60 protein-coding genes and 1 pseudogene (1 of these 61 only partly in view) are annotated in these 52,986 nt (G+C 70.8%); 27 read left to right on the top strand and 34 right to left on the bottom strand.

The features are described 5' to 3' along the window. From JWP54_RS12855 to JWP54_RS12880, 6 genes are all read left to right on the top strand, one after another. A partial coding sequence (locus JWP54_RS12855) for an ATP-binding cassette domain-containing protein (RefSeq protein WP_297372694.1) occupies positions 1-1,598 on the top strand: 1,598 nt, incomplete at its 5' end. A gap of 76 nt (positions 1,599-1,674) precedes the next feature. Beyond that, positions 1,675-2,910, top strand: a complete 1,236-nt coding sequence (locus JWP54_RS12860; protein ID WP_297372696.1) for a hypothetical protein — start codon at positions 1,675-1,677, stop codon at positions 2,908-2,910. Between the two features lie 36 nt (positions 2,911-2,946). Beyond that, positions 2,947-3,738, top strand: a complete 792-nt coding sequence (locus JWP54_RS12865; RefSeq protein WP_297372698.1) for a class I SAM-dependent methyltransferase — start codon at positions 2,947-2,949, stop codon at positions 3,736-3,738. A 65-nt stretch (positions 3,739-3,803) separates the two neighbouring features. Continuing rightward, a complete protein-coding gene (gene trxA / locus JWP54_RS12870) occupies positions 3,804-4,193 on the top strand; it encodes a thioredoxin (protein WP_297372700.1) in 390 nt (129 codons plus the stop codon). A gap of 64 nt (positions 4,194-4,257) precedes the next feature. Continuing rightward, on the top strand, positions 4,258-4,443 hold the full coding sequence (locus JWP54_RS12875; protein ID WP_297372702.1) for a hypothetical protein: 186 nt from the start codon (positions 4,258-4,260) through the stop codon (positions 4,441-4,443). A 97-nt stretch (positions 4,444-4,540) separates the two neighbouring features. After that, entirely contained in the window at positions 4,541-5,377 is an 837-nt protein-coding gene (locus tag JWP54_RS12880; protein ID WP_297372703.1) for an AAA family ATPase, read from the top strand. A 25-nt stretch (positions 5,378-5,402) separates the two neighbouring features. Here the strand turns inward: JWP54_RS12880 and JWP54_RS12885 are convergent, their stop codons facing one another. The 4 genes from JWP54_RS12885 to JWP54_RS12900 all read right to left on the bottom strand — a co-directional run bounded on the left by JWP54_RS12885 (position 5,403) and on the right by JWP54_RS12900 (position 7,197). Then, complete coding sequence (locus JWP54_RS12885; RefSeq protein ID WP_297372705.1) at positions 5,403-5,591, bottom strand: hypothetical protein; 189 nt, start codon at positions 5,589-5,591, stop codon at positions 5,403-5,405. A 76-nt stretch (positions 5,592-5,667) separates the two neighbouring features. Next, positions 5,668-5,817, bottom strand: coding sequence for a hypothetical protein (locus tag JWP54_RS12890; RefSeq protein WP_297372707.1), 150 nt, complete (start codon positions 5,815-5,817; stop codon positions 5,668-5,670). 17 nt (positions 5,818-5,834) lie between these two features. Then, positions 5,835-6,506, bottom strand: coding sequence for a hypothetical protein (locus JWP54_RS12895; RefSeq protein WP_297372708.1), 672 nt, complete (start codon positions 6,504-6,506; stop codon positions 5,835-5,837). Positions 6,507-6,546: 40 nt separating this feature from the next. Beyond that, positions 6,547-7,197, bottom strand: coding sequence for a hypothetical protein (locus tag JWP54_RS12900; protein ID WP_297372709.1), 651 nt, complete (start codon positions 7,195-7,197; stop codon positions 6,547-6,549). A 60-nt stretch (positions 7,198-7,257) separates the two neighbouring features. Here JWP54_RS12900 and JWP54_RS12905 point away from each other — a divergent pair, with 60 nt between their 5' ends. Next, on the top strand, positions 7,258-8,139 hold the full coding sequence (locus tag JWP54_RS12905; protein ID WP_297372711.1) for a neutral zinc metallopeptidase: 882 nt from the start codon (positions 7,258-7,260) through the stop codon (positions 8,137-8,139). Positions 8,140-8,142: 3 nt separating this feature from the next. Here the strand turns inward: JWP54_RS12905 and JWP54_RS12910 are convergent, their stop codons facing one another. After that, on the bottom strand, positions 8,143-8,328 hold the full coding sequence (locus tag JWP54_RS12910; protein WP_297372712.1) for a DUF1508 domain-containing protein: 186 nt from the start codon (positions 8,326-8,328) through the stop codon (positions 8,143-8,145). A 35-nt stretch (positions 8,329-8,363) separates the two neighbouring features. Then, positions 8,364-9,038 carry a TetR/AcrR family transcriptional regulator gene (locus tag JWP54_RS12915; protein ID WP_297372713.1) on the bottom strand — a complete coding sequence of 225 codons (675 nt, stop codon included), beginning with the start codon at positions 9,036-9,038 and terminating at the stop codon, positions 8,364-8,366. 117 nt (positions 9,039-9,155) lie between these two features. Between JWP54_RS12915 and JWP54_RS12920 the strand changes: the two genes are divergently transcribed. Beyond that, positions 9,156-10,667: an MFS transporter gene (locus JWP54_RS12920; protein ID WP_297372715.1), complete on the top strand. Its 1,512-nt coding sequence runs from the start codon at positions 9,156-9,158 to the stop codon at positions 10,665-10,667. Here JWP54_RS12920 and JWP54_RS12925 read toward each other — a convergent pair. Then, positions 10,576-11,637, bottom strand: coding sequence for an EamA family transporter (locus tag JWP54_RS12925; protein ID WP_297372717.1), 1,062 nt, complete (start codon positions 11,635-11,637; stop codon positions 10,576-10,578). The two genes, JWP54_RS12920 and JWP54_RS12925, sit on opposite strands and share 92 nt — an antisense overlap. Before the next feature lie 85 nt (positions 11,638-11,722). Here JWP54_RS12925 and JWP54_RS12930 point away from each other — a divergent pair, with 85 nt between their 5' ends. Beyond that, complete coding sequence (locus JWP54_RS12930; RefSeq protein ID WP_297372719.1) at positions 11,723-12,322, top strand: CGNR zinc finger domain-containing protein; 600 nt, start codon at positions 11,723-11,725, stop codon at positions 12,320-12,322. On the opposite strand, the gene JWP54_RS12935 is transcribed toward JWP54_RS12930, so the two are convergent. Further along, the gene (locus JWP54_RS12935; RefSeq protein WP_297372721.1) at positions 12,270-14,264 is read right to left on the bottom strand and encodes an AarF/UbiB family protein; all 1,995 of its coding nucleotides are present in this window, start codon (positions 14,262-14,264) and stop codon (positions 12,270-12,272) included. The two genes, JWP54_RS12930 and JWP54_RS12935, sit on opposite strands and share 53 nt — an antisense overlap. A 121-nt stretch (positions 14,265-14,385) precedes the next feature. On the opposite strand from JWP54_RS12935, the gene JWP54_RS12940 reads away from it, so the two are divergent. The 3 genes and pseudogenes from JWP54_RS12940 (at position 14,386) to JWP54_RS12950 (ending at position 15,757) form a co-directional block, all read left to right on the top strand. Continuing rightward, a complete protein-coding gene (locus JWP54_RS12940; RefSeq protein ID WP_297372723.1) occupies positions 14,386-14,829 on the top strand; it encodes a hypothetical protein in 444 nt (147 codons plus the stop codon). 166 nt (positions 14,830-14,995) lie between these two features. Then, positions 14,996-15,124 (top strand): annotated as a pseudogene (locus JWP54_RS12945) (hypothetical protein); the annotation flags it as partial. Between the two features lie 282 nt (positions 15,125-15,406). Further along, positions 15,407-15,757 (top strand): hypothetical protein, encoded by a 351-nt coding sequence (locus JWP54_RS12950; RefSeq protein ID WP_297372840.1) that lies wholly within the window; start codon positions 15,407-15,409, stop codon positions 15,755-15,757. On the opposite strand, the gene JWP54_RS12955 is transcribed toward JWP54_RS12950, so the two are convergent. Continuing rightward, a complete protein-coding gene (locus JWP54_RS12955) occupies positions 15,723-16,133 on the bottom strand; it encodes a hypothetical protein (protein WP_297372724.1) in 411 nt (136 codons plus the stop codon). The genes JWP54_RS12950 and JWP54_RS12955 overlap by 35 nt on opposite strands. Positions 16,134-16,311: 178 nt before the next feature. Here JWP54_RS12955 and JWP54_RS12960 point away from each other — a divergent pair, with 178 nt between their 5' ends. Further along, a complete protein-coding gene (locus JWP54_RS12960; RefSeq protein ID WP_297372726.1) occupies positions 16,312-17,898 on the top strand; it encodes a carboxylesterase family protein in 1,587 nt (528 codons plus the stop codon). Here JWP54_RS12960 and JWP54_RS12965 read toward each other — a convergent pair. Next, entirely contained in the window at positions 17,809-18,501 is a 693-nt protein-coding gene (locus JWP54_RS12965) for a hypothetical protein (RefSeq protein ID WP_297372728.1), read from the bottom strand. The two genes, JWP54_RS12960 and JWP54_RS12965, sit on opposite strands and share 90 nt — an antisense overlap. 206 nt (positions 18,502-18,707) lie before the next feature. Here JWP54_RS12965 and JWP54_RS12970 point away from each other — a divergent pair, with 206 nt between their 5' ends. Then, a complete protein-coding gene (locus JWP54_RS12970) occupies positions 18,708-19,295 on the top strand; it encodes a hypothetical protein (RefSeq protein WP_297372730.1) in 588 nt (195 codons plus the stop codon). Here JWP54_RS12970 and JWP54_RS12975 read toward each other — a convergent pair. Genes JWP54_RS12975 through JWP54_RS12985 form a run of 3 tightly spaced genes read right to left on the bottom strand, consistent with a single transcriptional unit; the run spans position 19,274 to position 20,855 of the window. Then, positions 19,274-20,104 (bottom strand): low temperature requirement protein A, encoded by an 831-nt coding sequence (locus tag JWP54_RS12975; RefSeq protein WP_297372732.1) that lies wholly within the window; start codon positions 20,102-20,104, stop codon positions 19,274-19,276. The two genes, JWP54_RS12970 and JWP54_RS12975, sit on opposite strands and share 22 nt — an antisense overlap. Positions 20,105-20,106: 2 nt before the next feature. Then, entirely contained in the window at positions 20,107-20,484 is a 378-nt protein-coding gene (locus JWP54_RS12980; RefSeq protein WP_297372734.1) for a low temperature requirement protein A, read from the bottom strand. A 38-nt stretch (positions 20,485-20,522) separates the two neighbouring features. After that, a complete protein-coding gene (locus JWP54_RS12985) occupies positions 20,523-20,855 on the bottom strand; it encodes a metal-sensitive transcriptional regulator (RefSeq protein ID WP_297372736.1) in 333 nt (110 codons plus the stop codon). A gap of 119 nt (positions 20,856-20,974) precedes the next feature. Here JWP54_RS12985 and JWP54_RS12990 point away from each other — a divergent pair, with 119 nt between their 5' ends. Both JWP54_RS12990 and JWP54_RS12995 read left to right on the top strand, forming a co-directional pair. Continuing rightward, positions 20,975-21,229 (top strand): heavy-metal-associated domain-containing protein, encoded by a 255-nt coding sequence (locus tag JWP54_RS12990; protein WP_297372738.1) that lies wholly within the window; start codon positions 20,975-20,977, stop codon positions 21,227-21,229. Positions 21,230-21,258: 29 nt separating this feature from the next. After that, positions 21,259-23,505: a cation-translocating P-type ATPase gene (locus JWP54_RS12995; RefSeq protein WP_297372836.1), complete on the top strand. Its 2,247-nt coding sequence runs from the start codon at positions 21,259-21,261 to the stop codon at positions 23,503-23,505. Positions 23,506-23,746: 241 nt separating this feature from the next. On the opposite strand, the gene JWP54_RS13000 is transcribed toward JWP54_RS12995, so the two are convergent. Then, a complete protein-coding gene (locus tag JWP54_RS13000) occupies positions 23,747-25,279 on the bottom strand; it encodes an MFS transporter (RefSeq protein WP_297372740.1) in 1,533 nt (510 codons plus the stop codon). Positions 25,280-25,380: 101 nt separating this feature from the next. Between JWP54_RS13000 and JWP54_RS13005 the strand changes: the two genes are divergently transcribed. Beyond that, positions 25,381-25,914: a TetR/AcrR family transcriptional regulator gene (locus JWP54_RS13005; RefSeq protein WP_297372741.1), complete on the top strand. Its 534-nt coding sequence runs from the start codon at positions 25,381-25,383 to the stop codon at positions 25,912-25,914. Here the strand turns inward: JWP54_RS13005 and JWP54_RS13010 are convergent. Continuing rightward, positions 25,911-26,684: a gamma-glutamyl-gamma-aminobutyrate hydrolase family protein gene (locus JWP54_RS13010; protein WP_297372742.1), complete on the bottom strand. Its 774-nt coding sequence runs from the start codon at positions 26,682-26,684 to the stop codon at positions 25,911-25,913. The genes JWP54_RS13005 and JWP54_RS13010 overlap by 4 nt on opposite strands. A 202-nt stretch (positions 26,685-26,886) precedes the next feature. On the opposite strand from JWP54_RS13010, the gene JWP54_RS13015 reads away from it, so the two are divergent. After that, positions 26,887-29,058: a TPM domain-containing protein gene (locus tag JWP54_RS13015; RefSeq protein WP_297372745.1), complete on the top strand. Its 2,172-nt coding sequence runs from the start codon at positions 26,887-26,889 to the stop codon at positions 29,056-29,058. A 151-nt stretch (positions 29,059-29,209) separates the two neighbouring features. Here the strand turns inward: JWP54_RS13015 and JWP54_RS13020 are convergent, their stop codons facing one another. From JWP54_RS13020 to JWP54_RS13035, 4 genes are read right to left on the bottom strand one after another with little or no spacing between them, the layout of a single operon-like run. Then, positions 29,210-30,319, bottom strand: coding sequence for an FAD-dependent oxidoreductase (locus tag JWP54_RS13020; protein WP_297372747.1), 1,110 nt, complete (start codon positions 30,317-30,319; stop codon positions 29,210-29,212). After that, entirely contained in the window at positions 30,316-30,801 is a 486-nt protein-coding gene (locus JWP54_RS13025; RefSeq protein ID WP_297372749.1) for a GNAT family N-acetyltransferase, read from the bottom strand. The genes JWP54_RS13020 and JWP54_RS13025 overlap by 4 nt, the downstream gene beginning before the upstream one ends. Continuing rightward, on the bottom strand, positions 30,798-32,129 hold the full coding sequence (locus JWP54_RS13030; protein ID WP_297372751.1) for a M20/M25/M40 family metallo-hydrolase: 1,332 nt from the start codon (positions 32,127-32,129) through the stop codon (positions 30,798-30,800). Before JWP54_RS13030 ends, JWP54_RS13025 begins: the two co-directional genes overlap by 4 nt. Further along, the gene (locus tag JWP54_RS13035) at positions 32,129-32,680 is read right to left on the bottom strand and encodes an alpha/beta hydrolase (protein ID WP_297372754.1); all 552 of its coding nucleotides are present in this window, start codon (positions 32,678-32,680) and stop codon (positions 32,129-32,131) included. The genes JWP54_RS13030 and JWP54_RS13035 overlap by 1 nt, the downstream gene beginning before the upstream one ends. Before the next feature lie 147 nt (positions 32,681-32,827). Between JWP54_RS13035 and JWP54_RS13040 the strand changes: the two genes are divergently transcribed. From JWP54_RS13040 to JWP54_RS13065, 6 genes are all read left to right on the top strand, one after another. Continuing rightward, positions 32,828-33,559 carry a PspA/IM30 family protein gene (locus JWP54_RS13040; RefSeq protein ID WP_297372756.1) on the top strand — a complete coding sequence of 244 codons (732 nt, stop codon included), beginning with the start codon at positions 32,828-32,830 and terminating at the stop codon, positions 33,557-33,559. A 71-nt stretch (positions 33,560-33,630) separates the two neighbouring features. After that, complete coding sequence (locus JWP54_RS13045) at positions 33,631-34,290, top strand: NADPH-dependent F420 reductase (RefSeq protein ID WP_297372758.1); 660 nt, start codon at positions 33,631-33,633, stop codon at positions 34,288-34,290. Positions 34,291-34,405: 115 nt separating this feature from the next. Then, positions 34,406-35,182, top strand: coding sequence for an arginase family protein (locus tag JWP54_RS13050; RefSeq protein ID WP_297372760.1), 777 nt, complete (start codon positions 34,406-34,408; stop codon positions 35,180-35,182). Between the two features lie 28 nt (positions 35,183-35,210). Further along, on the top strand, positions 35,211-35,999 hold the full coding sequence (locus JWP54_RS13055; RefSeq protein WP_297372762.1) for a crotonase/enoyl-CoA hydratase family protein: 789 nt from the start codon (positions 35,211-35,213) through the stop codon (positions 35,997-35,999). Positions 36,000-36,204: 205 nt separating this feature from the next. Next, positions 36,205-37,722, top strand: coding sequence for an NAD(P)/FAD-dependent oxidoreductase (locus tag JWP54_RS13060; protein ID WP_297372764.1), 1,518 nt, complete (start codon positions 36,205-36,207; stop codon positions 37,720-37,722). Next, a complete protein-coding gene (locus tag JWP54_RS13065) occupies positions 37,722-38,135 on the top strand; it encodes a Fe-S oxidoreductase (RefSeq protein ID WP_297372765.1) in 414 nt (137 codons plus the stop codon). The genes JWP54_RS13060 and JWP54_RS13065 overlap by 1 nt, the downstream gene beginning before the upstream one ends. Here the strand turns inward: JWP54_RS13065 and JWP54_RS13070 are convergent. From JWP54_RS13070 to JWP54_RS13110, 9 genes are all read right to left on the bottom strand, one after another. Next, complete coding sequence (locus tag JWP54_RS13070) at positions 38,121-38,951, bottom strand: ABC transporter ATP-binding protein (RefSeq protein ID WP_297372767.1); 831 nt, start codon at positions 38,949-38,951, stop codon at positions 38,121-38,123. The two genes, JWP54_RS13065 and JWP54_RS13070, sit on opposite strands and share 15 nt — an antisense overlap. After that, on the bottom strand, positions 38,951-40,018 hold the full coding sequence (locus tag JWP54_RS13075) for an iron chelate uptake ABC transporter family permease subunit (protein ID WP_297372770.1): 1,068 nt from the start codon (positions 40,016-40,018) through the stop codon (positions 38,951-38,953). The genes JWP54_RS13070 and JWP54_RS13075 overlap by 1 nt, the downstream gene beginning before the upstream one ends. Continuing rightward, positions 40,015-41,067: an iron chelate uptake ABC transporter family permease subunit gene (locus JWP54_RS13080; RefSeq protein ID WP_297372772.1), complete on the bottom strand. Its 1,053-nt coding sequence runs from the start codon at positions 41,065-41,067 to the stop codon at positions 40,015-40,017. Before JWP54_RS13080 ends, JWP54_RS13075 begins: the two co-directional genes overlap by 4 nt. Before the next feature lie 16 nt (positions 41,068-41,083). Then, positions 41,084-42,121: an iron-siderophore ABC transporter substrate-binding protein gene (locus JWP54_RS13085; protein ID WP_297372774.1), complete on the bottom strand. Its 1,038-nt coding sequence runs from the start codon at positions 42,119-42,121 to the stop codon at positions 41,084-41,086. A 104-nt stretch (positions 42,122-42,225) separates the two neighbouring features. Further along, entirely contained in the window at positions 42,226-43,164 is a 939-nt protein-coding gene (locus JWP54_RS13090) for a siderophore-interacting protein (protein WP_297372776.1), read from the bottom strand. A 75-nt stretch (positions 43,165-43,239) separates the two neighbouring features. Continuing rightward, positions 43,240-43,398, bottom strand: a complete 159-nt coding sequence (locus JWP54_RS13095; RefSeq protein WP_297372778.1) for a hypothetical protein — start codon at positions 43,396-43,398, stop codon at positions 43,240-43,242. Between the two features lie 125 nt (positions 43,399-43,523). Beyond that, entirely contained in the window at positions 43,524-45,026 is a 1,503-nt protein-coding gene (locus JWP54_RS13100) for a catalase (protein ID WP_297372780.1), read from the bottom strand. A gap of 45 nt (positions 45,027-45,071) precedes the next feature. After that, a complete protein-coding gene (locus JWP54_RS13105; protein ID WP_297372782.1) occupies positions 45,072-45,542 on the bottom strand; it encodes a Fur family transcriptional regulator in 471 nt (156 codons plus the stop codon). 59 nt (positions 45,543-45,601) lie between these two features. Further along, positions 45,602-47,029, bottom strand: coding sequence for an amidase (locus JWP54_RS13110; RefSeq protein ID WP_297372783.1), 1,428 nt, complete (start codon positions 47,027-47,029; stop codon positions 45,602-45,604). A 106-nt stretch (positions 47,030-47,135) separates the two neighbouring features. Between JWP54_RS13110 and JWP54_RS13115 the strand changes: the two genes are divergently transcribed. Continuing rightward, entirely contained in the window at positions 47,136-47,960 is an 825-nt protein-coding gene (locus JWP54_RS13115; protein WP_297372785.1) for an SDR family oxidoreductase, read from the top strand. A gap of 15 nt (positions 47,961-47,975) precedes the next feature. Here the strand turns inward: JWP54_RS13115 and JWP54_RS13120 are convergent, their stop codons facing one another. From JWP54_RS13120 to JWP54_RS13135, 4 genes are read right to left on the bottom strand one after another with little or no spacing between them, the layout of a single operon-like run. Continuing rightward, on the bottom strand, positions 47,976-48,554 hold the full coding sequence (locus JWP54_RS13120) for a GNAT family N-acetyltransferase (protein WP_297372787.1): 579 nt from the start codon (positions 48,552-48,554) through the stop codon (positions 47,976-47,978). 25 nt (positions 48,555-48,579) lie between these two features. Further along, positions 48,580-49,284, bottom strand: a complete 705-nt coding sequence (locus JWP54_RS13125; RefSeq protein WP_297372789.1) for a uracil-DNA glycosylase — start codon at positions 49,282-49,284, stop codon at positions 48,580-48,582. A 5-nt stretch (positions 49,285-49,289) separates the two neighbouring features. Continuing rightward, a complete protein-coding gene (locus tag JWP54_RS13130; RefSeq protein ID WP_297372791.1) occupies positions 49,290-50,009 on the bottom strand; it encodes a Type 1 glutamine amidotransferase-like domain-containing protein in 720 nt (239 codons plus the stop codon). Then, a complete protein-coding gene (locus JWP54_RS13135) occupies positions 50,006-50,542 on the bottom strand; it encodes a phosphoribosyltransferase (protein WP_297372793.1) in 537 nt (178 codons plus the stop codon). The genes JWP54_RS13130 and JWP54_RS13135 overlap by 4 nt, the downstream gene beginning before the upstream one ends. Positions 50,543-50,629: 87 nt before the next feature. Here JWP54_RS13135 and JWP54_RS13140 point away from each other — a divergent pair, with 87 nt between their 5' ends. Then, complete coding sequence (locus tag JWP54_RS13140) at positions 50,630-50,896, top strand: hypothetical protein (protein WP_297372795.1); 267 nt, start codon at positions 50,630-50,632, stop codon at positions 50,894-50,896. A 6-nt stretch (positions 50,897-50,902) separates the two neighbouring features. Then, positions 50,903-51,499 carry an MOSC domain-containing protein gene (locus JWP54_RS13145; RefSeq protein WP_297372797.1) on the top strand — a complete coding sequence of 199 codons (597 nt, stop codon included), beginning with the start codon at positions 50,903-50,905 and terminating at the stop codon, positions 51,497-51,499. On the opposite strand, the gene JWP54_RS13150 is transcribed toward JWP54_RS13145, so the two are convergent. Next, on the bottom strand, positions 51,432-52,277 hold the full coding sequence (locus JWP54_RS13150) for an NAD-dependent epimerase/dehydratase family protein (protein ID WP_297372799.1): 846 nt from the start codon (positions 52,275-52,277) through the stop codon (positions 51,432-51,434). The genes JWP54_RS13145 and JWP54_RS13150 overlap by 68 nt on opposite strands. Beyond that, positions 52,274-52,986, bottom strand: partial view of a bifunctional 2-methylcitrate synthase/citrate synthase gene (locus JWP54_RS13155; protein WP_297372801.1) — the 3' portion only. It continues 481 nt past the right edge of the window; the window shows 713 of its 1,194 coding nt (coding positions 482-1,194); its start codon lies off the right edge, out of view — the gene reads right to left on this strand; it ends in the stop codon at positions 52,274-52,276. Before JWP54_RS13155 ends, JWP54_RS13150 begins: the two co-directional genes overlap by 4 nt.

Raw genomic sequence — 52,986 nt, forward strand, 5'->3', positions numbered from 1 at the left:
ACCTGGGCCTCATCCCACAGATCGAAAAGTCGTTCCTATCCAAGGACGTCGACTCGCTCCAGCCACACATCCGCGCCTTCGTGGAGCGCGCGGTCACCTTCACCACCTGCCCGGGATGCGACGGCTCCCGATTGAGCACGACGGCTCGGTCGTCGAAGATCCTGGGTGTCAGCATCGCGGATGTCTGTGCGATGCAGATCAGCGACCTGGCCGAATGGGTTCGCGGCGTTCGAGAACCGTCGGCGCTGCCACTGCTCGCGACCCTGCAACACGCCCTCGACTCGTTCGTGGAGATCGGGCTGGGCTACCTCTCGCTCGACCGGCCTTCGGGCACCCTGTCCGGCGGTGAGGCGCAGCGCACCAAACTTGTCCGGCACCTCGGATCCTCTCTCACCGACGTCACCTACGTCTTCGACGAGCCTACGATCGGCCTTCACCCGCATGACATCCAGCGCATGAACGAACTGCTGCTTCGTCTGCGCGACAAGGGCAACACCGTGCTCGTCGTGGAGCACAAGCCGGAGTTGATCGCGATCGCCGATCACGTCGTCGATCTCGGCCCCGGCTCCGGTTCCGCGGGTGGCACAGTCTGCTTCGAGGGCACCCCGGAGGGGCTGCGGGCCAGCGGTACCATCACCGGTCGCCATCTCAACGATCGAGCCGCTCTGAAGGCAGCGGTGCGCGAGCCCACCGGGACGCTCGAGATTCGCGGGGCGACGGCGAACAACCTGCGGGACGTCGACGTCGACATCCCCCTCGGGGTGCTCGTCGTCATCACCGGCGTCGCTGGGTCGGGAAAAAGCTCCCTCGTGCACGGGTCGATGCCCCACAGCGGAGTGGTGTCGATCGACCAGGGCGCGATCCGCGGCTCGAGGCGCAGCAACCCTGCGACCTACACGGGCCTGCTGGAACCGGTCCGCAAGGCATTCGCGAGGGCGAATGGCGTGAAGCCGGCACTGTTCAGCTCCAACTCCGAGGGCGCCTGCCCCAATTGCAACGGCGCCGGCGTGATCTTCACCGATCTCGGCCCGATGGCCACCGTGTCCACCACCTGCGAGGTGTGCGAGGGCAAGCGGTTCGACGCATCCGTGCTGGAGTACAAGCTCGGCGGCCTCGACATCAGCGAGGTGCTGGGGCTGTCGGTGACCGCCGCCGAAGAGTACTTCAGCGCCGGCGAGGCCCGCACCCCCGCCGCGCACGCGATCCTGCGCCGGCTCGTGGATGTGGGGCTCGGCTACCTCAGCCTCGGCCAGCCGCTCACAACGCTCTCCGGCGGCGAGCGCCAGCGCATCAAGCTGGCCAACCAGATGTCCGACCAGGGGGACGTCTACGTGCTGGACGAGCCGACCACCGGCCTGCACCTCGCCGACGTGGAGAATCTGCTCGGCCTGCTCGACCGGCTCGTCGACTCCGGCAAGTCGGTCATCGTGGTCGAACACCACCAGGCCGTGATGGCGCACGCCGACTGGATCATCGACCTGGGCCCCGGCGCCGGTCGCGACGGTGGCCTGATCGTGTTCGAAGGCACCCCGGCCGAACTGATCGCCGCCAGGTCGACCCTCACCGGCGAACACCTCGCCGCCTACGTGGCCCGCTGAGCCGACCGGCGTTTCAGTCGGGAACCGCAGCGGCCGCACTGGACATTCCTTAGTACACAGCCTCTGAGGAGTAGCGATGAAACGGCACGGCTCCTGGTTCACGATCGCCGCAGCGCTGACGCTCCTGCTGTCCGGCTGCGGCGTCGGCGGGGCTGGTACGGCGGCCACCCCGGGCCCGTCGGTGGCCGAGGAGGTGCCGAAGTCGATCGCCACGGCGGATCTCCCGACGGACGAGTCCTGGGGTGAGCTGCCGACGAGCCCCCTGTCGGCCCGGCGCTCGAGCGTCGGCGCGTGGGTCGAGGACAGGTTCCTGGTGGTGGGAGGCTGGTCGGACCAGCCGTGCCCGCCTACGGCGGACTGCGCCTACAGCGAACCGGCCCAGCGGGACGGAGCCAGTTTCAATCCCTACAGCGGCGTGTGGGCACGCATCGCATCGGCGCCGGTCCCGGTGAGCGAGTACAGCTCGGCCGTCGTGAACGGCGACCTCTTCCTGTTCGCCTACGACGTGGCCGACGGCGGCCTCCAGGTCGACGAGGATGGCCAGATGCTGGTCTCCTTCCTGCATTACAACCTTAAGTCGGATGCCTGGACCACGCTGCCGTCTCCGCCGTCCGGCGGCCGCCTCGTTGCGGCCGGGGACCGGGTGCTGTCCATTTCAGGGTCCGACGAGAACATCGTCGGACCCGACGCGGTCTTCGACCCGGAAACCTCGACCTGGACGGTCTTGCCCGACGACCCGCTCGGCCCCAGTTATGACCGCGAGGCCGTGTGGCTTGGCGACTCGCTTCTCCTCAGCGCGAAGGCGCTGAAGAGTGTGGGCGAAGACGGACCTTCGCTGGTGCGGCTGGCCACCCTGAACGGCACCTTCACGTCCTGGAGCGCACTGCCGGACACCCGGATCACCGGGATCGGCGCCATCGCGGTGGCCGGTTTGGCGGTGTTCCCCTTCTACGGCACCACCGACCAAGGCGTCGCCCTGGGCGCGGGAGACAAAGCGTTCGCCGAGGGCGGCATCTTCAACCCGGCCGACCAGACCTGGAGCATCCTGCCGGACCTTCCCGCCGACACGCCCCTGCTCGAGTACGCCAACGGCCGTCCGCCCCAGGCGGTCGGCGACCAGGTGCTCATCGGCGGTCGGTTCCTGCTCGATCCCGTTGCTCACGACGTGACCGCGCTCCCGCAGCCGTCGTGGGGAGAGCGGGGCGAGGCGACCGTGATCACCGGGGCCGACAGTATCCTCGTCTGGGGCGGAGCGACCTACGACGACTTCGCCAGCGAAAATCGTGCAGACGGGTACCTGCTGGGCCTCTGATCGGGTACTCTGGCAGGCTCGCCAACGCCGGGCAGGATGAGGATCACCGTGCCGGCCCACCTGGACACCAACCGCGCCAACTGGGACGACCGGGCCTCGGCGCACGCCGCGCGCACCGGGCTCGGCTACCAGGTGCAACGGTACGTCGACGACCCGACGCTCCTGTCGGAGGTGGTGCGATTCGACCTCGACCGGCTCGGCGACATCAAGGGCTTGCGCACCGCGCACCTGCAGTGCCACATCGGCATCGACACCCTGTCGCTGGCCCGGCTGGGCGCACACGTGACCGGCCTGGACTTCTCGCCCGTGGGTGTGGCCGAGGCCCGGGCCCTGGTGGCGGACACCGGGGATGCCGTCGATTTTGTCCAGTCGGATGTCTACGCGGCGCTGTCCGTGCTCGACCCCGGCGGCTTCGACCTGGTCTACACGGGGATCGGGGCGGCGCCGGGCGGGCGCCTGTTCCTGCGGGAGGGGCCTCCGATTCTCTGGGCCATGGACGAACGCCTCGCCGACGACCTGCACCTGCGGTTCAGTTACTTCGAACAGGAGACGCCGCTGGAATGGGACGACGACTCCACCTACGTGGCGACGGACCGGCCCATGACCGCCACCAAGACCTACGAGTGGAACCACGGCCTGGGCGAGATCGTCACCGCGCTCCTGACCGCCGGCCTCCAGCTCACCATGCTGGTCGAGCACGACAGCGTGCCGTGGGAAGCCCTGCCGGGGCAGATGGTGCACCGGCCGGATGGCGAGTTCGCCCTCGACACCCTGGCCGGCGTCGCGCCCTTGTCGTACACGATCCAGGCGGTGAAGCCACGGCTTTGAGCAGGCTCCCAGCGCCGTCTGCGAGGGTGTAGAACTGTTTTCACCGATCAGGCAAGGAGACCTGCATGAGCACCATCGACGTGACCGACACCACCTTCGCCGAGACCCTCGCGGCCAACGACATCGTCCTGGTGGACTTCTGGGCCGACTGGTGCGGCCCGTGCAAGCAGTTCGCGCCCACCTACGCGGCGTCCTCCGAACACCACCCCGATGTGACCTTCGCCAAGGTGGACACCGAGGCCGAGCAGCAGTTGTCCGCGGCGGCCGGCATCCAGTCGATCCCCACCCTGATGGCATTCCGCGAGGGCATCCTGGTCTTTTCCCAGCCCGGCGCGCTGCCGCCCGCCGCCCTTGAGCAGGTCGTCACAGCAGTGAAGGGCCTGGACATGGCCGAGGTACACCGCCAGGTGGCCGCCCAGAAGGAAGCCCAGGAGACGCAGCAGCCGTCAGCCTGACCGCACGCCCGCCGTACCCACTAGCCTGAGCACCAGGAGCACCATCGATGATGCGGGGGCACACGTGGACGAACAGCAGGCAGCTTTCCTGGAGACGTTCCGGCAGTTCATGGACGATCTCATCCTGGTTCCCCGGCCACAGGTCGACGTCCGCACTCCGCTGGGCGACCTGGTGCAGGATTTTCTCGGGGCGGACGTCGCCACCCTGCCGTCGGTCAGCAACGAGAACATTCTTCCTTCCCGGATCTGATCAGCAGCCCCCATGTCCGTTTCGCGCCGGGGCCGGTCGACTACATCTCGGTGGCGACGGGACCGGATGCCGAACGGCCCGTCGTCGCGTTCGGCTGATGCTCGAGCGCAGCGTGCTGCGCGGCCAGGTGCTCTCCTTCAGCGGCAACGAGTTCGGGCACGGTGCGGCCGGCGTCGATTTCCTGCCCCGCCCCCAGGTCGCTGCGGCCGACGTCATCCTCGACGACATCGCGCGGCATGTGGTCGGGATCGGTCTGCACCGCGAGACGCTGCGCGCCGCAGGCCGCCACCTGAAGCGGGGCGTGCTGCTCTACGGTCCGCCCGGATCAGGCAAGACCCTCACGGTGCGGCACCTGCTCAGCGCCACGCCGGAGACGACGGCGGTGGTGCTGGCCGGCAACAGCATCCGTTTCGTCACGGAAGCCGCCGAACTCGCACGTGCCATGCAGCCGGCGATCGTGGTGCTCGAAGACGTCGACCTCATCGGCGAGGACCGCGACCTGGCCCACGGCCCGCAGCCCCTGCTCTTCGCTATGCTCGACGCCCTGAACGGCTTCGACGGCGACGCCGACGTCGCCTTCGTGCTCACGACGAACCGCGTCGAGGTTCTCGAACACGCCCTGGCGGACCGGCCAGGCCGGATCGACCTCGCCGTGGAGATCCCGCTGCCCGACCCGGCCGCCCGCCGCCGGTTGCTCGAGCTGTACGCCCGCGGCCTGCCCCTGTCGCCGCAGGCGATCACCGAGGTCGCCGAAGCCGCAGAGGGCGTCTCCGGTGCCTTCGCGAAGGAGCTGATGCGCCGCACCGTACTACTCGCGGCCGAGCACGGCCGGGCTGTCACCGACGACGACCTCCGGACCGCTCTGGCGACACTGCTGCACGCTCGCGACAAACTCACCCGCCAGATGCTCGGTTCCGCGCCGGCCGGCGGATGAGTCATCCCCCGATGCTAGCCACCACCTACGTGCGGCCGACCGCCAGCGCGCCGATGCCCGTGACGAAGAAGCCGAGCGCGAGGATCATGCCCAGGAACGCCGGCTCGTAACCCGTTCCCCAGGACACCAGGCTGGCCACGAACAGGACCGCCGCCACCAGGTTGCACTCCACGCCGAACAACAGCATGCAGGTTCGGAAGGCTGGCGACAGCATGGGCTCATTCTGCCGGTTTCCAGTGAACGGGGGAAGACCGGGCGCGGGCCGGTGTGCGAACAGCGTCGTCGGCCGGTCAGAGCCCGGGCAGCACGATGACGAGCTTGCACCGCGGGCACCGGTGGCAAAATTCGAGACCTTCGGCGGTATCCACGCCATCCGGGCTCATCTCGGTGCCGCAGGCCGGGCAGGGCGGCCCCGGCTCGTCGAATTCGTCGTCGTTCATCTCCGCCATACCGCTGGCTAGCCCTCGAGCCGTTCCACCAGCACCAGCACGCGCAGCCGGGGCTGCTCCGGCCAGGTGCCGGCGAGTACTTCGTGCACCGCTGTAGCGGGCGTCCGATTCACCAGGACGTCCTCGTCGCCGAGTACCCGGGCCACAGTCAGCCGCAACAGACCGGCTTCCACGACGGTCACGCCGGGCTCCTGACGGATTGTGAGGTCGGCGACCGCCGGCGGCGTCACGACGGCTCCGTCCTCGGCGCCACTACCGGCGACGACGGCGGTGGGCTCACGCACGATCAGCCGACCGTCGATCTCGATATTCAACTCGGCCTGCCGGCCGCCGGACAAGGCGGCGTTCGCGACGGCCGCGACGTAAACCGGGTCGCCGGTAGCGTCGTAGACCCACCGCTCCCCCAGAACCGAGTGGTGCGTCGTACCGATCAGGAAGGCCTCAGCTCCGGCAAGGGGGGCGTTGCGGTAGGTGACGGGCACCTGCAACAGTGCTCCCGCACCGGCGCGGAGGAGGATCGTCTCGATACCGACCTGCCCCTCCGGGTCGTCGAACCGGTAGGCGGCCACGTTCACAAGGATTGCGTCCGCCTCGCCAGAGAACCACGGCCGAGCGGGAACCCATTTGGAGAGCAGCTCGATTTTGGTGGGCGTCATGTCTGCGTGGTGAAGGAGTGCCATGCCTCCGATCCTACGGGCGGGTCAACCCGACGGTGCGAATTCAGCCAGCGTCCCGCAGGGCGGACTGCACGGCGACGACGCCCTCACCGAACTGCTCGTCGAGGAAGTCCTGCACCGAGCCGTCGTCGTAGATGACGGACACCCACAGGTAACCGTTCTCGGTCCAGTCGGCGAGGATCGGCGCCTCCGAGAAGTTCGCGAAGGTGACCGGACTGTAGCCGGCCGTGTGCAGTTCCTCGTGCAGCCGAAGCAGGGTGCTCTCGTCGCTCGGGCCGGCGTTGGCCTCATCGAGTCGGGGGTCGAATTGGGCGAGCGGATCGTAGAGCGAGAGCGGCATGGGGGGCTGCGTTACCGTGAACGCGGCGGCGTCCCAGGTTCCGGTCACGGCGTAGCTGCCCCAGGTGACGCCGGATGCGCTCTCGGACTGTTCGACCGCCGCCCAGTCCCAACCCAGGATCGGCGGGCCGCCACACAGGGGCGGGTAGGAATCCGCGACCGCGCCGAGGCACAACTGGGGATCTTCACCGTCCTTCTGCAGCACCGTGCCCTGGGCCAGTACCTCACCGGCCGCGGCCGGGCGCGGAAACTCGCCGGGAGGAGCGCCGCCGCCGGGTGCCGCACTGCCGGCGCATCCGCTCAGTGCCAGCAGGCCGGCGACACAGACGAGCCAGCTGACGCCACCAATACTCATGATCGCAGTGTGACATCCGGGAACTGTGTGCGCCAGCGCGAAATCCCTTATTGTCGATCCATGACTTTCAACGACGACGCCAACTACTCCGGAAAAGGCGTGCGCAAGTCCGGCCGTCGCACCGGCCTCGCCGTCGGCGGCGGCGGCATCGGCCTCGTCGCCATCGTGCTGCTCTCCCAGCTGCTCGGGGTGGACCTCACCGGGCTGGTCGGCGGGGGCACCGGCACCAGCAGCCAGGGCGAGAGCACCGGTCTGACGAACTGCGAGACCGGCGCCGACGCCAACGCCGACGCGGAGTGCCGGGTCGGCCTCACCAGCGACTCGCTCGAGGACTACTGGGCAGAGCAGGCGCCGGCGATGGGCATCAGCTACGCCTCCCCGCTGATCATTTTGTTCTCCGACGGGGTCGACACCGGCTGCGGCTCGGCGACGAGCGCCGTCGGGCCGTTCTACTGCCCGGCCGACCAGCAGATCTACCTGGACGTCGCGTTCTACGACACGCTGCGCAGCCAGTTCGGCGCCACGGCGGGCCCACTGTCGCAGCTGTACGTGGTGGGGCACGAATGGGGCCACCACATCCAGAATCTCGCGGGCACGTTCGCCACAGCCGACACATCACAGACCGGCCGCACCTCCGACGCCGTGCGCCTGGAGGTGCAGGCGGACTGCTTCGCGGGCGCCTGGCTGGCATCGGCGACCGAGACCACGGATGCCGACGGTGACCGCCTGCTCGAACCGATCACCGACGCGCAGATCGCGGATGCGCTCAACGCGGCGTCCGCTATCGGCGACGACCGGATCCAGGAGAAGACCCAGGGTCAGGTGAACCCGGAGACCTGGACCCACGGCTCCAGCGAGATGCGCCAGAGATGGTTCCAGACCGGCTACACCAACGGTGCGGAGGCCTGCGACACGTTCGCGGTGGCCGACGCCGAGCTGTAGTCGCTATTTGGGCTCGGTGAGGTCGATGACGCGGCCCTTGGCATCCGCCTTGACGACCTCGATGCCCTTGAGCGCGGCCGCCTTGGTCTGGTAGCTCTCCGAGGTCATCAGGACTTCACCGTTGTGGGCCTTGAGCTTGAAGACATAGCCACCGGATCGGTCTGCAGTCAATTCATACTTGCCGGACATGACACGCTCTCTTCGTCGAGATGGAACGGGGCCGGCTACGAGGCCGGTGGCGCAACCTTACCGCGCCGGGCTGGATCACCCGCGCCGAGACCGACCGCCGGCAGCAGCACGCCGTCGATGAGCGAGATGAGAAAGTCCCGGTCAACGGGCTTGCGCTCGATCAGCGTGCGGAACGCGGCCATCGACGGCGTCACCAGGCACAGCGTCTCCACATCACACCGCGGCGAGATCTCACCGCGGTCGACGGCCCGCTGGATGAGGAACCGGTTCACCTCCGCGCGCGGCTTGACCAGGGCGGCGTTGGCCGCCTCGGCAAGCTCCGGTGCGGCCGAAAGCATCGACATCAGCCCGGCCATGATCTGCATCTTCTTCTCGGCCTCGTCGATGGAGCGCGGCTTGATCATCGCCACGAGGTCCCCCCGCAGGGTTCCGGTATCGGGCAGCCTGGACGGTACGAGGTCGCCCTGTTTCATGCAGGCGACGGCGTCGATGACGAGCTCGTTCTTCGACGGCCACCGCCGGTACAGGGTGGCCTTGCCGGCCTTGGCCCTGCTGGCGACCATGTCGATGGTCATGCCGTCGAAGCCGGTCTCGGCGAGCACTTCGAGCGCCGCGGCCAGGATTTCCGGGTCACGGGTGTGGTCGCGCTTACGGCCCAGCCTGGTTTCGACCACAGCGGGTTCACCCACACCGAGTTCGAGCTGCGTCATGCGACCTCTCCACCTTCTGTCCGTCGGATGAATCCTGTACTGACTCGAATGGTACCGGAGCGTAAATTCGGGAACCCTGAGATCCGGAACTCCAGAGTATCGTATATAGTCGCGTTCATGTCTCGACCCATCCCTGCGCCGTCGGCTGCGACGAGCACCCCCGTGAAACGCTCCCGCCGGTGGTGGACCCTCAGCGTCGTCGCCCTCGCCCAGCTCATGGTGGTGCTCGACTCGACCGTCGTGAACATCGCCCTGCCTTCGGCCCAGGCCGACCTCGGCTTCTCCGACGGCGACCGCCAGTGGATCGTCACGGCGTACTCCCTCGCCTTCGCCAGTCTGCTGCTGCTCGGCGGTCGGCTCTCCGACCTCATCGGCCGCAAGCGCACCTTCATCATCGGCCTGATCGGCTTTGCCATCGCCTCCGCCCTCGGCGGCGCGGCCGGCACGTTCGGCTGGCTGGTCGCCGCCCGCGCCCTGCAGGGAGCCTTCGGCGCGCTGCTGGCCCCGACCGCCCTGGCCGTGCTCACGACCACCTTCACCATCCCCAAGGAGCGCGCCCGCGCGTTCGGCGTCTTCGGCGCCATCGCCGGCGCCGGCGGCGCCGTGGGCCTGTTGCTCGGCGGCTACCTCACCGAGTACTTCGACTGGCGCTGGAACCTCTACATCAACGTCTTCATTGCCATCGTCGCCGTGATCGGTGCCGCGATCTTCGTCGACACCCTCAAGCGCACCGGCCCCCGGCCCAAGCTCGACATCCCCGGCACGCTCCTGGTCTCCGCGGCCCTCTTCGGCCTGGTCTACGGCTTCTCCAATGCCGAGACGGATGGCTGGGACTCGCCGCTGACCTGGGGCATGCTCGCCGGCGCCGTGGTGCTGCTCGTGGCGTTTGTGCTCTGGCAGCGAAAGGCCGCGCATCCGCTGCTGCCGCTGGCGATCGTGCTCGACCGCAACCGCGGTGCGGCCTACCTGTCGGTGATGATCGCCGGCGCCGGCATGTTCGGCATCTTCCTGTTCGTGACCTACTACCTGCAGGCATCGCTGGGCTTCTCGCCGATGCAGACCGGTTTCTCGTTCCTGCCCATGATCGCGATGCTCGTGCTCGCGGCGCAGCTGTCGACGAACATCTTCGTGCCCCGGTTCGGCCCGAAGATCATGGTGCCGTTCGGCATGACCCTGGGCGCGATCGGCATGGCCCTGCTCACCAACCTCGACCTGGACAGCACCTACGCGGCCAACGTGCTGCCGCCGCTGATGATCCTGGGCTTCGCGATGGGCTCGATCATGCCCGCCTCGATGCAGACGGCCACCCTGGGCGTCGACCGGCAGTTCGCCGGCGTGGCGTCGGCGATGGTGAACACCAGCCAGCAGGTCGGCGGCTCGATCGGCACGGCGCTGCTGAACACCCTGGCGGCCACGGCGGCCGCCGACTACGTCGCGTCGCACCTGCCCGCCACGGCCGGGGTCGCCGCACAGGCCGCGGTGACCAGCTACGCCACCGCCTACTGGTGGGGAGCCGGCTTCTTCGCCGTCGGTGCCGTCAACGCCGCACTGCTGTTCCGCCGGATGGGCCACGGCCTGTCCCTGTCGAACGCGCACCTCGCCGACGCCGACCCCGTGGTCGCCCACTAGCGTGGTCGTGGTCGTGGTCGTGGTCGAGGTCGTGGGGCGGGACGGAAGCCGGCTCCACGGGGGCATCCGTCTTCTCTGAGCGCACGAAGGCGATGCCGGTGAGGATCAGCAAGCCGCCGAGCAGTTGCGGAATCGTCAGCTGCTCGCCGAGCAGCAGCCAGGCGTAGAAGGTGGCCGCCACCACCTCGAGCAGGCCCACGAATGAGGCCAGCCGGGAGCCGAGCATCTCGCTGGCGGCGATGCTGGTCGAGTAGGCGATGGCGGTGGCGACGATGCCGATCAGCAGCAACGGCAGCCACCAGGGCAACTCGGCGCCGAACATCGACACGTCCGCGGTGGAGGTGGTGAACGGCACCAGCCCGCTCAGCCCGACCAGGCCGAGCAGCACCCCGCCGAGCAACAGACCGAAGCCGGCCAGCGCCACGGCCGGCAGCCCGTCGCTGGGCTGCGCCGCCACCAGGTAGTAGATCGCGCAGCCCACCATCGCCGCCAGGGCCAGCGCGTAGCCGAACAGGTCGGCGCGGGCCGAGCCGCCCGGGGAGACCACGAGCACCAGGCCGCCGAGGGCCACGACGGAACCGATCAGCACCACGGCCTTGGGGCTCTTCCGGGTGCGCGCCCACGCCACGCCCACCAGCAGCAGCGGAGCCATGTATTCGATGAGCACCGCGGTGCCCACCGGGATGCGCTCGATCGCCGCGAAGTAGGCCAGCTGCGTGCCGGCGACGCCGATCAGGGCCATCGCGAAGACCCGCCAACGCGAGCGCCAGAGCGCCGCCCAACGGCCGCGGAGCGACATCACCGCGACCGGCGCCAGCACCAGGCCGCCGACGAGCACCCGCACGGTCACGGCCGCCGCCGGGCTCCATCCGCTGTCCAGCACCGGCTTGGCGAGGGCTCCGGAGAGGCCGAAGGTGGCCGCGGCTATCACCGCGACGACGAGGCCGAGGGAGATGGACGAGCGGTTCATTGCTGGCTCCAGGCGGACGGGCGCTTCGACGGGCTTGTGGGTGGTCTGATCCCGAAGATAGTGTGATTCCGAGTAAGGAGTCAATTTGCATTTTGCCCCTGACACCGAGGCGAGTCTGGCGTTCACCGTCGACCTCGCCAACACCGTCGCCGGAGCCACCAAGAGCGGCACGGATGAGCTGGCCAGCCCGGCCCAGCTGACCGCACTGTTCCGGGCGCACCGGTTCTCCGGCCGGCTGGATCGAAGCGACGCCGAACTCGCCGAGGTGCGCCAGTCCCGCGAGCTCCTCCGCCGCATCTGGACCCTCGAGCGCGACGCGGCCGCGCTGGAGGTGAACACCATGCTGCAGAGCGCCCTGGCCCGGCCCCGGCTGATGCGGCATGACGGCATGGACTGGCACCTGCACGCCACCGATCCGCAAGCGCCGCTGGCCGAACGCATCCGGGTGGAGGTGGCCCTGGCACTGGTCGACGTGATCCGCACCGATGAGACCGGCCGGCTGCGCGCCTGCGCGGCGGCGGACTGCGACGGCCTGCTGGTGGACCTCTCCCGCAACGGCTCCAAACGGTTCTGCAGTGTGCGCTGCGGCAACCGGATGAACATGATCGCGTTCCGGGAACGGGCCGCCGGACTCAGTTCGGATGCCGCAGGAACACCTGGCGCAGCGACCGGATCAGCAGGATGAAGCCGATCAGCCCGATCGTCGCGCCGAGGAACGCGAACAGCCGCACCCCCTCCACCAGCTCCGGCCCGGTGTCGGATACCACCAGCACGATGCCGAGGGTGGCCGCGGCGATGCCGATCAGTGCCCCGACCGTCTCGAGCACGATCGAGCCCAGCCACCAGCGGTCCTCGGTCTCGGCGAACGGTCGGATCCGCACGCTGAAGGTGCCCTTCTCCAGTCCGGCGCTGATGGACTCCAGCCGCCGGGGCAGCCGCCGCGCCGTCGCCCGTAGCACGGCGGCCTGCGCCTGAACCGACCCGAGCAGGGTCTTGGGCGTCACCAGGCGGCGCAGGTAGTGCGGCACCCGGTCCAGCGCCTTGCCCACCATGTCGAAGTCGGGGTCCAGGATCGCCAGGCTGCTCTCCAGCGTGACCAGGGTGCGGAACGCCATGCTCAGGGAGGACGGGATGGCCAGGTGGTGCTCGCGGATGGTGTCGAGCATCGCCGTGAAGATCGACCCCTCCGCACTATGCCGGGTGAGGGTGAGCATCCGGCCCAGGTCGCGTTGCAGGGCAGCGAGGTCGGCGTCCGCGGGGGCCTCGACCACCAGCAGCAGCGCGTCGGTCGTGGCGATGTCGTCGTCGTTGGCGGCGGCCAGGAGCAGGGTCACCAGGCCCTCCCGCATACTGCGCTCGAGCACGCCGACGTTGCCGAAGTCGATCAGGCCCAACTTGCCGTCCGGGCGCAGCATGAGATTGCCCGGGTGCAGGTCACCGTGGAAGATGCCGGTGACGATCACCTGCTCGAGGACCGCGTCGAGCAGCGCTTCGGCGAGCGCAGTGCGCTCCTCCGGCCACAGGTCGGCGAGCCGCTCGGCGGCCGCGTTCAGGGGGACGCCGTCGATGAGGTCCATGGTGAGCAGCCGCCGGGAACTCGCCGCCGCATAGACGCGCGGCACCACGAGGATCTCGGAGGTGCCCGACGCGGCGACCACGCTGCCGATCTGCTGGGTGCTGGCGTACTCGATGCGGTAGTCGAGTTCGTCGCGGAGGGACCGGGCGAACCCCTCCGCCAGGGTGACCACCCCGAAGTCGCGGCCCCAGCTGGTCTGGTTCTCGATGCGCTGGGCGAGCCGCACGATGATGTCGACGTCGGCGGCCACCTGCGCGCCGGCGCCCGGCCGTTGCACCTTGAGCACCACCCGGGTGCCGTCGAGCAGGGTGCCGGTGTGCACCTGGGCGACGGATGCCGCGGCGAGCGGCATCTCATCGACGTGCGTGAACATGGTGTCGATCGGTGCACCGATCTCGGCCTCGATCACCGTGCGGATGGCCGGCCACGGCAGCGTGGTCGCGCGGGACTGCAGCGAGGCCAGGGCCAGCGTGTAGTTGCGCGGCAGCAGGTCGCGGCGCGTGGAGAGCAGCTGGCCGAGCTTGACGAAGGTGACGCCGGCCTCGTTGATCGCCGCCACCAGGGCCGCCGGCGTGCCACCTCGGCCGCCGCGGCCGCGCTGCGGCCAGCCCGGGCGTTCGTGCAGGATCCAGCCGATCCCGTGCCGGGACAGCAGGGTGAGGATCTGCAGGTATCGTTTGGTGCGCCGGCGCCGGTGCAGGGCGGCGCGGACCGCATCCACCGGGTTCACGGCGGTGGTCGGCCAGAGCGCCTCGGCCGCCACCAGCAGGGCAATGCCGAACGCAAACACCCAGCCGAAGGCGAGCGCGACGAACAACACCACCACGAGCACGGGTGCCCGCAGCTCGCCGTCCGTCGCGATCACCCGCGCCTCGGTCGCCACGAAGTAGGCGAACGGCCAGCTGGCCACGAATACCAGCAGGCCCACCAAAAAGGTGCGCAACCAGCCCACGTTGGTGCCGAGCAGGGACCGGGTGGCGAAGCCGACAGCGACGGCGAAAACCAGCACGACCAGGCCGAACGCGATCCACGCCCATAACGATTCGAACAACCCGTGCCCCGCATTCTGTCGACCTGTGGCGCTCAGGGTAGCGCGCCGCTCTGGCACGAAGCCATACTGCCTGCACCGGCCTGCCACGAAATGCCCGTCCGGCTGCCGCGAAGGAGGCCCCATGCCCGGCCGAACGTCCTACAGCACGTCCCACCGCACGTCCTACAGCACGGCCGAGATCAACAGCGCCCGCTTCGCCCTGGCCGAGCAACTCACCGCCTACACCACCCTCACCGGGGAGATCACCGGCGACACTGCGCAGGCGGCGCTGGCCGATTTCGAGCCGCTGTTCTTCAACAACCTGGTGCTCGTGCTCGACCGCTACTTCGTGCACCGGCTGCACCCGCATGCCGGCACCGATCCGCTCATCGAGGTGGCGGTGATCGCCGATTCGCTGCTGCACCACCATGCCGTTCTGGCCGCCCCGGCCGCCTACCGGCCGGCGGACAGCATCGTGAAGCTCGACGTCGGCGACGACATCCGCCTCACGGCCGCGGAGTTCGAGTCGCTCTCGGGCGCCTTCTTCACCGCACTGGAGGCCCATTTCCCGGCCGCCGACGACTAGACCTGTCAGACTGGAGCTTCCCCGTCCTCCAGAGTCAGGCTCAGCCAGTGAAGATCCTCGTCGTTTCCGCGCACACGCGCTGAGCCGGCGATCGCCGCGCCGCGGCTTCCGGTGTCAGTGCAGCCACTGACAACGAGGAGCCACCATGGCCTCTGCACACGCTTCAATGATTCTGCTCGCGGATGTCGGCCTCACCTGGCCGGACGGATCCACGGCCTTCACGGGCATCAGCGCCGCCTTCGGCCGCGGCCGCACCGGCTTGGTCGGGGCGAACGGGTCGGGCAAGTCCACTCTGCTTCGCCTGATCACCGGCGAGCTGCGCCCAGCACGGGCAGCGTTGTGGTGTCGGCGGATGTGGGCTACCTGCCGCAGACGCTCACCCTCGATGTCGGGGCCACCGCTGCCGACCTGCTCGGCGTGCGGCCGAAGCTCGACGCGCTGCGGGCCATCGAAGCCGGGGACGTGGCCGAGCGGCACTTCGATGTGCTCGGCGACGACTGGGACCTGCCCAGCCGGGCCGGGGACGCGTTGCGTTCGGCCGGCCTCGCCGAGGGCGACCTGGACCGGGCCCAACGGGGTGGGCAAGACCAGCCTGCTCGAGTCGCTCGTGCATCCGGCCACGGCGCGGGCCGACCTGGCTTCGGCCATGGCGCTCACCGACCGGGTCGGTTACCTCGGCCAGCGGCTCGACGCGCTCGACGAAGTGGCGAGCGCCCTGGCACAGCTGCTGGTGCTGGACGAACCGACGAACAACCTGGACCGGCAGAGCCTCGACCAGCTGGTGGCGGCGCTCGGCTCCTACCGGGGCGGGCTGCTCGTGGTCAGCCACGACGACGTCTTCCTCGGCCGACTCGGCCTCACCGACCGGCTCAGCCTCGATTCGGCCGGTCAGATCACCGAGGAGGACCCGTCCGCCCAGCCGGCGTGAGCGCCGAAGGCCGTGGGCGGGCGGGGTCCGGGCCGGCCAGGGCGGTGAACGCGGCGGCGGCGGCGGGGTTGTCGGCGGGGAACTCGCTGCGGAATCGGCGCGTGGCGACCCCGGCCTCATAGGAGGCGAACTCGACGTCGAAGCCGGTGCCCAGCTGCACGGCCACGCGCAACGCCAGGGCCACCCCCTCGGCCGTGAACGCGCTCGCGAGGGCGGGACTCTGCCAGCCGAAGTCGGCGTCGAGGGAGTCGTAGTAGCCGATCTCCCAGCGGATTAGGTCGCTCACCAGGGCGCCGTCCAGGAACGAGGCGGCATAGTCGACCGGCTCCGGGAACCAGAGCACCGAGCCGGCGTAATCCGGGAGCAGGCGCACCACCGACCCGGCCCCTGCGCCCGGCCGGCCGAATGCGCCCCGTGGCGGTGGCCTGTGCGGCATGATCGCGCTCTCCCCCTGAGTCTGTTCGGCCTCCACGCTCGAAGCCCCCACTCTTAGAATTTCAGGTGAACGCCGCCAGTGCAATTTGAGCCGCCGCGGTGTCGTTTACGATTCAGTGATGACGGACGCGACGAAGCCCACCGATGACCCCCAGACGCAGACACGCAGCGGCCGGGTCCGCGGCTTGTGGCGCGGACCGTCCGCGGTGTTCCTGGGCATCCCGTTCGCCGCCCCGCCGGTGGGCGAGCACCGGTTTCTCGCGCCGGCTCCCGTTCCGCCGTGGTCGGGCGTGCGCGACGCCCTCGCCTATGGACCCACCCCGCAACGGCGGGAGTCCGCCACGGTCACGACGATCCCGGAGCCCTCGGTGCCCGGCGACGGCATCCTGTGCCTGAACGTGTTCACCCCCGCCCCCGGCCCCGGCGACCCCGGCCTGCCGGTGCTCGTCTGGATCCACGGCGGCGGCTATGCGGCCGGTTCGCCGGCGAGCCCGTGGTACGACGGCGCCGCGTTCAACCGCGACGGCGTGGTGGTCGTCACGATCGCCTACCGGCTGGGTTTCGAGGGGTTCGGCTGGATCGACGGCGCCCCCCTGAACCGCGGCATCCTCGACCAGCTCGCCGCGTTGGAGTGGGTGCGTGACAACATCCGCGAGTTCGGTGGCGACCCGGCGCGGGTGACCGTTGGCGGCCAGTCCGCCGGTGGCGGCAGTGCGCTGGCGTTGCTCGCCTCACCTCGCGCAACCGGGCTGTTCGCCGGTGTCATCGCCCAGTCGGCCCCTGCCTACGGGCTCACCGCCGCGGAGGCCGAGGTCGTCGGCCGGCGCTTCGCCGCCAGCCACGGGGTCACGCCCGACCTGGCCGGCTGGCGCACCGTGCCGGCGGAGGCGATCCTCGACGCGGAGCCGGGCGCGCAACTGACCGGCGCCGGCATCCTGCACCCCACGATGCCGCTCGATGCGGTGACCAGGGCGGCCGCCGACCCGGATGCCGACATCACGGGCATTCCATTCGCCCCCACCGTCGACGGCGACGTCGTGGTGGCGCTCGGCGCCGCGATCGCCGCCGGCCGGGGCGCCGGCGTGCCGTTGCTGATCGGCACGACGGCGCACGAGTTCACCTTCCCCGCTGCGGAGAGCCTCGACAGCGTCGTGGCTGCCCTGGCGGCTGGCGGCGTTCCTCCCACCGGAGTCACCGGATTCCGAACCGCGGTGGCCCGGATCGGCGACTCGTTCGGGCGCGGTCAGCTCAGCACCGCGGTGCTGTTCCGGCAGCCGACCCTGACCACGGCCCGGCTGCGCGCCGCGCACGGCGCGGCCGGCACCACCTGGCTGTACGACTTCGCCTTCCGGGCGCCGGTCACGGGCCTGTCCGGGCACTGCATCGACCTGCCCTTCGCCTGGGACCTGCTCGGTGCGGCCGGCGTGGCCGCATCCGTCGGCGACGCCCTGCCCCAGGAGTTGGCGGACGACATGCACGCCGCCTGGGTGCGGTTCATCCGCGACGGCGATGCCGCCTGGCCGCCGGTCGGTACCCAGCCGCACGGGGCCCAGCGCTTCGACACCCGGTCGGGCTACGACCCCGACGCGTACGCGTTCGAAGCGGCGCTGGCCGGTCTAGTGCCCGCTGGTGCTGACGACGGGAGTGTCGGCGCAGGTGGAGCTGTGGGCGAGGGCGACCCGGCGGTCGTCGGAGGGCAGGGCTGACTCCACCGCCGTGTACCCGTTCATCGCGGTGAGCCCATCGGTGGAGACGGTGATGCCCGTGGACATCAGCGCATAGGTGTCGTCCCGGTTTTCGGACACCTGCAGCCCGTTCAGTTCCAGGCCGCCCTCCATCTCCAGGCACCCGACCCCGGTGCCGAAGCCGCGCAGGTTCTGCATGTCGAAGGTGTACGGCCGGGCGTCGACGCCGATCGGCGTGACGAAGTCGCAGTCCACCAGGGCGTGCAGCACGGCGCCCCGGCCGTCGTCGAGAACCGTCACCACCACCCCGTTGTGCAGCTGCGCGGTCCAGCCGCTGTGCGAGTTGGCGCCGGCCAGGTTGTCGGGCAGGGCGATGGTGGCACCGGATGCGGTCGTGATGCCGTACACGAACGGCACCGTGGCTTCCGAGTACCACTCGGTGTCGTTCTTCCCGTCGCCGTCGACGTCGGCGATCTCGGCGGTGACCGCGCCCTCCGGAACGGAGCCCTCGGTGGCCGGGCACCCCTGGGGTTCGGTGGTGGCGGACGCCGTGGGGGCGGAGGTGGCCGCCGCTTCGGTGTCGCCGAGCTGGGCCGTCGCCGACGCGCCCCCGGCAGCTCCCATGGCGGAGCATCCGCTCAGTGCGAGCGCCAGAAGGGCGACGACAACGGAAGACCGGCCTACGATCCTGGCTGTGTGGTGAACAGATGACATCAATGCGATGGTACCCACGTTGACTGGGCGCCCTCCGTGTGAACGGCGTGTATTCGGGGACGATTGCCAGCGAGCGGCGCGGGCCGGCCGTCTGCGGTGCGTGTTAGCGTGCCCGCATGAAGCAGAAAGAGCTCTTCCTCCAGGCGGATGCCGCGTTGCGCTCCGTCATCGACCGGATCTCCCCCGACCGGCTCGACCAGCCCGCTCCGGCCGAGTGGTCGCTGACGCCCAACCCGACCCTGCGCGACATCCTGGCCGCACACGCGCGCGACGAGGCCTGGGTGCCCGACGTGCTCCTCGGCCGCACCATCGAGGACGCGGGCGGGACCTACGACGGCGACCTGCTCGGTGACGACCCGATCGGCCGGTACGACCGGCTCAACGACCTTGCCACGGCGGCCGTGAACGAGGACCTCAACCCCGACAAGACCGTGCACATGAGCTACGGCGACTACCCGCTGAGCGAGTACCTGGAGCACATCAGCATCTACCGGGCGTTCCAGGCCTGGTCGATCGCCCGGCAGCTCGGCTGGGACTACGCGCTGCCGGAGTCGTTGGTGGAGCTGCTCTGGGACGTGATCGGGCCGCACGTCGACGACTTCCGGGCGATGGGGGTCTTCCCGCCCGAGATCGACGCACCGGCCGGCGCCGACCGGGAAACCCAGCTGCTCTGCCGGGTGGGCTACTGGATGCCGGCGAGCTGACCGGACCGTCGGCCCCGGCGGGCCTGGTCGGTCAGGGTGACTACCACCACGAAGACGCAGAGGGCGGCGATGAGGACCACGAGCGCGGTCACGCCCAGGGTGCCCGCCGCCAGTGGCAGGAGCAGCACGACCGCGGCCGCCGGCAGGATCACTGCCGGCCGGATCCGAGACCGGGTCTCAAGCACCGCGTGCACCGCCCAGAGCAGCAGCAGGAAGATCCCCACCGGCAGGGCGACGGCGTAGCCCAGCGCCACCCGGGGAACGTCCAGGTGGTGCCCGGCGTCGGCGACTGCCACCTCGAGCCCCGCGCCGAGGGCGGCCAGGGCGGCGAACACCCCGTAGTGGCCATAGCCCCAGAGGTAGGACCGGCCGCGTTTGACGGAGAGCCCCTCCCCCGCCGGCTCCAGGAAGTACAGCCACCAGAGGGCGAACAGGGCCACGAGTGCGGCCGAGGACACGAGCACCAGGTTGCCGCTGACACCGCCGGCGGCCAGGGCATCCTGCACGCCGAGGGTGGCCGCCAACACGCTCTCGCCGAGCAGGATGATGGTGAACAGGCCATACCGCTCCGCGATGTGGTGCGGGTGCCAAAGGGTCGACCCGGTGCGCTCCGCCCAGAACGGCACGGCGAGCTCCAGCGCCACGAGCAGCAGGAACGACGCCACCCCCAGCTCCTCCGGCAGGGCCAGCCGGGCCAGCCAGCCGAGTTGCACGGCGCTCACGCCGGCCGCGTACCGCCAGGCCGTCGCCCGGCTCTCCGCGTGCTCGAAGCCGGCCCGCAGCCACTGCGCCACCAGCCCGATCCGCATGATCAGGTACCCAGGGTGATCGCGCGGAAGTCCTGGTCGTCGAACGCGGCCGGCACCCCGGCCGCCAGGACCAGCACGCCGCCCATCTGCAGCATGGTGAGCAGCCGGTCGGGCACGTCATCGGTGTCGTACGCCGAAGCGAACCAGGTGAAGTTCATCCAGGCCCACCAGATGGCGAAGAACACCATGAGGAACGGGCCGACCGCTTCGGCGCCGTGACCGCCCTCGATGCCGTGCGCCAGTTGCACCACCAGCTGCGCGACCGCCACCACGAAGGTGAGGTCGAAGAGCAGCTCCAGCGGGCTGGCGGCCCGGTGCGATTCGGCCGTGTTCCGCGCGGTCATCCGCCGGTGAACCCTGAAGCCGCTCACATCCGTCATTCGCACAGCCTAGAGGGATGTGCCGGCCTCCCGGTGGTTCAGGAGCGCACCAGGCGGGCGATGGCGTCGCCGGCTTCCTTGAGCTTGAGTTGCGCCTCGTCGCCGCCGGTGGCGACGGCGTCGACGACGCAGTGGCTGAGGTGGTCATTGAGCAGGCCGAGGGCCACCGACTGGAGGGCGCTGGTCATGGCCGAGACCTGGGTGAGGATGTCGATGCAGTACTTGTCGTCGGTGACCATGCCCTGCAGGCCGCGCGCCTGGCCCTCGATGCGGCGTAGCCGCTTGAGGTAGTCGTCCTTGTTGGAAATGTAGCCGTGCGGGCCGTCGTGGGTGTGCTCGGCGGGGTGCTTTGCGGCGGTGACGGTCGTCATCATGTGCTCCTGGCTGTCGGTTTTCGGATACCCCCTCACGGTATCACTGATATGAGATACAGTACCCGGAAGGGGTACTGCCGGCCGGCAGCATCCGTTTCGTCAGGGAAGGCACCACCATGACCCACAGCGACAGCACCACCACCCACTACCTCGTCACCGGAATGACCTGCGGGCACTGTGTCACCAGCGTCATCGAGGAGGTCTCGCTGGTTCCCGGCGTGCACCAGGTCACCGTTGAACTCCTGGTCGGTGCCGCCAGCACGGTGCACGTCACCAGCGCCACGGCGCCCGCCATCGCCGACATCCGTGCGGCCATCACCGAGGCCGGCTACTCCCTGACGGACTCTGCCAGCGAGGACCCCGCAGCGTGAGCGACCCCGTCGACCTCCTGGTCGGCGGCATGACCTGCGCTTCCTGCGCCGCGCGCATCGAGAAGAAGCTCAACCGTCTGCCCGGAGTGGAAGCCACGGTGAACTACGCCACCGACAAGGCCACCGTGCGCCTGCCGGCGGGCACCAGCGTCGACGACGCCATCGCCACGATCGTGGCCACCGGCTACACCGCACGACTGCCCGCCCCGCCCGCCGAGACAATTCCGGTGGTTCTGGATGCCGAGACCCTGGCCCTGCGCCAGCGGCTGCTGGTCTCCACCGCCCTCGCCGTGCCGGTGACGCTACTCTCGATGGTTCCCGCCCTGCAGTTCACCAACTGGCAGTGGCTCGCCCTGATGCTCGCCGCCCCGGTGGCGGTCTGGGGCGCCTGGCCATTCCACCGCGCCGCCGCACTGAACGCCCGCCACGGCGCCGCCAGCATGGACACCCTGATCAGCGTCGGCGTGCTGGCCGCATTCGGCTGGTCGCTCTATGCCCTGTTCCTCGGCGACGCCGGCATGACCGGCATGACCATGGAATTCAGCTTCAGCATGACCGGCAGTGGGTCCACCGAGATCTACCTCGAGGTCGCCGCCGCCGTGACCGTGTTCATCCTGGCCGGGCGCTACTTCGAGGCCCGCGCCAAGACCCGCTCGGGCGCCGCCCTCACGGCGCTGGTGAACCTCGGCGCGAAAGATGTCGCGGTGCTGCGCGGCGCGCCGGGCACCGCCCTCGAACGGCGCATCCCGATCGGCGAGCTCGTCGTCGGCGATGTCTTCGTGGTGCGGCCGGGCGAGAAGGTCGCCACCGACGGGGTCGTCGTCGACGGCGCCTCCGCCATCGACACCAGCCTGCTCACCGGCGAGGCCGTACCCGTCGAGGTGGGGCCGGGCGACACCGTCGTGGGCGCCACCGCCAACTCGGGCGGCCGCCTCACCGTGCGCGCCACCCGGGTGGGCGCCGACACCGAACTGGCCCGCATCGGCCGGCTCGTGGAGCAGGCCCAGTCGGGCAAGGCCCCGGTGCAGCGGCTCGCCGACCGGGTGTCGGCGGTCTTCGTGCCCATCGTGTTCGTCATCGCGCTGGGCACCCTCGTCACCTGGCTGGCCCTCGGCGCCGGCGCGGAGCAGGCGTTCACCGCCGCCGTGGCCACCCTGATCATCGCCTGCCCGTGCGCCCTGGGCCTGGCCACGCCCACCGCACTGCTGGTGGGCACCGGCCGCGGCGCCCAGCTCGGCATCTTGATTCGCGGACCGCAGACCCTGGAATCCACCCGCAAGGTCGACACCATCGTGCTCGACAAGACCGGCACCGTCACGACCGGGCGGATGGCGTTGCTCGGCGTGCACGTCGGGGCCGGGGTATCCGCGGGCACCGCCGACGGCCCCGCGGGTGCGACCGCCGAAACCGAGCTGCTGCGGCTGGCCGGCGCGGCCGAGGCCGGCTCCGAGCATCCGATCGGTCTCGCCATCACGAACGGCGCGACCGACCGCGCCGGGGTGTTGCCGGCCGCTACCGCCTTCGCCTCGGCGCAGGGCTTCGGGGTGCAGGCGAGTGTCGAGGGTCACCTGGTGCTCGTGGGCCGGCCGCGCTGGTTGGCCGACGAGTGGCAGGTGACGCTGCCGGCCGACCTCGCCGCGGCCCTGGCCGGCATAGAGGCGCGCGGGCAGACCGCCGTGGCCGTGGCCTGGGATGGCGCCGCCAAGGGCATCCTCGCCGTCGCCGACGAAGTGAAGCCCACGAGCGCCGCCGCCGTGGCCCAACTGATCGCGCTCGGCCTCACCCCGATGCTGCTGACCGGCGACAACCCCACCGTGGCGCGGGCCGTGGCGGACCAGGTGAGCATCACCGAGGTCTTCGCCGGGATGCTGCCCGCCGACAAGGTGGCCAGGGTGCAGAGCCTGCAGGCCGCCGGGCACGTGGTGGCGATGGTGGGAGACGGCGTGAACGATGCTGCCGCGCTGGCCGCCGCCGACCTGGGCATCGCCATGGGCACCGGCACGGATGTGGCGATCGAGGCCAGCGACATCACCCTGGTGCGGGCTGACCTGCTCGCCGTGGCGGACGCCATCCGGTTGTCGCGGCGCACCCTTGGCACCATCAAGGCCAACCTGTTCTGGGCGTTCGCCTACAACGTGGCGGCGATCCCGCTGGCCGCCCTCGGCCTGCTCAACCCGCTGATCGCGGGCGCGGCGATGGCGTTGTCGTCGGTCTTCGTGGTGAGCAACAGCCTGCGCCTGCGCGGCTTCCGGCCCGCCGTGAGCGACGCGCGCTGAGCCCGGCCGCACACGCGAAAAGCCACTTAGCGTCCTGTGAAGGGGCCCCAACTGTCATCTCACCGATGCCCCCCGCGGGAGATGCCACTTCAGGCCACTTAGAGTTCCGTGAAGGGACCCCAACTGTCATCTCGGAAGAGCGAGCCGCTCTGCGGGGCACAGCCAACCACATCCCGCCCCCAGCAAGTACTGGACGGCACCCGACAGAAACTCAACGCTGCGGGCGCGCCCGAGGCGGCGTCTATCCGCGGGGGCGCATGCTCAGCTGCACGGCTGCCGCGGCGATGAGCATCAGCACCACGGCGATGATCGACGTGACGCCCACTCCGCTGTCGAACGCCGCCCTGGCGGACTGGGTGAGCGCGGCGGCCTGCGCGGCCGGCAGTTCCCCGGCCACGCCGAGCGCGCCACCGAGGGTCTCGCCGGCCTGGGCGGCCTGGCCGCGGCCGAGCCCGTCGGGCAGCACCACACCAGCCCGGTATGAGGCCGCCAGGATCGCGCCGAGCACGGCCGTGCCCAGCACCGCACCCAGTTCGTAGGCGGTCTCCGAGACACCGGCGGCCGCGCCGGCCTTCTCCGGCGGCACCGAGCTGATGATGGTGTCGTTGGAGATGGTCTCGGCCGAGCCGACGCCCACCGAGAGAATGCCGAACGCGAGCATCACGACGCCGGCGCTGAGGTTGTCCCGCAGCAGCACGATCAGGCCGAAGCCGCCGGCGGAGAGCAGGATCCCCGCCACGATCACCACCCGCGGCGGGACCCGCCGCACCACGTAGGCGGAGGCTAGGCCGGCAGCGACGGAGAGGAGCGCGCCGGGCAGCAGCAGCAGTCCGGCGGCGAGCGGGTCGAGGCCGAGCACGAGTTGCAGGTGCTGTGACACGAAGAAGAGGAAGCCGACCAGGCTGAACACGGACAGGAAGTTCGCCAGCACCGACCCGGCGAACGGGGCGTGCCGGAACAGGCCCAGGTCAAGCAGCGGGTTGTCGATCCGCCGCTGCCGGCGCAGGAACAGCGCCCCGGCGACGAGGCTGAGCCCCAACGCGCCCAGACCGGGGGCGCCGACGCCGTCGTGGGCGAGGGTCTTGATCGCGAACACCAGCGGCGCGAGGGTGAGCAGCGACAGCGCGACGCTGACCAGGTCGATGCCCAGCGGCGCCGGGTCCTTCGACTCCGGGATGAGGACCCCGGCGAGAGCGACGAGCGGCAGCAGGAACGGCACCGCGATGAGGAACACCGCGCCCCAGGCGAAGTGTTGCAGCACGACACCGCCGACGATCGGCCCGAGGCTCGAGCCCGCGGCGAACGCGCCGGCCCAGATCGCGATGGCCAGGGTGCGCTGGCGGGCATCCCGGAACATGCTGCGCAGCAGCGACAGGGTGGAAGGCATGATCATGGCGCCGAAGAAACCCATCACCGCCCGGGCGGCGATCAGCAGCTCGGCGGTGGGCGCGAAGGCGGCGGCGACCGAGACCACGACGAAGCCCGTGGCGCCGAGCAGCAGCAGCCGGCGGCGGCCGACGCGGTCACCGAGGGCACCCATCGCAACGAGCAGGCCGGCGAGCACGAGCGGGTAGATGTCCACGATCCAAAGCAGCGTGGTGCTGCTCGGGCGCAAATCCAGGCTGATGGCCGGCAGGGCGAAGCTGAGCACTGTGTTGTCGACCGAGATCAGCAGCACTGGAAGCATCAGCAGCAGCAGGCCCAGCCACTCCCGACGGCCGGCACGGGGCGCCACGGTTGGGGTGTGGGTACGGATGCTGTCGATGGTGCTCATGTCAACCTGGCTGCAGAACGGGTTCCGAAGAACACTTATTTTACTGCACCATTGGGTACAGCAGAAACGACTATACCAGCAAGTACAGTAAAGTGGGGATCATGGCCCAACACCGTGACAGCGCCCGCGAGAGCATCCTCACCGCGTTCCAGGAACTCATCATCGGAACGAGCGGTTCCGGCGCCTCCCTGGACGCCGTGGCCAAGGCCGCCGGGGTCACCAAGGGCGGCCTGCTCTACCATTTCGGATCCCGAGACGGCCTGGAGAGCGCCCTCATCGACCGGCTCGAGACTCTCGCCGGCCTCGAATACGAGCGGATGCGCATGGCTCCACAGGGAGCCGCCGCGTACTACGTGAGCCTGGCGGAGTACGTCAACAGCCCGCTGGACCGGGCGATGCTCGCCGGCGGCACCCTGGCCCGCGGCAACCCGCGGGCCCGCAGTGTGGTCGTCGAGATGCGCCGGCGCTATTTCGACATCCTCAACGCCGACCTGAACGATGCCGAACTCGCCCGCGCGACCATGCTGCTCACCGACGGCCTGTATTACGACGCGACGACGATCGGCACCCCGTTCGACGACGAACTCGACATCCCCGCATTCCTGGCCCGTGTGCTTCCGCGAGCACGACCCTAGGCCGCCTGGGCGACCTCTGCGGCGGTCGTGGCGCGGAAGAGGGACGCCAGGAGGAGTGGCAGCTGGGCGGCGGGGGAACCCGGCGCCTCCGGGTGCCACTGCACCCCGACGATGGGGACGTCGCGGTGCTCGACGGCTTCGACCAGGCCGTCGGGTGCGGTCGCCACGGGCACCAGCCCGGCGCCGAGGCGGCCCACGCTCTGGTGATGGGCGCTCTGCACGGAGATGCGGGTGTCGCCCAGCGCCGCGGCGAGCTCACTGGAGGCGAGCAGGGTGACGTCGTGGGTGGAGAGGCTCTCGTCGATGGGCACGCCCGCGTTGCGGTGGATGCCGTCGTCGAGGTGTTGCACGATGTCGCCGCCGAGTGCCACGTTGATGATCTGCAGGCCGCGGCAGATGCCCAGCAGGGGCGTGCCCCGGTCGGCGGCGCGCTGCACGAGCGCGATCTGACCCTCGTCGGCGTCGCTGAAGTGGATGGTCTCGCCTTCGTAGCCGGCCTGGGCGCCGTAGAAACGCGGGTCGATGTCTTCGCCGCCGACGATCACGACGGCGTCGGCCGAATCGGTCAGGTCGAGCAGGGCGGCGGGGTCGAGGTCGGCGGCGGCCAGGCGCACGACGGTCCAGCCGCCGTTCGTGCCGGCATCCGCGACGGTGGCGTTAAGGGTCTGCACCTTGGCGTGGTACGCGGGGCGGTCGGGCCGGCTGCGGGTGACCTCGACAACGGCGAGGGTGGGCCGGGCGGTCATCGCGGCGAGATCGTGGGTGGTCATTCTCGCCTCCGTGACGGGGAATGGGTGCGGACGCGGACGGTTGCCGCTGTTCCCAGTGTGCCTGAGGCCGCCGCCGCGGCGCCGGCCGGCGGTAACAGAGTGCAACAGTCCGGCAGGCGGGGTTCCTAGCCGCTGCTGGCCCGGGGTCCTATGCTCGATGGGAATCTGCCGCACGTGACGGCAGCTCTAGGAAGTGGACCCCATGCAGCCAGGCCGCCCGCGCATCCGACCGACGATCACCCGGATCGCCGCCCGCACGGCGGTGTTCGCGGCGGCCATCGGGCTGGTCAGCGCCGGCCTGGTGGGCGCCGGTCTCGGCGCTCCGCTGCCGGCCAGGGCGGACGACCCGGTGCAATTCGAGGAGAGCCACATCTTCGACAGTGTCGGCGCCCTCGGCGACCGGGAGCCGGAGGTGGCGCAGGCCCTCGACGAGCTCTTCGCCGACACCCAGGTCGACCTGTACGTGGCCTATGTGTCGAGCTTCGACGGGGTGGATGACACGTCGACCTGGGCCGACCAGACCGCCGTCGACAACGGGTTCGGCGACAACGACGTGCTGCTGGCCGTGGCGACCGACGACCGGCAGTACCAGCTGTCCGTGGCGAGCGATTTCGTGCTCGACGACGCGCAGCTCAGTGAGGTGCAGAACACCGCGATAGAACCGTCGCTGCGCGAGAACGACTGGGCCGGCGCCGCGATCAACGGCGCCACCGCCCTGCAGCAGAGCGTGGACGGCGAACCGCTCTCCGCCCCGGTGATCACACCGGGCGAGGCCACCACCACCGGCTCCGGCGGCCTGCCCGGCTGGGTGGGCCTGCTGCTGGCTCTGGTGGTGCTGGCCGTGATCGTCACCATCGTGATCCTGTTGGTGCGCCGCCGCGGGAAGTCCCCCGCGGTCCGGCCAGGCACCGGCGCGCCGGAGGTGCCGACGGCGGAGCTGAAGCGGGAGGCATCCAGCGCGCTCATCGAGACCGACGACGCGATCAAGACCAGCGGCCAGGAGGTAGGCTTCGCCGTCGCGCAGTACGGGGCGGCGGCGGCCGAACCGTTCCAGGCGGCGGTGAGCACCGCAGCGGGCAAGCTGAGCGAGGCGTTCACCCTGCAGCAGCGCCTGGACGACGCCGAACCCGACACCGAGGAGCAGGTGCGAGCCTGGTACCGCCAGATCATCACCCTCTGCGCCGAGGCCAACCACGCCCTGGACGAGCAGGCCGAGGACTTCGACCAGCTGCGCCAGCTGGAGGCCAACGCACCGACCGCCGCGGCCGAGCTGGAAACCGAGCTGGCCGCCATCGACGCCCGGCTCGACGAGGCCGAAGCGGGCGTGGAAGCCCTCGCCGGCCGGTACACCGCCGCGGCGCTGGACACCGTCGCCGACAACCCCGATCAGGCCGCCGAACGGCTCACTTTCGCCACCAACGCGCTGGCGGAGGCGCGCGCGCGGCTCACCGCCGGCGATGCGAGCGCCGCGGCCGTGGGCATCCGGGCCGCGGAGGAGGCCGTGGACCAGGCGAAGCTGCTCGTCGACGCGGTTCACCGGCTGGCCGCCGACCTCGAGCAGGTGGAGGCCGGCATCCCGGCGATCCTGGCCGACCTCGACTCCGATCTGGTCACCGCCCGCGGGCTCCCCGCCGGTGCCGGCAACGCGGTTCCCGGCGTCGCCCTGCAGACCGAGCAGGTTCTCGCCGACGTGCGTTCCCGCCTGGCCGCGCCGCCGATCAACCCGATCGAGCTGGTGCAGAAACTCGAGGCGGCGAACGTCAATATGGATGCTGCCCTCCAGGGTGCCCGGGACGCCGCGCTGCAGGCGCAGCGCCTGAACCAGGCGCTGAACCAGAGCATGCAGGCCGCCCGCAGCCAGGTGTCGGCGGCGGACGACTTCATCACCGCCCGGCGCGGCGCGGTGGGGGCCGAGGCCCGCACCCGACTGGCCGAGGCCGCCCGGCTGACGGCGCAGGCCGAATCACTGGTCGCGAGCGACTCGGCCGCGGCCCTGGCGGTCTCCCAACGGGCCGGATCCCTGGCCGCCGAGGCGACGGCCATGGCCCGGCGCGACGTGGATGGGTTCTCCACCGACGACGATGACGACTTCAGCGACTTCTTCGGCGGTGGCGGCACCAGCCGGCGCGGCGGCAGCAATGGTTCGATGGGCGCCGTGCTCGGCGGCATCCTGATCGGCCAGATCCTCGGCGGCGGCGGGGGCGGTGGCGGCTTCGGCGGCGGCGGAGGCGGCGGAGGCGGTGGCGGCTTCGGCGGGATGGGCGGTGGCGGCCGACGCAGCAGCGGTGGCGGCTTCGGCGGTGGCGGCTTCCGGCCCGGCAGCTTCGGCGGCGGCGGCACCCGCGGCCGGCGCGGCGGCGGCGGCCGCTTCTAGCCTTCCCGGCGAGTTGCCGGTTGGCGCCCCTCGCCGCCCGGTGAGGGGGCACGAAGTGGCAACTTAGGTGTCCCCGCGGCGGCGAGATGCCAGTTGGGGCCCATTGCGCACCCGGGCAGGGGCCTCAAGTGGCATCTCGCGGGTCGCCGGCTCAGCGGTCGAGGGCGAACAGGGGCGGCGCGGGGATGTCCAGCGTCAGGTCGGCGAGGATGCGGCCGACGGTGGGGGTGAACTTGAAGCCGTGGCCGGAGAACCCGGCGCCGACGATCACGGGGCCGCGCCGGTCCAGCACGAAATTCGAGTCCGGGCTGGTCGTGTAGGTGCAGCTGATCTCGGTGAAGACGTCCGGGTCGGCGCCGGGCAGCCATTCGCGGGCGTAGCGGCGCAGCGCCAGCAGCTGCTCGGGCTCCGAGGTGAATGTGCGGTGGTCGGGGTCCACGACCGGGCCCACCCCGTGCCAGCCGGCCTTGATGCCCTCGCCGGGGGTGTGCATGCCGTAGACCGGGGAGCGCCAGTATTCGTAGCCGGGGGTGCCCGGCCGGTAGCCGTGGTTGAAGCCCGGCCAGACGAAGCTGGTATCCAGCGCGGCGAAATGCGCCGGCTGCTCCTGCGTGACCACCAGGCGCGGCACCGGCAGCAGCCCGTCGAGCAGTGAGCTGGTCCACGCGCCGAGCGTGACGATCACCCGCCGCGCCTGGAAGAGTTCGGTGTCGGTGTCCACGAGCACGCTCTCGTCGCCCTGCACGGTGATCCGGGTCGCGGGCCTACCGTGCTCGATCCGGGCGCCGCGCCGGGCTGCGGCACGCTGCAGGGCGTCGACCGACGCATTCGCGTTCACCCGGCCGGCCTCCGGCGTGTAGAGCACCTCGGTGTCGAAACGGATGCCCGGCCAGCGCTCCTGCGCGGCGGCGACGGAAAGCATCGTCGGGTCGAAGCCCACCCCGCTGAGGGCGGCGTGTACCTCGGCGAACGGCTGGCCCTGGCCGTGATTGACAAGGCCCACCTGGTCGAGCAGCCGGGTGTCGGTCTCGTCCTCGAGTTCGCGCCACAACTGCAACGCCTCCACGAGCATGGCCACGTAGGTGGGGTCCGAGTAACTGAGGTTGAAGTTGCGGGAGGCACCGTGCGAAGCGCCGTTGGTGTGGCCGGACGCGAACCGTTCGAGCAGGATGACCTCGCGGCCGCGGCGGGCGAGCTCCCAGGCGGCCGCCGAGCCCATCGCTCCCCCGCCGAGGATCAGGGTGTCGACACGGGTGGTCATGCGGGCAGCATCCGTTCGTAGCACTTGGAGAACCAAATCGCCTCGTACGGCGGGTAGATGGGGATGGCCCGGTGGCCGAGGTGTTCGTAGAGGCGCACCGCCTCTGGCTGCCGGTCGCCGGTCTGGAGGATCAGGCGCGGGGCGCCTCGGTCGGCTGCCGCGTCCTCGACGGCGCGGATGAGCGCCTTGCTCAGGCCACGGCCCCGGTAGTCCGGCAACGTGACGAGGCGCTTGAGCTCGTATTCCGAGCCGAGCATGCGCAGGGCGGCGTGCGCGGCGGGCACGCCGTCGACCGTGGCGATCAGCGTGACCACCATGGTCTCCGGGTCGATGGTGAACGTCGCGGCGCGGGCGGCGGCATCCGCCGCGTCGGGGTTCTCGAAGCGGTCCGCGTACCGAGGCATGATCTCGTCGTCCATGGCCGCCCGGAGCGCGACGGCCCGCGGGTCGGTCCAGTCGACGGTGTGGAGCTGCACAGTCATCCGAGCACCTCCCGCACGGTGAAGTCGAGGGCGGCGACGGTGAGGGCGATCGAGTCGACGTCGATGCGTTCGTCGTTGCCGTGGAAGAGCATCCGGAAGGTGCCGTAGTCCCAGCGTGGGCTGAGCAGGCCGAAGCCGTAGGCGGGGATGCCGCGGCGCCGGTAGAACCGGGCGTCGGAGCCGCCGACGCTGAGCACCGGCAGCAGGTCGGCGTTCGGGTAGGCGCGGGCCACGGCCGAGCTGAGCGCGGCGAACAGGGGCGTGTCCACGGGCGAGCGGGTGGCGCCCTCGAAGCTCTCGCCGACGATGTCGATGTCGACCATCAGGTCGCCCAGCGCCTGCCGGAGGTACGCGTCCACATTCACGGCGTCGACGCCAGGCAGCACCCGGATGTCCAACTCGACCGTGGCCATCGACGGGATGACGTTCTGCTTGTCGCCGGCGCGCACGATGTTGGGCGAGATGGTGGTGTGGCTGGAGGCGTGCGCAAACCCGGCCAGGCTGCCCAGCTCGTGCACGGCACCGTCGATGCCGGCCGGGTCGACCAGCCGGGCGGAAAGCTCAGCGGACAGACCCAGCACGCTCACGTAGTGCCGCCAGTCGTCCGTGATCTGCACGGGCGCCTCGAAGCGGGCCAGCCGCATCACGGCCTCCGCCGCGGTCACGGCGGCGTTGCGGGCACCCCACGGTGCGGAGCCGTGCCCCGGGGTGCCGTGCACCACCAGGCGGCGGCCGGCGATGCCCTTCTCGCCCACCGTGGTGGTGATCGACGGCCGCACGCCCACGGGCGCCCCACCGGATTCGGTGAGCACGAAGTCGGCGTCGATCAGGTCGAGCCGGTGCTCGGTGAGCCAACCCACACCGTACCGGCTGCCGCTCTCCTCGTCGGCGACCGCCGCGAAGATCAGGTCGCCGCGCGGCCGGAAGGCCCCGGTGGCGAGGTCCCGGATCACGACGGCGTAGCTGGCGGTGAGGTAGAGCATGTCGAGGGCCCCGCGGCCCCAGATCTCACCGTTGACGAGCTCGGCGCCGAACGGGTCCCGGCTCCAGCCGTCCCGGTCCACCGGCACCACGTCGATGTGGCCGACCAGCGCGAGCGACGGCGCATCCGGGTCGGTGCCGCGGATGCGCGCGATCAACGATGCGCGCCCCGGGTGCGGTTCCACGATCTCGATGTCGAGCCCGGAGCCGGCAAAGAACCCCTCCAGGGTGCGGACGCTGCGGATCTCACCGCCGGAGTCTGCGGTGCCGTCGTTGACGCAGGCGTTGCGGATGAGGTCGCGCAGCAGGTCGACGGTCTGGCGGGTGAGGACATCCGGATCGGTCATCAGCGCACCATTCCCGCCAGGCTCTCGGCGAACTCGTCCAGGATCGCGCGGCCAGCCGGCCAGGCTCCGAGGTTACTGGCGCTGTTGATGTGCCCGATGCGGCCCACCTCGACGAAGCCGGCACCCCAGGAGGTCGCCAACTTGCGCGCGATGCCGAGCGCGCACAAGCGGTCATCGGCGCTGGCCACGACCAGGGCCGGGGTGCCCAGCACCGTCGGTTCGGCGGCCCGGAAGGTGCCGGCGACCGCAGGGAACTCGGCGCCGAACCGGTCGGGCGGGGCCACCAGCAGGGCGCCGCGCACCCGGCCGGGGTTCCGGGCCAGCCAGGCGGCGGCGGCCAGGCAGCCGAGGCTGTGCGCCACGATGATGGTGTCGGGCGAGTCGACGGCCGCGTCGATCGCGGCGATCCAGTCGTCGAGGTCGGGTTCGTCCCACGATGCCGGGCTGATCCGCACGGCATCGCTCTGCGTCGCCTCCCAGCGGGTCTGCCAATGCTTCTGATTGGAGTTGTTGATGCCCGGCACGATCGTCAGGCTCAGGGGGGTCGGCATGGTGGTGATCCTCGACGGTCGTATCGGCTGGGCGTATCGGCGTGTGGAAACACACTAGCCGTCGCAGGGAAGCTGCCGATGAATCGGGCGGATGTGGAGGTGAACGCGGTAGTTTCTTAGCGTTGACCCCTTTGAAAGGACACTCACATGACCAAGCAGTCGATCTTCGGCCGCATCGCCCAGCTCACCAAGGCGAACATCAACGCTCTGCTGGACTCGGCGGAAGACCCCCAGAAGATGCTCGACCAGATGGTGCGTGACTTCACCAACAGCATCGCCGACGCCGAAAGCGCCATCGCCGAGACCATCGGCAACCTCCGCCTGCTCGAAGACGACCACCGCGAAGACGTGCAGGCGGCCGGCGAGTGGGGCCGCAAGGCCCTGGCCGCCAGCCGCAAGGCCGACGAGCTGCGTTCGGCCGGCAACACCGTCGACGCCGACAAGTTCGACAACCTCGCCAAGGTCGCCCTGGGCCGTCAGCTGACCAGCGAGAACGAGGCCAAGGCGGCCGAACCGCAGATCGCGAGCCAGACGGCCATCGTCGAGAAGCTCAAGACCGGCCTGAACACGATGAAGACCAAGCTGGGCCAGCTCACCGCCAAGCGCAGCGAGCTCATCGCCCGGTCGAAGACCGCGGCCGCGCAGTCCCAGGTGATGGATGCCGTGAAGAGCATCGACATGCTGGATCCCACCAGCGAGGTCAGCCGGTTCGAAGACAAGATCCGCCGTGAAGAGGCCAAGGTGCGCGGCGCCAGCGAGCTGGCCGAGTCCAGCCTCGACGCGCAGTTCGAAAGCCTCGACGACCTCGGCGAACTCACCGAGGTGGATGCCCGTCTCGCCGCGCTGAAGTCCGGCACGCCCTCTTCGATCGAGCAGTAACGTCCTTCGTCACACGGCGTCATCTGAACGGCCACGGGAAGCTCCCGTGGCCGTTCTGTATTGTTCCCTGCATGACTACTCTCGGAATCATCGGTGCCGGTAACATCGGCAGCCAGCTCGCCCGCCTCGGCGTGGCCAACGGATACGACGTCGTGGTGAGCAACTCCCGCGGCCCCGCAACCCTCGAAGCACTGGTCGAGGAGCTCGGGCCACGCGCCCGCGCCGCCCTCCCGGCCGAAGCCGCGACGGCCGGTGACCTGGTCATCGTCACCATTCCGCTCCACCAGATCCACACGCTGCCGACGGCCGAACTGGCCGGCAAGCTCGTCATCGACACCAACAACTACTACCCCCAGCGAGACGGCGCCATCGTCGCCCTCGACGAGGAGACCACCACCACGGCCGAGCTGCTGCAGGACCTGCTGCCGGATGCCCGGGTCGTGAAGGCGTTCAACCACATCTACGCCGCCGATCTCACCACGGATGGCTTGCCCGCCGGCACCGCGGAGCGCCGCGCCCTGGTCATCGCCGGCAACGACCCCGAGGCCCGCGACTCCGTCGCGGCGCTGCTGGACGATTTCGGCTTCGACACCGTCGACCTCGGCCCGCTCAATGAGGGCTGGCGCATCCAGCGCGACACCCCGGGCTACGGCCCGCGCCTGGCCGCGTTCGAGCTGCGTGAGGCCGTCAGCACGGCCATCCGCTACCGCGACATGCAGCAGGCCGTGTAGCGCCTGACCCGCGAATTGGCGGATGCGCCGGGCAGGGACACAGGAGCATACTGAGGTGGTGTCCCCCAACTACGTGGTCGTCCCGCAGTGGCAAGGTTCTGTTTCACCCCGCGCGATGCGCCTCGTTGACGGGGCGGAGGCGATCAAGGGCGACCTGCCGTACTCGGTCACCTACCCGGTCGATGTACCCGCCGAGGCCGGCGATTCGCTCGACACCGGCGTGCACCGCTACTCCTCGCTGTTGACCGTGCGGGACCGGCAGCTGGCCGTGCTGCGCACCAGCTCCGAACCGGTGCTCACCATCGGCGGCGACTGCGGGGTCTCCTGCGGCGCGGTCGAGCACGCCTCCCGGCTGCACCCGGGCGACATCGCCCTGGTCTGGTTCGACGCGCATCCCGACCTGCACTCCAGCGAGTCCTCGCAGTCCGGCGGCTTCGGCGGCATGGTGCTGCGCGCCATCCTCGGTGAGGGAGTCGATGGGCTCGCCCTCGACGCGGATGCCCGCATCACGCCCGACCGGGTGGTGCTGGCCGGCGTGCGCGACGTCGACCCGGCCGAGGACGTCTTCATCACCGAACACGCCATCCCGCTGATACCGGTGGAGAGTTTCGGCAGCCCGGATGCCCTCGTCGCCGCCGTGAAACGCACCGGAGCGGCGCACATCTACCTGCACATCGACCTGGACGTGCTCGACCCGGCCACCATCGTGGGCCTGTCGAACATCTACCCGTTCGGCCTGGCCGTGGAGGCCCTCACCGGCGCGATCATGGCGCTGCGCGCCGAGTTCGCCCTGGCCGGCGCCACCATCGCGGGCTTCGCGCCGTCCTCTGCCGAGGCCGCGAACGACGACCTGCCCAGCATCCTGCGCATCATCAGCGCGCTCACCCGCTGACCCTCGCCGATCGAAGGAGATCGACCATATGACGGATGAACCGCGCGTCGTGATTGAGCGGCGGGGGCACCTGCTCCTGATCGGGCTCAACCGGCCTCAGAAGCGCAACGCCGCCGACTTCGCCATGCTGCAGGAGCTCGCGCTGGCGTATGGGGAATTGGAGCGGGATCCCGAGCTGCGGGTGGGGGTCGTGCATGCTCTCGGCGAGCACTTCACTGCCGGGCTCGACCTGGCAGACGTGGGTCCCCGGCTCGGACCGGACGGGATCGAAATCGTACCGGAGGGCGGCATCAACCCCTGGCAGGTCGACGGCACAACGCTGAGCAAACCGGTGGTCATCGCCGTGCAGGGCACCTGCCTCACCCTGGGCATCGAGCTGATGCTGGCCAGCGACATCGTGGTGGCCGCCGAGTCCACCCGGTTCGGCCAGATCGAGGTGAGCCGGGGCATCCTGCCGTTCGGCGGCGCCACCATCCGATTCCCCCGCGCGGCCGGCTGGGGCAACGCCATGCGGTGGCTGCTCACCGGCGACCTGTTCGACGCCAGGGAGGCCCTCCGGATGGGTTTGGTGCAGGAGATCGTGCCCAACGGCCGGCAACTGCACCGAGCGATCGAACTGGCCGAACGTATCGCCGCGCAGGCACCGCTCGCCGTGCAGGCCACCCTCGCCAGCGCCCGCACCGCCTCCCGCGACGGCGCCGCGGCCGCCGAGACCGGGCTGCAACCGGCACTGGCCCGCCTGGCCGCCTCCACCGATGCCCGCATCGGCATGGAAGCGTTCCTCTCCCGCACCCCCGCCGAGTTCCAGGGCCGCTGACGGCTCCCGCACGCTGCCGTCGTGTGAGTTGCCAGTTGGCGCCCACTCCCAAGGTCTTAATGCGCGTCAACTGGCGACTCACCGGCGCGAGCATCGGTGAGATGCCAGTTCGTGCCCCCTCAGGATCCGGGAGACGGCGCCAAGTGGCAACTCACGGATGCTGGGGCGCTGGCGTCTGTGCGGGAACGGTGGGTAGGCTGCCACGATGAGCGACGCGACTCCGGTATCCGACACCCAGCCCTCGACATCCGCCCGCACCGGGCCCGCTGCCCGCAGCTACGACGTCATCGTCATCGGTGCCGGCGCCGTGGGCGAGAACGTGGCCGACCGCACCGTGCAGGGCGGCCTGAGCACTCTCATCGTGGAGGCCGAACTGGTGGGCGGCGAGTGCTCGTACTGGGCGTGCATGCCCTCAAAGGTGCTGCTGCGCAGCGGCGCGGTGCTGGCCGCCGCCCGCCGCGTGGCCGGCGTCGCCGAGGCCGTCACCGGGCAGGTCGACGTGGCCGCCGTGCTGAAGCGCCGCACCGAGTTCACCCATGACTGGAACGATTCGAGCCAGACGGACTGGCTCAACTCCGCCGGGATCGACCTGCTGCGCGGCCACGCCCGGCTCACCGGCGTGAAACAGGTCACCGTGCAGACGGCGGCTGGCCCGGTGGTCGTCACCGCGAACCACGCCGTGGTGCTCAGCACCGGCTCGAGCGCCCTGCTGCCCGACATCGACGGCCTCGCTGACGTGTCACCGTGGACCAGCCGCGACGCCACCTCGGTGACGCAGCTGCCCGGCAGCCTCGCCGTCATCGGCGGCGGCGTCGTCGCCGTGGAGATGGCTGCCGCGTACCGGTCGCTGGGCGTGGAGGTGACCCTGCTCGTGCGGAGCGCCCTGCTGCGCGACCAGGAACCCTTCGCCGGCGAGCTGGTCGGCGCCGCCCTCGAGGAGGCCGGCATCACCGTGTTGACCGAGAGCAGCCCCACCGCCGCCCGGCGCACCGAGACCGGGCAGGTGGCGCTGGTGCTCGCCGACGGCCGCACCGTCACCGCCGACGAGGTGCTCGTGGCCACCGGTCGCACCCCGCGCACGCAGGACCTCGGCGTGGAAGCCGTGGGCCTCACCCCGGGCGACTGGGTCGCCGTGGACGACACCCTGCTGGTACAGGGCGACTCCGCCGCCCTCGCCGGCGACTGGCTCTACGCCACCGGCGACCTCAACCACCGCGCCCTGCTCACCCACCAGGGCAAGTACCAGGCCCGGGCCGCCGGCGACGCGATCGCCGCCCGCGCCGCCGGCACGGTCGTCGACGACGCCCCATGGGGCACCCACGTCGCCACCGCCGACCACGCCGCCGTTCCTCAGGTCACCTTCACCGACCCCGAGGTGGCATCGGTCGGGCTCACCGCCGCCGCGGCCGAAAAGGCGGGCTTCCGCATCCGGGTGCTCGACTATGACCTCAGCGGCGTGGCCGGTGCGAGCGTGCTCGCGGATGGCTACACCGGCCAGGCCCGCGCCATCGTCGACCTCGACACCGAGGTGCTGATCGGCGTCACGTTCGTCGGCGCCGGGGTGGGTGAACTGCTGCACGCGGCCACGATCGCCGTGGTCGGCGAGGTGCCGATCAGCCGGCTCTGGCACGCGGTACCCAGCTACCCCACCCTGAGCGAGGTCTGGCTGCGCCTGCTCGAGACCTACGGCCGTCCGCCCGCCGAGAGCGACCGGGGCTTTTGATGCGCCGGCTGCTGGTCGACTCGCCGGTCAGCCGGGCCGGCTACCTGTACGCGACCGCCGTCGGCCTGGTCTGGGGCGCGATCTGGAGCACCGGCCGGATCGAACGGCGCGGCGGCCTGTTCGTCTTCCGCGGCTTGCCCGCCTGGTCGTTCGGCCGCGGCGGCTCCTGCGTGGGCGCCGTGTACCTCACCAACCAGAACGTGTCGGCTGACGTGCTTGAGCACGAGGCCGTGCACAAGGCTCAGTGGCAGAAGTACGGCATGCTGTTTCCGCTGTTGTACTTCGTGGCGGGGCGGGACCCGCTGAAGAACCGGTTCGAGATCGAGGCCGGCCTGGAGAAGGGCGGCTACCTCCGCCGCCGCCGGACTGTCCGCCCGGCCCGAACGGCAGCGCCCCGCTCAGACCAGGACTGAGGCCACCGGCCGCGCCGCGCCCGCCCTGGGCACCACCAGGGGCGTACCGGTCTCCGGGTCCGCCACCACCACGCACGGCAGGCCGAACACCGACTCCACCAGGGCGGCCGTGAGCACCTCGCCGGGCGGGCCCTCGGCCACGATGGTGCCGGCCTTCATCACCACGAGGTGGCTGGCATAGCGGGCCGCCTGGTTGAGGTCGTGCAGCACCGCCACCAGGGTGCGGCCGGCCGCGTGCAGCTGGGCGCACAGTTCGAGTACCTCGTACTGGTGCGCGATGTCGAGGAAGGTGGTGGGCTCGTCGAGCAGCAGCAGCTCGGTCTGCTGCGCCAGCACCATCGCGATCCAGGCGCGCTGGCGTTGCCCGCCGGAAAGTTCGGCGACGTACCGATCGGCGAGGTCGGTGATGGCCGTCGCGGCGAGCGCCTGCTGCACCGCCTCCTCATCGCCCGTCGACCACTGCCGCAGCAGGGTCTGGTGCGGGTACCGGCCGCGGCCCACGAGGTCGCGCACGGTGATCGCCTCCGGGGCAATCGGACTCTGCGGCAGCATGGCCAGCTGCCGGGCGACCTTCTTGCTCTTGATCGAAGCGATCGGTACCCCGTCCAGCAGCACACTGCCGGATGCCGGCGTGAGCGTGCGCGAGAGCGCCTTGAGCAGGGTTGACTTGCCGCAGGCGTTCGGCCCGATGATCACCGTGAACCCGCCGTCGGGCAGGTCGAGGGTGAGGTCGTCCACGATGACGGCCTGGTTGTAGGCCAGCCTCAGGTTCTGCGCGGCCAGCCGGGAACGGCCACGCTGGGGTGCACTCGTCATCAGAGGGTTCCTTTCTTCCACTGCCCGAACAGGAGAGAACCCAGGTACAGGCCGCCGACCAGCGCGGTCAGCACGCCGACGGGCAGCTGCACGGGGAACGGGGACTGCTGGGTGAGCAGGTCGGCCAGGCACAACAGCAGCGCGCCGACCAGGGCGGACATCACCACGTTGGGCCCGGGCGCCCGGGTGAGCCGGCGGGCGATCTGGGGCGCGGTGAGGGCGATGAAGCCGATCGGGCCGACCACGTTCACCGCAGCCGTCGCCAGGCCGATGGAGACCAGCACCGCGAAGACCCGGGTGCGGCCGCTCCGGGCGCCGAGGGCATCCGCCTGCTCGTCGCCCATCTCCACCAGCTGCAGCCGGCGACTGAGCACCAGCGCGCACGGGGCGAGCACCACCAGGCTGAGCCAGATGGTGGCGGCGTGGTCCCACGACCGGGAGGCCAGGGTGCCGCTGAGATAGGCGGCGAGGGTGATCGCCTCTTCCCGGCCCACCCGCACGATGACGAACTCCACGAACGCCAGAGACACCGCTGACACACCGATGCCCACCAGCAGCATCCGGCTGGGTGAGGAGAACCCGCGCCCGGTGGCCAGGTAGACCAGCCCCATCGCGGCGGACGCGCCGACGAGGGCGCCGACGGGCTGCGGCAGGATGCCCGTCCACAGCACCCCGAACGCGGCGGCGCCGGCGGCGGCTCCAGCCGAGAGTCCGATCACGTCGGGGCTGCCGAGCGGGTTGCGGGTGACGGTCTGGAACAGGGTGCCGGCGATGCCGAGGGCCGCTCCGGCCGCGATGCCCACGATTAGGCGGGGGCCACGGATGGTGCCCCAGACGATGCGGTCGGTGCCGGCGCCCTGGCCGAGGACGGTGCGCGCCAGGTCAGCGGGGGCGACGCCAAGCGTGCCGAGGGTGACGGTGAGCATGGCGATCACCACCAGGGCACCCACCAGGCCGAGGCCCACGAGCAGGCTGCGGGAGCGTACCGGCAGGCTCAGCCAGCCGCCGACCCGCAGGGTGCGCTGCGCTGTGGGCAGCACGGCACCGGTGGGCCGGGCGCCGGTCATTCGGGCACCTTCATCCGGCGCACGGCGAGCAGCAGGATGGGCGCACCCACGAACGCGGTGATGATGCCCACCATCAGCTCGGCGGGGCTGACGATGACCCGGCCGAGCACATCGGCGCCGAGCAGCAGCACCGGGCCGGCGAGCAGGCAGTACGGCAGCAACCAGCGGTGGTCGCTGCCGGTCACCGAGCGCACCACGTGCGGCACGGCCAGGCCGACGAAGCCGACCGGACCGACCGCGGCGGTGGCCGCGGCGCAGAGCAAGGTGGTGGCCAGCGCGCCCAGCAGGCGGGTGCGGCCCACCTTCACACCCAGGGTCTGGGCGAGGTCGTCGCCGAGCGCGAGGGCGTTCAGCGGTCCGGCCAGGCCCAGGGCGATGACGAGTCCGACCCCGATGAACGGGAGCACGTCGGCAATCGCCTGCGGGTCGCGGCCGGCCAGCGAGCCGACGGCCCAGTACCGGTAGCTGTCGAAGACGCCGGGCAGGCTCAAGGTGACCGCGGACCCCCAGGCGGCCAGAACGGCCGTCACCACGACGCCGGCCAGCACCAGGCGGATGGGAGAGGACCGCCCGGCGCCCGCGCCGATCACGTAGACCACGGCGACGGCGAGGAACGCGCCGGGCAACGCCACCCAGACCCGGTTGCCGGAACCCAGGCCGAGGAACGCGGTGGCAGTCACAACCGCCGCGGCCGCGCCGGCGTTGACGCCGAACAGGCCCGGGTCGCCGAGCGGGTTTCGGGTGAGGCCCTGCATCACCGCGCCGGCGACGGCGAGACCGGCGCCCACGATCAGGCCCAGGATGGTGCGCGGAATCCGGCTGTCCACGACGGTCTGCGCATAGCCGTCGCCGGGGTTCACCAGGGCGGTCCACACCTCGGGCAGGGGAATGTACTTGTTGCCCACGGCCAGGCTGAGCAGAATGGTCAGCGCCAGCAGCACGGCGATGACGACAAGCCCCGTCGCCCGGCGCGACAGACTCCGCCGCACCGGGGTGCTGCCCGGTGCGGCGGATACTGGTCGCGCGGCGAGCCGCGGGGCGTCGGTCATGCGAGGTGGCTGCGGCCTAGTCGACCAGGGCCGCGGCTTCCTTGATCATCGGGATGTACTGGTCCAGCGCCCACGGCACGGTCAGCGGGGTGACCAGGCCGGAGGCCATGGCGAGCTGGTTGTCCACGTTCGGCAGGTAGGAGCCGCGCTCGACGGCGGGGATCTGCGCGAACAACGGCTGCGCCTCGATCTCGGCCTGGTTGGCCTCGTCGTTGAACCAGGTGAAGAGCACGTCGACATCGTCCAGCAGGTCGGCCTGCTCAAGACCCACGACCGAGGTGAAGGTGCCCTCGGTGATCGGGGTGTCCGCAACGGTCTGGTCCAGGGTGAGGCCCAAGCCGGAGATCACGTCGACGCGGGCGTCACCGGCCACGTAGAACGCGAGTTCGCCGGGCACGGCGGCGTACACGTAGGCGTAGCTCAGGTCGGCGAACTCGGGGTTCTCCGCCGCGGCATCCGCCAGGGTGGCGTCGATGTCGTCGATCAGCGCGGTGGCCTCCGTGGACTTGCCCATGGCCTGGCCGATGATCTCGATCTGGTCATCCCAGGAGGTGGCCCACGGGTCGCCCGGGTACGCCACGGTGGGGGCGATCTCGCTCAGGGTGGCGAAATCCTCAGCGGTGATGCCGGACTGCGGCGCGAGCACCAGGTCGGGTTCGAGGGCAAGGATGGCCTCGATGTCCACCTCGGGGTACACGGTGAAGACCTCGGGCAGCTCGTCTCCGGCGGCCGCCACGGCCTCGGCGACCCACGGGAACTGCAGGTCGGCGTCGCCGCCCCAGGTGGCCGCTTCCACGCCCACCGGGGTGGTGCCGAGCGCGATGGCGGTGTCGGCAGAGCCCCAGCCGATCGTGACGATCCGCTCAGGCGCGCTCTCGATCACGGCGTCTCCGAGAGTGCTCTGGATGGTGACCGGGAAGGCGCCGTCCGTCGCCGTGTCGGCGGAGTCGGTGCCGGCAGCCGGGGAGCCGGAGCACCCGGCCAGGAGCAGGCCGGTCGTGGCCAGGCCGGCGACAAGGGCAAGCGAACGGGTGCGGCGGGAGTGCGTGCGCACAGGAATTCCTTTCGAGGATGCGGCGGCCGCATCAGCGGATGCGCGCGATGAGAAGCACCGCCGGCGGGGGCGGTGCCAGGTGGAAGAACGACGAAGCTGCGGGACTACGCGTGCTCGGCGCGGCCGTCGCGCCAGTAGCCCATGAAGGCCACCTGACGACGGTCGACACCGACGTCGGAGACCAGGAACCGGCGCAGGCGCTTGATCACGCTGGCTTCGCCGGCCAACCAGGCGTACAGCTCGCCGTCCAGCGCCGAACCATCCGGCACCTCCCAGAGGATGCTCTCGTCGACATCGATCTCGGGGAGGTCGGTGCCGGAGGCGTGAGCGGTGAGGAAGCGGGCGGTCCAGCCCTTCACTGCGGTCTCGAGTGCGGAGCCGTGGCTGGCGCCGTTGCGGGGCAGCCAGGTGACGGTGACCCCGTCGGGCGCACTGGTCTCGTGGGCGTCGCCGGACTCGGGCACTTCGATGTACGCGCAGCCCCGAGCGTCGCGCGGCAGCGCGGAGAGGATGGCGCAGATCGCCGGAGCTGCGGTCTCATCGCCCGCGATCAGGACGGTGTTGGCATTACCGGGCGCCCATTCGATGCCGACGGCCGGGTTGTCGCCGTCGGCGAGGGGTCCGACGAGGGCGACTTCGTCGCCGACGATGGCGGCGCGCACCCAGCGGGAGGCGGGCCCGGCGTCGCCGTGGGTGACGAAATCAATGTCCACCTCACGCTGTTCGGGGCGGGCCTGCCGCACCGTGTAGGTGCGGATCGGGTTGCGGTGCTCGTCGGGCAGGTCGCGCCAGGTCTCGTACCAGGCGTCGTGCTGCGGGAAGGAGGAGACGCCGACGCCGGGCAGCGGCAGCACGATCTTGATGCGCTGGTCGAGGCCGGCGGTGCCGAACCTGTGCAGCTCGGGGCCGGTGAAGGTGACCCGGGTGAAATTGGTCGACAGTCGTTGCACCCGGGCGACCGAGACGGCGAAGGGGCGGTAGCTGGGGCGCGGTGCCCGCACGCGTGCGGGGGCCGGTGCGGAAGCGACTGTCGATGTAAGCATGGCCTAAGTATGGCATGCCTTACCTACATTGCACCCGCCGGGTTGCCCCGGCGGGTGCCGATTCATAGGGAATCGTTATGCGGCCCTCACCCACTCGGTGGTGACGTAGCTGCCGGCGCCGCGGTGGCTGGCGGGGCTGACGTAACCGGTGGGGGTGGCGGCGGGCAGGCCGGTGCTGACGTAGCCGCTCGGCTCGAGGGTGCGGGCGGTGGGCGTGCTGATGTAGGAATTCATACTGCTCCTGTCGGTGGTGCGGGTTCGACGCAGAGCTTCATTGGACGCGTGCTGGGGGGTGGTGCCGGGACCGCGCGGCCGGACTGGGTGGTCCGCGCGGTCCCGGTGAACTGGTGGTGCGGGTGTTACTCGCCGACGCCGACGGGCTCGGCGGCCACGTTGGCAGAGGTCGCTTCGGCGTTGCCGGCCAGGTTCAGCCGCAGGCTGGCGCCGAGGGTGGCGTCCACGTTCGTCCAGTACTGGATGGCGCGTTCCCTGACCTCCGGGCGGGTGACGCCGCCGACGGCACCGGTGATGGTCTCGAGGAAGCGGGCCTTGGCCGCGTCGTCGAAGACGTCGCGGTAGAGGGTGCCGGCCTGGCCGAAGTCGCTGTCCTCCGAGCGCAGGGTCGCGGCGCTGCGCACCAGCGCACCGTCGCTCTCCCAGGTGCCGTCGCCGGCGAGGGCCTCGTCGGCGACGGGGCCGCCGAGCGAGTTCGGCGCGTAGACCGGGGCGCTGGCGTCGTTGAAGGTGTAGCGGGCGGCGCCATCCTGCGAGTAGTTGTGCACCGGCGAAACCGGAGCGTTCACCGGCAGCTGGTTGTAGTTGGTGCCCACGCGGTAGCGTTGCGCATCCGGGTAGGAGAAGATCCGCGCCATCAGCATCTTGTCTGGGCTGGCCGCGATGCCGGGAACCAGGTTGGCGGGCGAGAACGCGGCCTGCTCGATCTCGGCGAAGAAGTTGCCCGGGTTGCGGTTGAGGGTGTGGGTGCCGACCTTGATCAGCGGGAAGTCGGCGTGCGGCCAGACCTTGGTGAGGTCGAACGGGTTGAACCGGTAGGTCTTGCCCACTTCGTACGGCATGACCTGCACGTGCACGTCCCAGGACGGGAAGTCGCCGGCGTCGATGGCCTCGTAGAGGTCCCGACGGTAGTAGTCGGCGTCGGCGCCGGCGATGAGCTCGGCCTCCGCGCCTTCCATCTCGATGTTTCCCTGGTTGGAGGTGAAGTGGTACTTCACCCAGAAGCGCTCACCGGCGGCGTTGATCCACTGGTAGGTGTGCGAGCCGAAGCCGGGCATGGTGCGCCAGGAGCGTGGGAGGCCGCGGTCGCCCATCAGGTAGGTCACCTGGTGGGCGGATTCGGGCGAGAGGGTCCAGAAGTCCCACTGCATGTCGGCGTCGCGGAGGCCGGAGCCCGGCAGGCGCTTCTGCGAGTGGATGAAGTCGGGGAACTTGATGCCGTCGCGGATGAAGAACACCGGGGTGTTGTTTCCGACGATGTCGTAGTTGCCCTCCTGGGTGTAGAACTTCACCGAGAAGCCGCGGACGTCCCGCCAGGTGTCGGGGCTGCCCTGCTCGCCGGCGACGCTGGAGAAGCGCTGCAGGGTGTCGGTGCGAGCGCCTGGCTGGAACAGGGCCGCCCGGGTGTAGGCGGAGACGTCGCCGGTGACCTCAAAGACGCCGTGCGCCCCGCCGCCCTTGGCGTGCACGATGCGCTCCGGGATGCGCTCACGGTTGAACTGGGCGAGCTTCTCGACCAGGTACCGGTCGTGCAGGGCGGTGACGCCGTCGGCGCCGGCGGTGAGGGAGTGCTCGTCGCTCGGAACCGGGGTGCCGGTCTGGGTGGTGGTGGGGGGCAGTGTCGTCATGGTGCTCCTTCGTGTCATGTGCTGGTCGTTCACGTCGTTCAAAGTTCAGGGGATGTCGGCGGCCGTGTCGGCCTGGCAGTCGGGGCAGAGGCCCCAAAAAGTGACCTCGGCGGTCTGGACGACGAAGCCGGCGGTGTCGGACGGCGTGAGGCAGGGGGCCTCGCCGGTCACGCACTCCACATCGCGCACGCTGTGGCAGCGGGTGCAGACGATGTGGTGGTGGTTGTCGCCCACGCGGCGTTCGAACAGCGCGGCGGAGCCGGCCGGTTCGATCCGCCGCACCAGGCCGGCGGTGGTGAACGCCGCGAGCACGCCGTAGACCGCCTGCAGCGAGGTGCCGGTGAGGGTGCTGCTGATCGAATCGTAGAGCTGGTCGGCCGTGGCGTGCGGCGACGCGGCGAGGCCCTGCAGCACGGCGACCCGGGGTGCGGTGACCTTCAGCCCAGCGGCACGGATCTCGGCGGCGTGGTCGACGACGGCGGGTAGCGCCGCGTCGGCCGTTCCGGAGGTGTGCATGCCCTCACGCTAGCAGTTGTTTTGAACAACTCAAAACAAGACACGCCGGCGCGGCGGGGTCAGAGGCCCGGTGGTACCCGGTCCTGCCAGCGCAGTTTCCGTTCCAGCTGCGCGCCGAGCGCGAGCAGGGTGGCCTCGCCGCCCGGCCGGCCGATCAGTTGCACGCCCATCGGCAGCCCGTCGACGGTTTGCGCCACGGGCAGGGTGATGGCCGGCAGGCCAGTGACGTTCACCATCGAGGTGAACGGGGTGTACTGCACCTGCTGGGCGAAGTTGCGTTCACCGTCGACGGCGTCGTACCAGCCGACCGGGCGCGGGGAAAGCGCCAGGGCGGGGGTGAGCACGGCGTCGAAGCTGGCGAGCTGGCGGATGAACGACCGCTCGTAACCGGCCAGGGCGGTCAGCGCCTCGGCGACCTGCCGACCGGTCAGCTCCCGGCCGCGGTGCATCAGCCAGCGGGTGAGGGGTTCGAGCAGCGCCTCCTGCTCGGGGGTGTCCGCGGGGATGCGGGCGGCGCTGAGCTGCCACAGCGACCGGAACGCCGGCGCGTAGCTCGGGTCGGGGGCGAGAGCGGTCTGCTCGATGCCGTGGCCCATCCCGGCGAAACCGTCGGCGGCCGTCTGGAGGGCGGTGAGTGCCTCTGGAGCCAGGCGGATCTCGTAGGCGTCGTCCCAGGCCGAGGTGGTCATCACGCCCAACTGGTACCGGCCCTCACCGCGGATGGCGGCGCCGAGTAGCTGCTCATCACCCCCGGGCGCCCGCACCGCGAACGGGTGCTCCGGCCGGCCGCCGCCCGGCGCGACCATGGCGTCCAACAGCAGCGCGGCATCCGCCACGGTGCGGGCCAGCGGGCCGGCCACCGGCAAGCCGCCGGGCACGTCGAGCCCGCTGGCCGCGGGGATCCGGCCACGGGACGGCTTGAGCCCGACCAGGCCGCAGGCGGCGGCAGGGATCCGCACCGAACCGCCGCCGTCGCTGCCGGGCGCGAACGGCAGCATCCGGGCCGCAACGGCCACCGCGGCGCCGCCGCTGGAGCCGCCGGCGCCGAAGTCGGGGTTCCAGGGGTTGCGGGCGGCCGGGCCGGCGGCGGGTTCGGTGTAGGAGGGCAGGCCGAACTCTGGGGTGGTGGTCTTGCCCAGGCTGATGCCGCCGGCGGTGTCGAGGGCCTGCACGAGCTGGTCGCTGGTCTCGGGCACGTTGTCCTGCATCAGGCGGGAGCCGAGCCGGGCGGGCACGCCGGCGCGCAGCTGCAGGTCCTTGTCGCCGAACGGCAGGCCCCACAGCGGCGCCGTCTTGGGCACCCGGGTTTCCACCAGCTTCGCGCGGGCCCTGGCCGCCTCGGCGGTGACGGTGACGAAGGCGCCCAGGCCCGGGTTCAGCCGGTCGATGCGGTCGAGGTAGTGCTCGGTGAGGTCGGTGGGGCTGATGTCGCCGCGCTGCAGCGAACGCCACTGCTCGAGGGCGGTCAGTTCGAAGAGGTCGGCCATCCCCCGAGCCTAACCACGCGCGCCGCCCGCCCTAACAGTTGGGGGCGAGGCGGGAGCGCGCGGCGGATGCTGGCGAGGGGCCGGCCTGCCCGGGTAGCCTCGGAGGATGACTCGCACCGACGCCGCCGCGCAGTACAACCCGATGGGCACCACAGCCCTGGTCACCGGCGCCTCCAGCGGCCTCGGGCCCGGCTACGCGCACGAGCTCGCCCGGCGCGGCGCCGACCTGGTGCTCACCGCCCGGCGGCTGGACCGGCTCGAGGCCCTCGCGGTGGACCTGGCCGAGAAGTACGGCACGGTCTCCACCGTCATCCCGCTCGACCTGGCCGCCGCTGGCTCCGCCGCGGAGCTCGTGCACGATCTGGCCGATCGCGACATCCGGGTGAGCACCCTGATCAACAACGCCGGCTTCGGCCGTTCCGGCAGCGTGGTGGACGCCCCGGCCGACGTGGTCCGAGGCCAGGTCGCGGTGAATGTCGTCGCGCTCACCGAACTCACCCAGGCGTTCTTGCCGGACCTGCTCTCGGCGGCCCTCACCCATCCGCATGGCGCGGCGCTGGTGAACGTGGCCAGCACGGCCGCGTTCCAGCCGGTGCCGCAGCTGGCGGTCTACGCCGCGACCAAGGCGTACGTGCTCAGTCTCACCGAGGCGCTCTGGTACGAGACCCGCGGCACCGGCCTCAAGGTCACCGCTGTGTGCCCGGGTCCCACCGAAACCGAATTCCAGGCGGTGGCCGGGAACGCCTCCCGCGGCCCGCGCCGGTTGATGACCGTGGACGAGGTGATGACCACCACCTTCGCAGCCCTCGACCGGCAGGCTCCTCCCCCGCACATCGTCAGCGGCACCTCGAACCGGGTCGTAGCCTGGCTGGCAGGCTCCGCGCCCCGACGCACCGTGGTGCGGGTGACCGGGCGGCTGTCCCGGCGTTGACGCTGGGGCCGGGAGCTACTTGAGGCTCTTCTGCAGCAGGATCGTGCCGAGCCAGCGTTCGAACTTGAAGCCGACCTTGCCCATCCGGCCGATTTCCTCGAAGCCGAAGTCCTGGTGCAGTTTGATCGACGCCTCGGCGCCCTGGTCGGCGATCACGGCGATGATCTCCTTGAGCCCGGCGGCGCGGGAGCGCTCGATCAGCTCGGTCAGCAGCGCCCGGCCAAGCCCCTTGCCGGTAGAGGCCGCGCCCAGGTAGATCGAGTCCTCGACCGTGAACCGGAAGGCCTTCTTCTGCTTCCACGGGCTCACCAGTGCGTAGCCGAGCAGCTGCCCGGCCGGGGACTCGGCAACGACGAACGGCATCCCGAGCTTGGCCAGGTAGTAGAACTTGTCCCGCCACTCGGCCAGGGACATGGCATCCTCGTCGAAGGTGACGGTGCTGTTGGCCACGTAGTAGTTGTAAATCTCACGGATGTCGGGCAGGTCGGTGACCAGCGCGTCGCGCATCGTGTACTCGAACGACGCCTCCGGCAGCACGACCGGCGCCAGGTGACGCGGCAGCCGTCGACGGGGCTGATATTCCTCTTCTAACACCGGATGAATCCTCTCCACATGGTGTTCAGAATACCGTCGGTGACCAGTCGACGGGTGCCGCGCCTTGCTCGGCCAGCAGCCGGTTGGCCCGGCTGAACGGGCGGGAGCCGAAGAATCCACGCCGGGCCGACAGCGGGCTGGGATGCGCCGAGACGATTCGCGGGGTGTCCCCCAGCAGCGGGGCGAGGTTCTCGGCATCCCGGCCCCAGAGGATCGCCACGAGCGGGGTGCCGCGGGCGGCCAGAGCCCGGATGGCCCGCTCGGTCACAGCCTCCCAGCCGTGGCGCCGGTGCGACCCGGCCGCGCCGGCGCGCACGGTGAGCACCCGGTTCAGCAGCAGCACGCCGTGCCGGGTCCACGGCGTGAGGTCGCCGTCGGCCGGAGCCGGCAGGCCGAGATCGTCGTGCAGCTCGGTGAAGATGTTGGCCAGGCTCCGCGGCACCGGGCGCACGTCGTCCGCGACCGAGAAGGCCAGCCCCACCGGATGCCCGGGGGTCGGGTAGGGATCCTGACCCACGACCAGCACCCGCACCTCGTCGAACGGCTGCCGGAAGGCGCGCAGGATGTTCGCCGGCGCGGGCAGCACCTGCTCGCCCGCCGCGGCCTCGGCTCGCGCGAAGGCGAGCGGGGCCGCGAAGGGCGCGAGCGCGCTGACGTCGACGGGGGCGTCGTTGGCGGGCAGGCCGAACGCCCGCGCCCAGCCGGGGTCGATCAGCGCCGGTTCGGGCATCCGGCTCAGGCGCCGAAGGTGCTCACGAGCACCCCGCCCTCCGACTCGCTCACGGTCCAGACGCTGCCGGCGCCGGCCACGCCCAGGGTGCCCTGACCCACGATCAGCACGGTGCCCTCGTCAACGGCGAGGCCGCCGCGGATGAGGCCGGCCTCGGTGGCGGCGACCATCCGGGACAGCGTGCCCTCTTGGGCGACGTGCACGTCCACGGTCACGTCGAGCAGGCCGATGCCGTTCTCGATGGTGATCTCGTCAAGCTCTTCGCTGGCGTCCTGCGGGCTCACCGGCACGCCGCCGATGCGCCAGCCGCCGAGCAGCGCGCGTTCGGCCGCGATCATGGCGCCGGCGGAGTAGCCCAGGTACGGGATGCCGGCGGCCACCTGGCGGCGGATCTCTCCGGCGATCGGGGCGACGGCGGTGAGATAGGCGGGGGTGAGGCCGCCGCCGATGACGATGCCGTCGGCATCCGCTACGGCCAGGAGGGTGGCGAGGCCGTCGTGGGCCAACACGGTGGTGACGGGTTCGAGCGGGCCGCCGGTTTCGAGCGCGGTGACGAGCTGGGCGGCGTGCTCGTCGCCGTCGCCGTCGCGAACGACGAGGATCGCGATCCGCGGCTCGGTGCGACCGGCGGCGCCGGCACGCAGGGTGGCCTCGGCCAGGAACGGCCCGTAGACCGCGGCCGCGTCTTCGGAAGCCCAGCCGCCGCCGACGAGATGGATGCTCATGCGTCGACCACTGTGGTCAGCGGGGTGGCGGTGACGGGCGGCAGCGCCGACCAGGGGAAGATGATCCAGTCGTCGGTCTCGCGCCAGGTGAAGTCGGGCACGTGCACGGTGCGCGGCTTGGTGTACAGGGTGGCCGTGCGCACCTCACCGGCGGATTCACGGAGGATGCCGTCGACCAGGGCGAGGGTGTGGCCGGAGTCTGAGACGTCGTCGACCAGCAGCACCTTCAGGCCCGCGAGTGCGGGGGCATCCAACATCGGACCGGACAGGACGGGCTCTGGCAGGCGCTCGTCGATGCCGGAGTAGAACTCCACGTTGATCGAACCGCAGTTCTTCGTGCCGAGGGCATAGGAGATGGCCCCGGCCAGCAGCAGGCCGCCGCGCGCGATGGCGATGACGACGTCGGGCTGGAAGCCGCTCGCCAGCACGGTGGACGCCAGCGACCTGGACGCGTCGGCGAAGTCGGTCCACTCCAGGATCTCGCGGGGCGGGTCGACGGTGGCGGGGGCTGCGGGGTGCTGGTCGGGTTGCATTTGTCAATGGTAGAACCTCGCGCGGCCGCCGCGCACGGTCGACGGGCCCGGCACCCGGCGGCGCCGCCGATGCGGAAGACTGGTTCCATGATCACACTGCAGCAGGATGCCGCCGGATTCGTCCGCATGAACCGGCACTTCCCGGCCAAGACGCCCATCACCATCGTCTTCACCAACGGGACCAGCGGTGAGTACACCGGCCGCCGCCTCAACGACCTCTACGACGCGGCCCTGGCCTCCTTCCGCGCCGAGAACCGCCTGGACGCCAAGGGCTTCTCCCGCGCACCGGCCAAGACCGTGCACCCCACCAACAACGTGGAATACGTCCCCGTCGAAGCCGGCATGGCCCCCTAGCGAACCGTGCAGCACCTGCCGTACAGCGCCGGGGTCGAGATCGTCCTGCTGCTGGCGTCCCCCACCCACCGGTACGAGGGGCGGCCGGCCGACGGGCCGTTGCCCGCGACCGGCCAGGAGAGCCACCCGAACATCCGGGTGCGCGCGGGCCTGGGCATCGTGGGCGACCGGCATTTCGCCCAGCGCGCGCACCTGCAGGCGTCGGTGACGGTGATGGACGTCGAGGTGCTGGACCTGGTGGCTGACGACCTGGGGCTGCCCCGCTCCCTGGATCCGGTGGCCACCCGGCGGAACATCCTGCTGCGCGGGGTGGACGTCGACGCGCTGCGCGGTACGACCTTTTCGCTGGACAGCGGCGAGGGCCCGGTCGAGTTCCGGGCGCACCGACCGGCGAACCCGTGCGCGTGGCTGGACGTGGTGCTGGCTCCCGGGGCCCACCGGGCGATGCGCGGGCGCGGCGGCATCCGCTGCGAACCGCTGACCGACGGGATGTTGCGGCTCGGGGCCGCGCGAATGCTCAGCAGCATCCCGCTCGCTACGGGTGCCGCCTCGCCCCGCCGGCCAGCACCGCCCGGTAGCCCTCCCGGTAGCTCGGGAAGCTGAAGGCGAAGCCGGTCGCCAGCACCCGCTGGTTGCTGATCCGCTTGTTCCCGCCGCGCCGGTCGCCGGCCTCCACGATTTCGGGCTCGGGCAGGCCGAGTTCGGCGGCGAGGAAGGCCAGCACCTCGGGGCCGGGCACGGGCGTCGAGTCCACCCCCAGGTAGAGCGTTTCCGGTTCGGCGGACCGTAGCATCAGGTGCACGATCAGGGCGGCGGCGTCGTCGCGATGGATCCGGTTGGTGAGCCGGTTCCGGGCTGCGAGGGTGGCCCGGCCTTCCCGCACCTGGGTGATCAGGCGCTCCCGGCCGGGCCCGTAGACGCCGCCGAGGCGGAGCACCACGGCGGCGGGCAGCCGGGCGTGCAACAGCTGTTCGGCCTCGAGCAGGATCGAGTCGGTCCCAGGGCCGGGGTTCGCAGGGGTCGATTCGTCCACCGTGCTGCCGTCGTCGATGTCGTACACCGCGGTGGAGGACACCATCAGGAATCGGCGCGGGGCGATGTGCGCCTCGTCGAGGGCGTCGAGCAGGTTGGCCAGGCCCGTCACATAGGCTGCCCGGTACACCTCAGGGTCGGGACTGCCCGCCGCAACGGTCACGATCACCAGGTCGGTGTCCGGCTGCACAGCCGGTTTCTGGCAGGCGAGGTCGACGGAGTGCCCGTCGAGGGCGGCCGGCAGCAGTTCGGCGCGGCGGCGGAGCCCGACCACGTGGTGGCCGAGCTCGTGCAGGCGAAGGCCCACCTCGGTGCCGAGGTCGCCGCAGCCGGCGATCAGTACAGTCATCCCCCCAGTATGGGTTCCGTGCTGGGTTCCAGGTGCCGCTCCGGCGTGCCGTTGTAGAAGGACAGCGGCCGGATCAACGCGTTCGCGGCCAATTGCTCCATGGTGTGCGCCGTCCAGCCGGTCACCCGCGCGGCGACGAAGAGCGGGGTGAATGTGGCGGTGTCGAAGCCCATCAGGTGGTACGCCGGGCCCGACGGGTAATCGAGGTTGGGCTGGATGCCGGTGCGCGCGTCCATGCCGGCGGCCAGCGCCTCGTACAGTTCGAGCAGGTCGGGGCGGTTGAAGTGTTCGACCAGGGTGACCAGGGCCGCGTGCATGGTGGGCACCCGGGAGTCGCCGTGCTTGTAGACCCGGTGACCGAAGCCCATCACCTTGCGCTTGTGCGAGAGGTTGTCGTCCAACCAGCGTTCGGCGCGCTCCGCCGCCCCCTCGCCCAGGCCGATCTCGGTGAAGATGTGCATGACGGCCTCGTTGGCGCCGCCGTGCAGCGGCCCCTTGAGTGCGCCGACCGCGCCGGTCACGGCCGAGTAGAGGTCGGAGAGCGTGGAGGTGATCACCCGGGCGGTGAACGTCGAGGCGTTGAAGGAATGCTCGGCGTACATGATCATCGACACGTCGAAGGCGTCGACCACCGCGAGTTCCTGCACCTCACCGAAGGTCATGTAGAGGAAGTTCGCGGAGTAGCCCAGGTCGTCCCGCGGTTCGACGA

The sequence above is a fragment of the Cryobacterium sp. genome (assembly GCF_025463825.1).
Taxonomy (GTDB): Bacteria; Actinomycetota; Actinomycetes; order Actinomycetales; family Microbacteriaceae; genus Cryobacterium.

Bases quoted from the DNA above. Each gene is read 5' to 3' on its own strand.
- JWP54_RS12860 (WP_297372696.1), top strand. From the start codon at position 1,675: ATGAAACGGCACGGCTCCTGGTTCACGATCGCCGCAGCGCTGACGCTC.
- JWP54_RS12865 (WP_297372698.1), top strand. From the start codon at position 2,947: ATGAGGATCACCGTGCCGGCCCACCTGGACACCAACCGCGCCAACTGG.
- trxA (WP_297372700.1), top strand. From the start codon at position 3,804: ATGAGCACCATCGACGTGACCGACACCACCTTCGCCGAGACCCTCGCG.
- JWP54_RS12880 (WP_297372703.1), top strand. From the start codon at position 4,541: ATGCTCGAGCGCAGCGTGCTGCGCGGCCAGGTGCTCTCCTTCAGCGGC.
- JWP54_RS12885 (WP_297372705.1), bottom strand. From the start codon at position 5,591: ATGCTGTCGCCAGCCTTCCGAACCTGCATGCTGTTGTTCGGCGTGGAG.
- JWP54_RS12890 (WP_297372707.1), bottom strand. From the start codon at position 5,817: ATGAACGACGACGAATTCGACGAGCCGGGGCCGCCCTGCCCGGCCTGC.
- JWP54_RS12895 (WP_297372708.1), bottom strand. From the start codon at position 6,506: ATGGCACTCCTTCACCACGCAGACATGACGCCCACCAAAATCGAGCTG.
- JWP54_RS12900 (WP_297372709.1), bottom strand. From the start codon at position 7,197: ATGAGTATTGGTGGCGTCAGCTGGCTCGTCTGTGTCGCCGGCCTGCTG.
- JWP54_RS12905 (WP_297372711.1), top strand. From the start codon at position 7,258: ATGACTTTCAACGACGACGCCAACTACTCCGGAAAAGGCGTGCGCAAG.
- JWP54_RS12910 (WP_297372712.1), bottom strand. From the start codon at position 8,328: ATGTCCGGCAAGTATGAATTGACTGCAGACCGATCCGGTGGCTATGTC.
- JWP54_RS12915 (WP_297372713.1), bottom strand. From the start codon at position 9,038: ATGACGCAGCTCGAACTCGGTGTGGGTGAACCCGCTGTGGTCGAAACC.
- JWP54_RS12920 (WP_297372715.1), top strand. From the start codon at position 9,156: ATGTCTCGACCCATCCCTGCGCCGTCGGCTGCGACGAGCACCCCCGTG.
- JWP54_RS12925 (WP_297372717.1), bottom strand. From the start codon at position 11,637: ATGAACCGCTCGTCCATCTCCCTCGGCCTCGTCGTCGCGGTGATAGCC.
- JWP54_RS12940 (WP_297372723.1), top strand. From the start codon at position 14,386: ATGCCCGGCCGAACGTCCTACAGCACGTCCCACCGCACGTCCTACAGC.
- JWP54_RS12960 (WP_297372726.1), top strand. From the start codon at position 16,312: ATGACGGACGCGACGAAGCCCACCGATGACCCCCAGACGCAGACACGC.
- JWP54_RS12965 (WP_297372728.1), bottom strand. From the start codon at position 18,501: ATGGGAGCTGCCGGGGGCGCGTCGGCGACGGCCCAGCTCGGCGACACC.
- JWP54_RS12970 (WP_297372730.1), top strand. From the start codon at position 18,708: ATGAAGCAGAAAGAGCTCTTCCTCCAGGCGGATGCCGCGTTGCGCTCC.
- JWP54_RS12975 (WP_297372732.1), bottom strand. From the start codon at position 20,104: ATGCGGATCGGGCTGGTGGCGCAGTGGCTGCGGGCCGGCTTCGAGCAC.
- JWP54_RS12980 (WP_297372734.1), bottom strand. From the start codon at position 20,484: ATGACGGATGTGAGCGGCTTCAGGGTTCACCGGCGGATGACCGCGCGG.
- JWP54_RS12985 (WP_297372736.1), bottom strand. From the start codon at position 20,855: ATGACGACCGTCACCGCCGCAAAGCACCCCGCCGAGCACACCCACGAC.
- JWP54_RS12990 (WP_297372738.1), top strand. From the start codon at position 20,975: ATGACCCACAGCGACAGCACCACCACCCACTACCTCGTCACCGGAATG.
- JWP54_RS12995 (WP_297372836.1), top strand. From the start codon at position 21,259: ATGACCTGCGCTTCCTGCGCCGCGCGCATCGAGAAGAAGCTCAACCGT.
- JWP54_RS13000 (WP_297372740.1), bottom strand. From the start codon at position 25,279: ATGAGCACCATCGACAGCATCCGTACCCACACCCCAACCGTGGCGCCC.
- JWP54_RS13005 (WP_297372741.1), top strand. From the start codon at position 25,381: ATGGCCCAACACCGTGACAGCGCCCGCGAGAGCATCCTCACCGCGTTC.
- JWP54_RS13010 (WP_297372742.1), bottom strand. From the start codon at position 26,684: ATGACCACCCACGATCTCGCCGCGATGACCGCCCGGCCCACCCTCGCC.
- JWP54_RS13015 (WP_297372745.1), top strand. From the start codon at position 26,887: ATGCAGCCAGGCCGCCCGCGCATCCGACCGACGATCACCCGGATCGCC.
- JWP54_RS13020 (WP_297372747.1), bottom strand. From the start codon at position 30,319: ATGACCACCCGTGTCGACACCCTGATCCTCGGCGGGGGAGCGATGGGC.
- JWP54_RS13025 (WP_297372749.1), bottom strand. From the start codon at position 30,801: ATGACTGTGCAGCTCCACACCGTCGACTGGACCGACCCGCGGGCCGTC.
- JWP54_RS13030 (WP_297372751.1), bottom strand. From the start codon at position 32,129: ATGACCGATCCGGATGTCCTCACCCGCCAGACCGTCGACCTGCTGCGC.
- JWP54_RS13035 (WP_297372754.1), bottom strand. From the start codon at position 32,680: ATGCCGACCCCCCTGAGCCTGACGATCGTGCCGGGCATCAACAACTCC.
- JWP54_RS13040 (WP_297372756.1), top strand. From the start codon at position 32,828: ATGACCAAGCAGTCGATCTTCGGCCGCATCGCCCAGCTCACCAAGGCG.
- JWP54_RS13045 (WP_297372758.1), top strand. From the start codon at position 33,631: ATGACTACTCTCGGAATCATCGGTGCCGGTAACATCGGCAGCCAGCTC.
- JWP54_RS13050 (WP_297372760.1), top strand. From the start codon at position 34,406: ATGCGCCTCGTTGACGGGGCGGAGGCGATCAAGGGCGACCTGCCGTAC.
- JWP54_RS13055 (WP_297372762.1), top strand. From the start codon at position 35,211: ATGACGGATGAACCGCGCGTCGTGATTGAGCGGCGGGGGCACCTGCTC.
- JWP54_RS13060 (WP_297372764.1), top strand. From the start codon at position 36,205: ATGAGCGACGCGACTCCGGTATCCGACACCCAGCCCTCGACATCCGCC.
- JWP54_RS13065 (WP_297372765.1), top strand. From the start codon at position 37,722: ATGCGCCGGCTGCTGGTCGACTCGCCGGTCAGCCGGGCCGGCTACCTG.
- JWP54_RS13070 (WP_297372767.1), bottom strand. From the start codon at position 38,951: ATGACGAGTGCACCCCAGCGTGGCCGTTCCCGGCTGGCCGCGCAGAAC.
- JWP54_RS13075 (WP_297372770.1), bottom strand. From the start codon at position 40,018: ATGACCGGCGCCCGGCCCACCGGTGCCGTGCTGCCCACAGCGCAGCGC.
- JWP54_RS13080 (WP_297372772.1), bottom strand. From the start codon at position 41,067: ATGACCGACGCCCCGCGGCTCGCCGCGCGACCAGTATCCGCCGCACCG.
- JWP54_RS13090 (WP_297372776.1), bottom strand. From the start codon at position 43,164: ATGCTTACATCGACAGTCGCTTCCGCACCGGCCCCCGCACGCGTGCGG.
- JWP54_RS13095 (WP_297372778.1), bottom strand. From the start codon at position 43,398: ATGAATTCCTACATCAGCACGCCCACCGCCCGCACCCTCGAGCCGAGC.
- JWP54_RS13100 (WP_297372780.1), bottom strand. From the start codon at position 45,026: ATGACGACACTGCCCCCCACCACCACCCAGACCGGCACCCCGGTTCCG.
- JWP54_RS13105 (WP_297372782.1), bottom strand. From the start codon at position 45,542: ATGCACACCTCCGGAACGGCCGACGCGGCGCTACCCGCCGTCGTCGAC.
- JWP54_RS13110 (WP_297372783.1), bottom strand. From the start codon at position 47,029: ATGGCCGACCTCTTCGAACTGACCGCCCTCGAGCAGTGGCGTTCGCTG.
- JWP54_RS13115 (WP_297372785.1), top strand. From the start codon at position 47,136: ATGACTCGCACCGACGCCGCCGCGCAGTACAACCCGATGGGCACCACA.
- JWP54_RS13125 (WP_297372789.1), bottom strand. From the start codon at position 49,284: ATGCCCGAACCGGCGCTGATCGACCCCGGCTGGGCGCGGGCGTTCGGC.
- JWP54_RS13130 (WP_297372791.1), bottom strand. From the start codon at position 50,009: ATGAGCATCCATCTCGTCGGCGGCGGCTGGGCTTCCGAAGACGCGGCC.
- JWP54_RS13135 (WP_297372793.1), bottom strand. From the start codon at position 50,542: ATGCAACCCGACCAGCACCCCGCAGCCCCCGCCACCGTCGACCCGCCC.
- JWP54_RS13140 (WP_297372795.1), top strand. From the start codon at position 50,630: ATGATCACACTGCAGCAGGATGCCGCCGGATTCGTCCGCATGAACCGG.
- JWP54_RS13150 (WP_297372799.1), bottom strand. From the start codon at position 52,277: ATGACTGTACTGATCGCCGGCTGCGGCGACCTCGGCACCGAGGTGGGC.